Consider the following 57,671-nt stretch of genomic DNA (forward strand, 5'->3'; position numbering starts at 1 on the left):
TATCGCCCTCTTTCCATTCTCATCTATACGCATTTTTATCTTAACTTCACTAAATTTATCACTTTTTGAAATTCCAGCATCAATGGTAAATTCATTTTCAACTTTTCCATAAACCAAAGCGATATATTCTTTTTTAACTACCCTATTTTCAAACATTGTTTTAAATTTTTTAGATACACTTTGGCTAAGACTTACTATTATTAAACCACTTGTTTCTTTGTCTAAACGATGAGCAACACAAGCAGATTTTGGATATAAACTCCAAATTTCATCATACAAAGAATACTTTGTACTTCTACCATTTGGATGAGATAAAACTCCACTTGGTTTATCAAAAACTACAAATTCATCACTCTGAAAAATTGGTTTTAAGCCTTTTGAATTACACTCATAATCTATTAAAAAAATTTCACCATTTAAAATTTCGTTTTTGATTTGTATAAGTTTTTCATTACAAAATAACCTACCCTTATCTATTAGTTGTTGTGATTTTGATTTTGAAAATCCATTTTTAAAAAGTACATCATAAGCTTTTAAATTTTTTACTTCATCAATTTTTATTTTTTTATAAGGCATTTTTAATTTTTATATTGATTATTGATATGAATATTATTTCCATGTGTTAGAGCTATCGCAATAGCATCTGTAACATCAAGTGGTTTTATATCTTTATTTATACCTAAAATTTTTTTTACCATAAAAGCAACCTGCTCTTTTGTCGCTTTTGCTTTACCAGTTACTGCTTTTTTAACTTGAAGTGGTGTATATTCTGTAAAATTTCCATGAATTTGAATAATTTTAAGGCTTAGTGCACCACGAAACTGAGCAAGTTTTAAAACTGTTTTTGGATTATAAGCAAAAAATATGTCTTCAATCGCAATTTCATCTATCTTGTGATTTTTCATCACAATATCAAGTCCTTCACAAAGTTCGCTTATTTGATGTTGTAAAATATCTGGTTTTATTTTTATAAGTCCAGCCTCTATAAGTGAAGTTTTCACATTTGATTTTTCAAGTATAGCATAACCGCAATTACGCGTTCCAGGATCAATTCCTAAAATTTTTATCACTGTTTTTCCCAATTTATTCACATATTATTCACCATGTGAAAATTTAATTTTATTTTTAACTATTAATTTATCAAATTTTAGATAAAATATCATAAATTTAATATAAAGTGAGATAATTTTTGTTAGAAAACGATATTCTTGAATTATTAGGCAAAGAAATTTTACCAGCAGAATACGAATCATATATAAAACAACTTAAATTTAGTGAAAAACTCTCAACAGATGATAAAGTTGTATATTTAGCACCAAATGCATTAGTTTCTAAATATATTCAAACAAAATACACAGATAAAATTGCTTATCTTTTTGAGCTTAAAACTGGTAAAAAACCAAAAATTATAATTTCAACACCAAATAAGACTTTAGTAACAAAAACTCAAAGAATTGAGATAAAATCTATAAAGCAACAAAGTTCTCCACTAAATCCAAATTTTACATTTGATAATTTTATTATAGGTAATTCAAACCAATACGCATATTTTAGTGCAATTGCAGCATCAAAAAATCCTGGGGATTCTAATTGTAATCCACTTTTTATTTATGGTCCAACAGGACTTGGTAAAACTCACCTTTTACAATCAATCGGTAATTACTGTCTAAAAAATAATAAAGTAGTTATATATGTTACTAGTGAAAACTTTATAACAGATTTTGTTTATAATCTCCATAATAAAACTATGAATAAATTTAGAGAAAAATACAGAAATTGTGATGTTTTACTCATAGATGATGTACAATTTTTAGGAAGAACAGATCAAATTCAAGATGAGTTTTTTCACACATTTAATGAACTTCATTCTAAAAATGGTCAAATTGCAATGACATCTGATAAACCACCAAAAATGCTTAAAAATTTCACTGATAGATTAAAATCACGCTTTGAATCAAGATTAATAGCTGATATAACATCACCTGAACTTGACACAAAAATAGCAATCATAAAGAAAAAATGTGAATTTGATGGAATTTATCTAAATAAAGATGTCATCAACTATATAGCTACAAATATGGGTGATAATATTAGAGAGATAGAAAGTGCTATTATAAATTTAAATGCATATGCAAAAATGCTCCATCAAGATATAACTTTAGAGTTTGCAAAAAATCTTATGCGCGATCAGATAAAAGAAAGACAAGAAAATATAACACTTGAAAATATTATAAATTTAATTTCAAAAGAATTAAATATAAAACCAAGTGATATAAAAAGTAAAAGTAGACAAAAAAATATAGTTGAAGCAAGAAGAATAGGAATTTATCTAGCTAAAACACATACACAAAATTCAATGCCTCAGCTTGCAAGTTTCTTTGGTATGAAAGATCATAGTGCGGTTAGTCATAATATAAAAAAAATAAATGAGATTATAGAAAATGATGAATATTTTAAAATAAGACTAAATGAGTTAGAAAATAGACTACTAACTAAAGATAACTAAATGAAATTTGTGAAAATATGTGAATATAAAATGAATTTAATTCAACAAAAAAACATAGTAAATTTGGATAGTTTTTCAACTATTCACTTTTTCAACATACCTAATAATACTACAAATAAACATTTAAAAAAGGGGAAAAGATGAGAGTAAAAATAAATAAAAATTCTCTTGAATCAATCGTTACAAATACAAGATCATATCTTGAAAAAAAAGATACAAGCTCAATAACTTCACATATCTTTATATCAGCAAATAATGGTGTTTTAAATGTAAAAGCAACTGATTATGAGATAGGTCTAACATATAAACAAAAAAATGTAACTATAATAGATGAAGGTCAAGCAACTGCAAATGGTAAAAAACTCTTAAGTATTATTAGTAGTTTAAAAGATGGAAATGTTACACTTGAAACTGTTCAAAATTATTTATATATAAAACAAAATAGTTCAAAATATAAACTTCCTATGTATAAAGCAGATGATTTCCCTAATTTTCCTAATATAGAAAATAAAAATAAATTTGAAATAGATTCAGCAATACTAAGTAGAAGTCTTAAAAAAATAGTTCCTTGTGTTGATTCAAACAACAATAAATTTGCACTAAATGGAGCTTTAGTAGATATAAAAAATGATCATGTAAATTTAGTTGGAACTGATACAAGAAGACTTGGAATTTATAGAATAGATACAAATGCAGATAAAGAATTTTCTTTAATTATACCAAAGAAAGCTATACTAGAAATTCAAAAGCTATTTTATGATAAGATAGAAATTTATTATGACGAAAATACTCTAATAGCAGTTTCTGATAATTTTGAATTTTTTACAAAACTTATAAATGGAAAATTTCCAGACTATGAAAGAGTAGTTCCAAAAGAAATAAAAACTAGAATTAGATTAAATCGTGATATGATGATAGAAGGTATGAAAACTATATCTATTCTTAGTGAGCAGATGAAACTAACTTTTGCTCCAAATGAGATAATTTTTGAAAGTATAATTGAAGATAATAGTGAGGCTAGAACATCTATTGAGTTTCAAACTGGAGTTCAAGAAAATATAACTATATCTTTAAAAAATAAATATTTATTAGATTTTTTAGGAAGTATTGAAGAAAGTGAATTTGATATAGAACTTAATTCTCCAGAAACAGCATTTTTAGTTGTTTGTGGAAATTTAAAAACAGTAATTATGCCAATAGTGTTATAAAAAAACGGAGAAAATATGGAATATAGTGCAGAAAATATAAAAGTTTTAAAAGGTTTAGAAGCAGTTAGAAAACGTCCTGGAATGTATATAGGTGATACAAATATAAATGGGCTTCATCACCTTATTTATGAAGTTGTAGATAACTCTATTGACGAAGCAATGGCAGGATATTGTAATAAAATAGATATAGAAATTACAACAGATGGACATGCTATAATTTCTGATAATGGTAGAGGAATTCCAGTTGATATACATCCAACTGAAAAAATACCTGCTGCAACTGTTGTTTTAACAGTTCTTCATGCTGGTGGTAAATTTGATAAAAATACATATAAAGTTAGTGGTGGTTTACATGGTGTTGGTGTAAGTGTTGTAAATGCACTTTCAAGCAAATTTATAGTAACTATACATAAAAATGGAAAAATTCATAGACAAGAATTTTCAAAAGGTATTCCAACAACTGATTTAGAAATTATAGGTGAAACTAAAAAAACAGGTACTATAGTTGAGTTTATACCTGATAGTGAAATTTTTGAGATAACTGATTTTAACTTTGATACACTTTCTACAAGATTTAAAGAACTTGCTTATTTAAATTCAAAAATAACTATAAATTTTAAAGATAATAGAGTTGGAAAACATGAAAGTTATCATTTTGAAGGTGGTTTGGAGAGTTTTGTAACTGATTTAAATAAAGCAAATCCAGTTTGTAAAGTTTTGTCATTTAGTGATAGTTCAGAAGATGTTGCAGTTGATATAGCTTTAATGTATAATGAAACTTATTCAGAAAATGTTCTAAGTTTTGTTAATAATATTCATACTCCAGATGGTGGAACACATGAAGCTGGATTTAGAGCTGGTCTTACAAGAGCTATAACAAACTACATTGCAGCAAATGCAACAGCAAGAGAAAAAGAAACAAAAATAAGTGGTGAAGACACAAAAGAAGGTCTTATAGCGATAGTTAGTGTAAAAGTTCCTGAACCACAATTTGAAGGTCAAACTAAAGGAAAACTAGGATCTAGTTATGTAAAGCCAATAGTTCAAAAAGTAACTTTTGATACACTTTGTAAGTTTTTTGAAGAAAACCCAATAGAAGCAAAAGCTATTATGAATAAAGCTTTACTTGCAGCAAGAGGTAGAGAAGCAGCAAAAAGAGCAAGAGATTTAACAAGGAAAAAAGAGAATTTTTCTGTGGGAACTCTTCCTGGAAAACTTGCTGATTGTCAAAGTAAAGAATCTGAGATATGTGAGCTTTATTTGGTTGAGGGAGATAGTGCTGGAGGTTCAGCAAAACAAGGTAGAAATAGAGTTTTTCAAGCCATATTACCATTAAGAGGTAAAATTTTAAATGTTGAAAAAGCAGGACTTGATAAAATTTTAAAAAGTGAAGAAATAAAAAATATGATCACGGCCTTAGGTTGTGGTATAGGTGAAGAATTTGATGAAGAAAAACTAAGATATCATAAAGTTATTATTATGACTGATGCTGATGTCGATGGAAGTCACATACAAACTCTTCTTTTAACATTTTTCTTTAGATTTTTAAATCCCATTATAAAAAATGGATATATTTATCTTGCACAACCACCACTTTATCGCTATAAAAAAGGAAAAAAAGAAATTTATTTAAAAGATGAAAAAGCTTTAAATGAGTTTTTAATAGAAAATGGTATAGAAAATATAAGTTTTGAAGGTGTTGGAGATAAAGATTTAATTGAATTTTTAAAGATAGTTGCAGTTTATAGAAATTATCTAAAAGAATTAGAAAAAAGATTTAATATATTAAAAGTTTTAAGATTTTTAATAGAAAATGATGGAATGTTATCAAAAACTTATGATGAACTTTTTAATATTCTTAGTACAGAAATTTCAAAAAATGGTCAAAATATTTTAAATTCTAGTGTAAAAGATGATGAAATAAGAATTTATGCACAAACAACAGATGGTTTGCAAGAATTTGTTATAAGTGATAAACTTTTTTCAAATCCACTATTTTCAGATGCTGTAGAAATTTATAAGAAAATTAAAGATTATGATATAAATTTAGATAGGGATATATTAGAAATTTTAGATGATGTTGAAAAAAATTCTAAAAAAGGTGCATATATACAACGCTATAAAGGTTTAGGTGAGATGAATCCTGAACAACTTTGGGAAACAACAATGGATCCTGAAAATAGAAGACTTATACGAATAAATGTAGAAGATGCACAAAGAGCTGGAGAGACATTTAACCTTTTTATGGGTGATGAAGTTGAGCCAAGAAGAAATTATATAGAAGAACATGCTAAAGATGTTAAACAACTGGATGTTTAATGCTTTATAGCCAAAAAAAAGAGCGAGAGATTATTTTTATCTCTGCTCTTAAGATTGCAATTCCTTTTATAATTCTTAGTATCTTTTGGATTTGGTTTATTTCAAAAATTGAAAAAAATGACATAATTTTACTTACAATTTTAATATTTTTTTATGTTTATTATTCTGCTTATCTTTTAAAATTAAGCCTTAAAACTTCACTTATAGAGCCAGTAACTAAAGTTTTTAATAGAAAAAATATTTATAATTTTATTTATAAAAATTTAAAAAAAAACAAAAAAATTGTAATGTTTGGTATAAAAAATTATGGATACATAACACAAACTTATGGTATGGAAAATTATGAAAAGATAGTTAGTAAATTTATAAAAAAATTGAATGATTTTTTAGAAGAACAAAAATATAGTGATATAATCATAGGAAATTATAATTTTTCACATTTTTTAATGATTATTGATGAAAAAGATATTGTTTTAGCTCATAATCTTAGAATTTTTGAAAAAAAAATTGTAAATTATGGTATTGAAAACATAGAAATAAAATTTGAATTTTCTATGGGAAATTTAACTGATTTTGATAGTATTAAAAGCGTGATTTCATACCTTGAAAATGAGTTAAAAGATAAAAAAGAAGGTAATATAACTATAACTGATGAAAATCATAGTTTAATTATAAAATGTATTGATAATTTTAAATTTCAATTTAAAACACAAAAAACACAAAAAATATTGCCAAATTTAAAAGATATAATAACTATAATACCAAGATTAGTTGTGCAAAAACACGGAATTTATTCTAAAAATAAAATTTCAAATTTACTAAATACTTATAATTATGAAATAAATTATGATAAAAGTATGATAAAAGCTTTATGCGAGAAAATTGATTATGATTTAGATATAGATTATATTGTAGAAATTTCTGTTATGAGTATAAGAAACTTAGAGTTTAAAGAGTTTATTTTTGAGCTTGTAGAAAAAAAACTTTTAAATTCAAAAAATATTATTTTTGAATTTTTTGAAGATAATTTTTATAGTGAAATAGTTCGTTTTAACGAGATTATAAATGATTATAAAAACCTGGGCATAAGGTTTTGTTTAAACCATTTTGGTGGAGATAATGCAAGTTATTTTTATCTAAAACATTTAAATATTGATTTTTTAATATATGATATAGAATTTTATAAAAATTTGGGTGATAAAAAATATCTTATAATTTTAGAAAACTATATAAATATGGCTAAAAGTTTAAATGTAAAAACTATCTTTAAATTTATAGATAAAGAAGAAAATTTTGATATACTAAAGAATAAAAATATAGATTATTTACAAGGTTTTTGTATACAAAAACCACAAATTATAGAAAATCTAAAACAGAGGTAAAAATGAAATATGGTGAAAAAATTATAAAAGAATTTGATATACAAAAAGATATGGAAATTTGGCCAAACAAATGGGAAAATGACTATGTTATAAGGATAATTTTGCCTGAATTTACTTGCCTTTGTCCACGCTCTGGTTATCCTGATTTTGCTAAAATTTTTTTAACTTATGTGCCAAATGAAAAAGTTATTGAATTAAAAGCTATAAAACTTTATATAAATAGTTTTATGAATAAAAATATGAGTCACGAAGATAGTATAAATGAGATTTATTACACTCTTGATAAACTTTTAGAGCCAAAATACATAAGAGTTGTTGGAGATTTTAACCCAAGAGGAAATGTTCATACAGTAATTGAGCTTGATTCAAATTTGGTTAGAAAAGAGAAATTTGATATATCTGCCATCTCAAAAGAGAACTTAAGAGAGTTTTAGATGTTAAAAAGTGAGCTAATAGAACATATTTTTAAAGCTGCTTCTATATCAAGGTGGAATGATTACCCAAGGATGACAAATTTAGTCGAACTTGACAAACAAGCTCACAAGTTTATAATCGCATATTTCATAGCAAAAATGGAAAAAGATGTTGATATGAACTATATTATAGAAGCAGGCATTTTTGAGTTTTTTTCGCGCGTTGTAGTTACTGATATACGCCCTGATGTTTTTCATCAAATTCAAAAATCAAAAAAAGATGAAATTAATAGCTGGATACTAAAAAAACTTGAACCCCTCATAGGTGATATAGATGATGGTAAATTTTTACAAAGATTTAAAGAATATATAAAACATTCAACCACAAAGGAAACTTTAATTTTAAGAGCTGCTTCATACATAGCAACAAGGTGGGAGTTTGGTATAGTTTATCAAACAAGCCAGTTTTTAAGTGGCATTGATGAGGTTAAAAAGAAAATAGATGAAGAATTAGAAGATTATTATTATGAACTAATCGGCGTTCAAAAAATAGCTATGAATCAAAAAATAGCAAAAATAATAGATTTAAGTGGTCGTCTTAGATTCCAAAAGCGCTGGGCTCAAACGCCACGTATTCCAGAAACTGCAGTTCTTGGACATATGCTTGTAGTGGCTATTTTAAGTTATTTTTATTCACTTAAAGTTGGAGCTTGTAAAAAAAGATTAGAAAATAATTTTTATTGTGCTTTGTTTCATGATTTGCCAGAAAGTCTAACAAGGGATATTATAAGTCCTGTAAAATATGGAGTTGAAGGTTTAAATGATATAATTTCTGAGTATGAGATAAGACTCATTGATGAACAAATTTTACCATTTGTCCCACAAAATTTTAGAGATGATTTTGCTTATATTTTAGGACTTAGAAATCAAAATGGCAAACAGATAAAAGATGAGTTTGAAAACAGAATAAATGAAAAATATTCACTTCATTTTGATGGAACTATGGAAAATGTAAATGAAGATAAATTTAACGCAATTGATGGTAAGGCATTAAAATACTGTGATAAATTTTCAGCTTTTATCGAGGCTGGAATTTCTATAAGTTATGGTGTAAAAAGTAAAGAACTTGTGGATGGATTTTACAATATGTATGGATATTTTAAGGAAAAACCAAAAATAGAGGGTATAAATTTTTTGGAACTTTGTGATGATTTTTGTAGATATTTTAAATTAGACCCTTCCCCAGATGGCTGCGGCACATACTAAGTTTGGCTGCTCTGCTGTATTCCTACCCTGAAGCGGTGTCCGAAAATAACATTGCACAGGTCTAAGGAAAGGCGAATGGCTATTATATCAAATTTTTCTTTAAATAGGATTAATAATGTTTTTAAAACTTAAATTTCTTACATTTTTTCGTAATCTTTTTGTATATCATCCTTACTCTCTTGAGTTTAGAGCAAAAGTTTTTGTTGCTATGTTATACTTTAGAAAAGATATCACTAAAGATGATTTAGACATCATTACAGACATAGCTATAGAAATTTATGGTGAAAAAAATCCTAGGGTTGAAATTTTAAAAAATATTATAAAAGAATATCTAATAAAGATAAAAAATGATAAATCTTTTGACATAGATGATTTGCTTTTAGATATAGATAAAGAGTTAAAAATTCATAAAAGATACGCAAAAAAGATAGATTTTTCGCATCTTAGAATGCTAATAAGTATGGATGAAAATGAAGCATTACTTCAACAAAGAGTTTATGAATTTTTCCTAAGTGAAGTTAAAATTTATCTTTAATTAAATAAGATAAAATCAGGAGAAACCGGCTTTCCAAGATAGAAACCTTGTCCATAATCAACATCGTACTTTTTAACTTCTTTTAATATATTTTCATCACTTACAAACTCAGCTACTATTTGATAGTTCATTTTCTTAGCAAAATTCACTATAGTTTCCATAACTATTCTTGAATTTTTATCATAAGGTAGTCTTTTTATTATAGAACCATCTATCTTTAAAATATCTATATCAAACTCAAGAATTCTATAATAATTTGAATATCCACTACCAAAATCATCTATAAATAGCTTGCATCCAAGCTCTTTTATATGTTTTATAAAAGGATTTATTACATCATAATTACTTATACTTTCACTTTCAAGTATTTCTACATATAAATTTGAAGGATTTTTACAAGTTTGTAATTTTTCTATAAAAATCTTACGTATGCTCGAGTTAATCATATCAGAGCTAGATAGGTTGATTGAAAACTGTTTGTTTGGGTATTTATCTAAAATATTAAAAGTTAATTCGATAACTTTACTTGTTAGAGCATTGTAAAGTAAAATTTGTTTTGCAACATCTAAAAACTCGCTAGGATAGTGAACTTTGTCTTCATCATCTAATATTCTTATTAAAATTTCATATTTATTTGCTATTTTGCTGTTTGTTTTTATATTAAATATTGGTTGGCATTCAACTATGACTTTATCATTTCTTAATGCATTTTGTATAAGCTTTATAACATCTAAATTTTTGAAATATAGTTGTTCCATAGGATCATTGGACTGATAAAAATAAATTTTTTCATCTAACTTTTTAGCCTCTTCATATGCCCACATTGCTTGAGTGAGTCTAGTTATATTTGAATCAACATTTGAACTAACTCCAAGAATAAGCTCTATTTTTTGTATATTTGTTTTGGAATTTTCATCGTTTAATATATTTATTTTACTTGTTAAAAAGTAGCTTTTTATATGCATTATATCTTTAGCCAAGTCATTTCCTCGGTAAAATATACAAAACTCATCAAGCTGAAATCTAAATATCTCACAATCTATGCTATAAGTATTTATGCATAATTTTAAAGTATTTACAAAAGAGACTATAAAATCGTCAATAACTTTTGATTTATAAAAATAACTTAAATTTGAGAAGTTATTTATACGCATATAAATTATCACACCTTCTTCATTATTATCAAGTTTTTGCATTAAAGCTATATAGCTTCCAGTATTTGTAATGTGATCTTTGTAAATTTGTCTTTGTAGTGTTTGATTTTTTAAATTTAGCTCTTGTTTTGCATTTATCTCTTTTGTTTTATCAAGTTTTATACTTATAAATCCATCTAAGTTTTTATCGTTTAAACTAGGTATTATTACTATATTTTCTACTATTATTGTATTGTCTGATTTTTTACTTATGAAATTATCTTTATTCCAAATTTTTTTATTTTTTATAGCATTTTTTATTTCGCTATAATACTCTTCATTTTGCTCATAATATTTTAAAAAAGTAGGACTTTTTCCGATAATATCTTTTAATCTATAGCCACTTATTTGTTCAAATGCTTTATTTGTATATGTTATATTTAAATTATGATCTGTGAAAATAACAGAATTAAAAGAGTTATCAGTTGCAAGTTTGAAAAATCTTATATCTCTATTTTTTACTTTTATCTTATTTAATAGTCCAATATTCCAAATAATAAACATTAAAGATAAAATTATCATCGCAACAAATATTTTAATTAAACTATCAATCAATGTTTTGTATTGGATATTTGTATAATCAAGAAAATTTTGTAAATATTTTGATGATTGACTGTTTAAGATAAAAAATTTATAATCATTTGCCTCTATTAAATTATTTATCATTATATTTACTTTATTTACAAACTTTAATTCATTTTTATTTAGTTTTTTCTTATCTATGCTAACTAAATAATCCAAAAAAGCATCAATTTCTATAAAAGAGTCGAAGTTTAAATTTAAAAACTTAGAGTATAAAATACTCAAAATAGGTGTCATTTGATACTTTTGTGCATAGTTTTGCATATCAAGCATAGTAAAGTAAATAGAAGCCATTTTTCCATTATAATGTCTAATATTTTCTTTTTTATCTAAAAAGCTTTCTTGTAATTTATTATAAATTTCTATTTGTTGTTTTGATGCAATATCATGCTTTTTCATAATATTATTTATAATTGTTAGATTATTATTAAACTCAAATATAAGATTTTCTATATTCTCATACCCTTTGTAAAAAATCATATTTTTCAAATTTAAATCTATGTTCTTATCTGAATAAACTAAATTTTGAATATTTGATATAAATTCGTTGATATATTTTAGTTTTTTACCTTGTTTATTTATACTAGAACTTAAAATAGTAATAGCAATAATAAATAAAAATGCTACTAAATATTGGAGTTTTAAACTATTATCTTTCATAATCATTCTTTATATATTCTACATAACCATCCAAAGTTAGTAAAAAATTGTATAAATCCTCAATATCTTGATCATTAAGAGGGCTTATAAGATCACTATTTTTAATGCGCAACACATCTTTTAAGTCACTTGTTATTTTGTCATAAAAATATGGAGCAGTTTTGGATAAATTTCTAAGCGTTGGAACTTTAATAAATCTTCCTGAACTTTTAACTACTAAATTTCCACCTAAATTTATACCATTGTGACAAGAAGCGCAACCTACGGAATTAAAAATAAAATACCCTCTTTTTTCACTTTCACTGAAAATTTCTGTACTTCCACTGATGTAATTATCATACTTGCTATTTGGAGTTATAAGTGATTTTTCATAGTTTACAAGTGCGTCTATTACCGTCTCGTAATTTAACTGTTTATATACTTCATAAAAAGCTTTTTTATATTTTTGATTTTCAAGAATTTTATTTATGAAAATATCTTTTGGTGTATTAAGCTCTTTTGAGCTTGTAATTGAAATTTCGACTTGTTTATATATGTTGTCAACTTTTCCATCTTTAAAGAATAAGTAATTATATGCTGCATTTAAAATTGTTGGAGTATCTGTTTTTGTGAGTTTTTTGTTTGTTCCACTAAATTCCCAATATAAATTATGGCAAGTTTCGCAAGAGATATTACCTTCTTTGCTTAATGTTTTATCAAAAAAAATCATTTTACCAATTTCTGCTTTTTGTCTATCGTGGGGTAATGGCGTTATTATATTTAAAGGAGATTGTGCAAAAATAAAAGTTAAAAATGTAACTATAAATATAAAAATTTTTAGCACACCTTTATCCTCCACCTTTTACTAAAAAACCAAAAGCTTCATTTCTGAGATTACTGTTTCTATAATTATATCATTTTTATAAATTTTTTGAAGATTATCTTTTATTAGCGCGGGTTGTATATTAATTTTGTTTATTTCTAAATGCCATAAAATATTCTCATAAGCACTATTAAAATCTCTTTTAAGTTCTCTTTTTTCATGAAATATATGCATTTTATAGGCTATATCTTTAATTTCTAAATACTTTTGTAGCTCATTTGCAATAGTTACATAATTAGCTTTTCTTTCATTTTTTAAAAATGGCTCTATCAACGAAGAATACCTAGGAATATTCCAGTTTAGATAGACTTTTTGATTGCCTAAATTTATAAATTTATCAAAACTAGTTTTATCTTGTAAGGATGGACTCATAGTTAAAAATGCTATATCAAATTTATCGTTGCTTTTAAATTCATCAAATGTTTCATTTATGATATTTATATTTGTTATGTTAAATTTTTTTGCATCATTTTGCAAGTATTTTAGCATTTCTTGCGAACTATCAAGGCAAGTTATAAATTTTGCATTTTTAGCTAAATATAGCGAATATACACCAGTTCCACATCCTATATCTAAAATAGATTTATTTTTAAAGTCTATATTAAATTCATCAAGCTTACTAAATAACTCTTTGCCAAATTCACTTAGATTTCCATCAAATCTAGTATAAGTTTTTGCTTTTTTATCCCATAAATTCTGCATTTATAATCCTTGTAAAATTATATCATAAAGCCTATTTATATCACTATCATCTATTGAAGAACACTCTTTTTTCTCAAATAAATCTTTTATATGATTTATATTAAACTCATCTGCATGTGAGCACATCTTGTGTGATGGTAAAAAACCTCTAACCAACGATACATAAGAATCTATTTTTTCATCACAAATAAAGCATATCATATTTTTATTTAAACGTCCTTCGTGAAATAAAATTTCTATGTAAGCTTCTATAACTACACGCTTTGGGTTTGTTTTATTAAATTTATGAGCCATATTTTCAATTATATCAAAATATATGCTATCTAGGTTTTGGGCATCTTTAAGATGTTTATAGAGTAAATTTGTAAACTGTTGCCATATAATAAGTCTATTTCTATCATGCAACCATTTAAAACCAAGATGCATAACGCTTCTAAGTTGTGGTAAAAACTTCAAATTTGATATAAGTTCGAAATCTATTTTGTATCCAAGCATAATGTTTGAATGTCTTGCGCCGTAAAAACGATATGTTTTTACTAAAGAATCTTTGGTTAAAATTTCAACTATCAAATCTTCATCACGCAACTTTTGCGTATGAATGATATAACCTTGCATAGTTTAGAAAAATTCCACTATCAGTTTATGCATATCTTCTGAGTTTGTTGCAAAATTTATATTATTTCTAAAATTTGATGCACCATCCATTCCCTTTGAATACTCATGCAAATGTTTTCTAAAAAGCCCTACCCCATGTTCTTTAAAATGCTCTAGCATTTGCTCAAAATGATAAAGTATAATCTCTTTTTTAAGCTTATTATCAATGCTTTTTTTATTTTTTATCTCGTAAAATATCCAAGGTTTTCCAATGCTTGCTCTACCTATCATAAGAGCATCACAATGTGTGGTTTGTAATATTTCTTGAGCATTATTTTCATCTATATTACCATTTGCAATTAATGGTATTTTTATACTTTTTTTAGCTTCTTTTATAGCCTCATAATCAACCTTAGATGAAAATCCTCCAACTTTTGTTCTACCATGCATTGTTATAAAATCAGCTCCAGCTTCTTCGCAAGCTTTTGCTATAATTACTGGAATTTTCTCATCAAATCCTATTCTTACTTTTACACTTAAATAAGGTTTTTTTGAGTATTTTTTTATGGTTTGTATCAAACTTTGCATTAAAGATATATCTTTTAAAAGGGCAGAACCCGCGTTTTGTTTTACAACCTTTGGTGCAGGGCAACCGCAGTTTAAATCAATACCATCTATATCATCATATTTGTTTAAAACGCAGATAGCATTTTTTATACTCTCAACATTTGATGCTTCAATTTGGACGATAAAAGGCTTTTCTAGATGTGAGTGCTTTAACATTTTTAAAGTTTTGTCATTTTCATAAGCAAGCGCATTTGCGCTTATCATCTCGCTAACTGTAACATCACACCCAAAACGCTTTACAACGTTTCTTAAGGGTGGATCGGAATACCCGGCAAGTGGGGCTAAAAAAAGTGGTTTTTTACTAAAATCTATCATTTAAAAAACAGTTTTGTCGGTGCTTGCTGTCCATTGTCTCTTAAAAAGAGCATAGTTTTAAATTCTAAATAGTCATTGCTATCTGATCCAGCAACAATCTCCCTAATTTCATCTAGCATTTGTAAATCATAAAGTATATACATATAAGCTTTTTCAGCTTTTTGATTTTGCAAAGAGATATTTTTAAACGTTTGCATGATTGCTTCAGGTGGAAATTTACCATGAAGTGTTCTTGCAATTTCCATAAAATCATCCTCTGTTAAGTCACATTTTTTAAGGAAATTTAAAACATCATCTTGTCTTATTTCAAATTTATCATTTTGATCTATATGTCTGTTTATTAAAATTAGTGCGCTAGCATCTGAAAAACTTTCATTATATTTCATTACATTTTCGTAACTTCCAGTTACGATTAGTTTTTCTTTAGCTTTAATAATTAATTTAGGATTTATACTTTCGTCATTTGATTTTAAAATTTCCAAATAATAATCCGATAAAATATTTATTTTATTTAGTTCATTTTGGATAAAAAGTGGGTTATCTTTAGGTAATTTATATTTTTTTATATCAACTGGAATACCATTTTTTGCATCTTTTACTACATTAAAAATTTCTTTTAAATCTTCATTTTTAGAGTTTATATGATCTATATTTTTCCAAGGTGAAAGTGATTTTAAAACCTCGCTTGCATTGTCAAAAGCATTTGTTTTAAAATCTTTATTACTATCAAAACCAAGCATTATTTCACCTACCATCTCGTCGTAAATTTTTGTGTCTCTTTTTAATGCTCTATTTTTTAGATAAATTTCAAAGTTTTGATAAGCCATATGAAGGATAGATAATAGTATAAATATAGATAATGGCACCACAAACCAAGTAGCTATCAATAAATTAATATTAAAGCCCATTAAGTTAATTGTATATTCGTTGTTATTTAGTGTATAAACTAATATAAAAACAACAGCTGCATATAAAATAGAATATACTATATATGTTCTTGCTCTCATTTTTATCCTTTTCGTTTTGGCATTTTTTCTAGCATTTCACTACATACTATACAAAATCTAGCATGAGGTTTTATTTTTAATCTATCAATACTTATCTCATCATCACACATTTCACAAATGCCGTATTTGCCATTTTCTATTTTACTAAGTGCCCAGTTAATTTCTCCTAAATTTTTAGCTTGTTGCTCATTTATAGCTTGAGATATTATCTGATCTGTATTTATGGAAGCTACATCAAATTCATCACTAGCCCCACTATCTCTAAGTCCACTTAACTCTTCTGTTGAGTTATTTATGCTTTCAATGATTTTTTCTTTTTTATCTGTAAGCATTTGTTTGAAATTAGCTAGTTCTTTTTTGTTCATTTTTTACCTTTATTTATGATATGGGTGACCCGCATTTATACAAAGAGCTCTAAAAATTTGCTCATATAACATAAGTTTCGCTATTGAATGCGAAGTTGTTAATCTACTTAAGCTAATTAGCTTTTGCGCTTTTTGTTTAAATTCATCGCTCAAGCCATAAGCGCCGCCTATGAAAAAAGATACTTTAGCATAGTTTTTAATCATTTGTGCAAACTCTATACTGTTAAGCATTTTACCATTTTCATCTAAAACAATATTAAAATTTGATAAATGTGGCTCATAGGCTTCATCGTAAGCAATGCTAGCCGTTTTGTATCCGCCTAATTGAGCTTTTGAGATTTTATCATTAAAAAGATTATTTTCGGAAATTTTTGCATATTTTGATGACATTTTTATATATCTTTTTATATCATCTTCAAAATCGTTACTTTTAGAAATACAGTTAATTAAAATTTCCATTTCTAAAACTTTTGGTTGTTTATAAGCATTTTTATTATGTCGCTTACAAATTTTTTATGTTCATTTCTTTCAACTATTGCATCTATAAGCCCATGGTCTAGTAAAAATTCAGCAGTTTGAAAGCCTTCAGGTAAATCAGCACCTATGGTTTGTTTTATAACTCTTTGTCCTGCAAAACCGATAAGTGCACCTGGCTCAGCAATTATGATATCTCCAAGCCAAGCAAAAGAAGCACTTACACCCCCCATTGTCGGATCTGTAAGTATTGAAATATATGGGAGTTTTTCTTTATCAAGCAGTTTTAAAGCAGCGCTCGTTTTACTCATTTGCATAAGTGAAAAAGTGCTTTCTTGCATTCTAGCTCCACCGCTTGCTGAAATTATTATAAGTGGCTGTCTTTTTTCTATACAGCGTTTTATGGCTCTTGTTATCTTTTCTCCTTCAACTGAGCCTAAAGAACCACCCATAAAAGAAAAATCAAAAACTACTATTTGAGCACTTATATCATTTATCTTGCACTCACCACTTATGACTGAACTATTTTTTCCAGTTTTTTCGGTATTTTCTGCAATTCTTTTTTTGTAAGATTTTTTATCCACAAATTTAAGAGGATCAGTCGGACATAATTCGCTATCATACTCAATAAAACTATGTTCGTCGCACATAAGTTTTATTCGATCTTTTGCACCTAAACGCATGTGATGTCCGCATTTTGGACAGACATTAAATCTATTTTCGATTTCCTTATAATACATCAAAGAGTGACATTTATCACATTTTATCCAGTGAGTAGGAGCATCACTTGGAGCTGCTTGTTTTCTTCTAATCTTAGAAAAGATATCAATAAAATCCATAATTATCACCAATATTTTTTTAAATTTTTTCATTATATCAAAAAAATTCTTATATAAAGTTATAAATTTATATTATACTTTTTAATATAATTAAAGTGAAAATATGATAAAATTTTTATGTTTTCTAAACTTCTAAAAAGGCTTTTAATTTATCACAATGAATGATTTTTTATTTTATCAAAAAAGTGGTGAAAGCACTACAATATCGCTAAGTGGTAATTGGGATTACAATATAGATAAGAGAGTTTTTTCTATTTTTGAAAAAATTATAAAAAAAAGCAAAAATATAATTTTAGATTTGAAAAATTTAAAAAGCATAGATTATTCTATGGCTATTTTTTTTAAGTATCTTAAAGAAAAAAATGGTTTAAATCTAAAATTTATAAACTCAAATGAAAAATTTGATAAAATATTTGATCTTACAAATGATGAAAATATAGATTTTAACTATTTTCCTAAAATCGTTAGACAAAATCCATTTGAAAAACTTGGAAAAAAAATTGTAGATTTTTATCTTGATTTTATGATGGTTTGTTCATTTTTAGGAGAGTATTTTGTAAAATTTATAAAAGCTATTTTAAAGCCCAAACATTTTAAATTTGCTGAGATTTCAAATTATATCAAAACTGGCGGCATAAACTCTGTTTTCATAGTTTGTCTAACTAGTTTTTTAATAGGTATAGTTTTGGTATACCTTGGCTCGGCAATGCTCTCAACTTTTGGTGCAACTATGCTTATAGTTGAAATTATGGGAATGCTTACTTTAAGAGAAATTGGTCCTATGATAGCAGCTATTGTTATAGCTGGTAGAAGCGCATCTAGTTTTACTGCGCAAATTGGCGTAATGAAAATAACAGAAGAAATAGATGCGATGAAAACAATGGGCTTTGATCCATTTTATTATTTAACTTTGCCTAGAGTTATTGCTATGATTGCTGTTACTCCGCTTGTTATTTTTCTTGCAGATGCTGTTAGCATACTAGGCCAAATGATGGTTTGTAATATGTTACTAGATATTCCTACATCTAGTTACATAAATAGATTTAAAGATATGGTCGATATAAAACATTTTTTAGTTGGTATGATAAAAGCACCATTTTTTGGAGCTGCTATTTCTATAATAGGTTGTTTAAGAGGTTATGAGATAAGTGGAAGCACCGAAAGCGTTGGTAAATTTACTACAATAAGCGTTGTAAATGCTATATTTTGGGTTATAGCAATAGATGCGCTATTTGCTATTATATTTATGGAGCTTAAAATTTGAGCGATATTATAATAGAAGGAAAAAATCTTACTATTGCTTATGGTAAAAAAGTAATGCATGATAATGTGAGTTTTCATGTAAAAAAATCTGAAATTTATGGTTTTTTAGGTGGAAGTGGAAGTGGTAAAACAACACTCATGAAAACACTTTTTTATCTAAAAGAGCCAAATAGTGGCGTTGTAGAGATTTTTGGTAAAGATATTTGGGCATTAAATAGTGCAGATAAAATGAAACTAAAACTAAAATGCGGAGTAATGTTTCAGTTTGGTGCTCTTTATTCATCTATGAATATTTTGGATAATATCGGAGTTTTACTTAGGGAATATAGCGATATACCAGATAAAATTATAAATGAAATTTCTATGTTTTGGCTTCAAAAAGTAGGGCTTAATAAGGAAACAGCTACTTTATTTCCAAGCGAACTAAGTGGTGGTATGAAAAAAAGAGCCTCTTTAGCAAGAGCTCTAGTTCTTAGTCCAGAAATACTTTTTTTAGATGAACCAAATAGTGGACTTGATCCTATGAGTGCCAGGGCTTTTGATAAGCTAATATGTGATCTTAGGGATAGTTTGGGACTTACCGTTGTTATGGTAACTCATGATATTGATAGCATTTTTAGTGTACTAGATCGTTTTTTAATAATAGAAAATAAAAAAATAATTTTTGAGGGTAATGTAGAAGAGATTAAGGATTTAAAAAATAATCCTCTTGATGAATTATTTAACATGAGGGATAATTATGGAAAATAAAAGTTCTTATACGATAGTAGGTATATTTTTTGTTGCTTGTGTATTTTGTATATCCATGTTTTTATTGTGGATGAACACAAAAGGAAATAAAGAAGATATATATAGACCTTATTATATACAAACACAGGTTTTACCTAGTGGAATTAAAAATGGAACAGAGGTTAAATTTATAGGCGTTCCTGCTGGTTATGTAAAAAGAATATATTTTAGTAATTTAAAAAGAGCCACTATAGAGATTGAAATTTATGTAAATGAGGGTCTTCCTGTCAAAAAAGATAGTACAGCCGTTGTGGAGTCTCAAGGTATAACCGGGATACCTTATATAAATATAAGTAAAGGTAGTGATCAGGCTGAGTCTTTTAAATTAGATGAAAGAGCCATTATAACTTTAGCTCCAGGACTTATAGATAAGATTACTTCAAATGCTGAGATGTTAGCTGAGAATTTAAGCAACGCACTTCACAGCATATCTTTAGTTTTAAATGACGAAAATGCTGCAAAAATAAATTCTATTTTAACAACTTTAAACAACTCTATTACGAGTGTTGGGAGTTTTGAAAATATAGAAAAAATTAATAATATTATAAATTCTACACAAAAATTAACAAGTAATATTGAAAAAGAAACTGTGAATATGGGTAAATTTTTCGAAAGAGCGTCAAAAACTGCTGATGGTTTAGATGGATTAATATATAATATAAATACTACTCTAGCGCTATTTAATGCAAATCAGGATTTGATAAAACATCGTATAGAAAGTGATGATTACAACCTTAGGACTATAATGTTTCCAGCGCTAAATCAGACAACAAATACTATGGTAGAGTTTCATGATGTCCTAAAAGAGATAAAAAGTATGCTTTTTAGATTAGAAGATGATCCTTATAAATTTTTCTTTAAAAATACTCAGCCAACAGATTAAAAAGGGGATAAAATGAGGTATATTTTTTTAAGTATAATGCTTATATTTTTTAATGGGTGTAATTTAAAATTAATGGAAAATGCACCAAAAGAAGATTATTATATCTTGGATTATTCTGGTGACAAAAAATGTCTTGATAATAGCGAAAAAACATTGCTATTTATAGATAATATAAAAGCATCTAGTGAAGTTGATACTAGATTTGTTAATATAAAAAATGGATATAAATATGATAAAATAAATGGTATTAAATTTGCTGCCTTACCTTCTGAAATGGCAAGAAAAGCGATATTTAAGGCATTTTATTCTAGTTGTAAAATAGAGCCAAAATTAGTTATGAAAAATGGTGCGTATATTTTCAAATCAGAAATTTTGACCCTTCAAATAGACAAAAGTAGAAATGTTGCTATTTTTGAGATGATGTATTCTGTAGACAAAGAGACAAAGAGTCTGTTTTCTGATATAAAAAGAAGTGAGGTTGGTATTAGCGGGGATAATATAATGGATGCTATAAATAAGGCTATGAGCATTACTTTAGATGCTATTTTGGATGATATAGAAAATAAATTTTAGGAAAAAGCTTTGGCAAGTGATAAATTTTTAGAATCCATTACCATAGAGACAAATAATCTAAAAAAAGAGTTGGAAAGTCTTAGTGCTACTTACTCAATAGATTCTAAAAACATTGATTATGATCTGCTTTCTGTGGTTTGTGTTTATAAGATTGGTGCTTTAGAGCAAAAAACAATAACCTCAGACAAATTTAGCATTTTTAATGATGATAAATTTTTTAGAGATAAAGATTTATCACTTTATCAATCATATAGGCTAAGTTTTTACGATAAAAGAGATCATGTTTATCCAAAACTTCCAGATATAAAACTTGCTGTAAATAAAAATTTTACCAAAGTAATAGGAATAGTTAAAGCAATTCCAGAGCTTAGATATTATGATGAATTTTATGATGAAATGATAAAATTTATAAACAAAAAACTACTTGTTAGTAGAATTTTAGTAGGCATAAGGAATCAAGAGCTTATAGATAATATAAGAGAAATTAATGAAGTTGTAAGGCAAAAAAATAGTATTGATAAGGATTATAAATTTACTATAACACACGGTGTTCTTCCTATCCCAAGTATAGACGATGATCTTGTTTATCATTATAAAAATAAAATTGATAATACAAAAGATGATGGAAATATAGATTATGCTGAGCGTGGATTTTTATATGGTGTTTCAAAAGATGAAACGATTATAGAATATATTAAAGCAAAAATAGGAACTCCAGGAAGAGATGTTTTTGGAAAAAGTTTAGATATTTCTACTCCAGTTGCTACTCATGATCCAAATATTTCTTTTAGTGAGAATATACAAAAATTAGAAGATGATAGTAGTATCAAATTTGTTGCCTTAAAAGCAGGATATATTGTAGAAGAGGGCGGAAAATTTGATATCAGAGAAGACTTGGAAGTTTCAAATTTGAGTTTTAAAGATACTGGTTCAGTTAGTGTTGGAACTGAAAACAATATAAAACTAAATGTTACCCAAAAAGATAGCAATAAAGATGCAATAGGTGCAAATATAAGCATAGAAACAAGTGAAATTAGAATATCTGGAAGTATTGGACAAGAGGCAAAAATAACGGCAAATATAGTAGAAGTTGGTGGTGTTACACACTCTACTTCATTAATACAAGCAAAACAAGCCAAAATTTCTACTCATATAGGAACACTTAATTGCGATGAATGTGATATAAGTCGCTTAGAAAAAGGCAAAGTTTTTGGTAAAATTATTCGTATCGGTTCTGCTCTTGGTGGAGAGATAAGTGGGGAAGAAATTTATATAGACAATCTTGTATCAAATGTAACAATAACTGCTTCAAAATTAATTGAAATTGGGCAAAATATAGGAAGTTCAAATAAGCTTATCATAAATCCTAGTGCTATACATGCATATTCTGATCAAATTTCTAATTGTCAAACAGAGATTAAAACACTAGAACTAGAAATAGAAAAAATATTAAAAGATATCAAAAAAATAAAAACAACCATAGATGATTCTAAGGATTCTATTAATACAATAAAAGATCAGATTAGGAAATTTATAGAAAAAAATATAAAAGTTCCAACAGCTTTTACTATGAAATTAAAAGAATATAAGGCTCTTATAAAAAACTATAATGATTTAGTAACAGAATATAAAGATAAAAAATATACCCAAGATGCTGCGCATGCAAATTTAAAAAATATACAAAATAAAATTTTTGATGCACAAATTAAAATTAAAGGAACTTGGGAAGATATGAATGATATAATATTTGTTTTGATTGATCCGCCAAATAAGTTAAGTTATGTAACTATAAAAAATGATTTTATAAAGCTTTTTAAGATCGAAGAGAGAATGGATGAGGAGTATTATATTTATAAAGGTTATGAGAAATGATAAGGGCAATTGAAGGTCTTATAAGTAAAAAAGAGCCAACATTTGTAGTTTTAAAAACTAGTAGCGGCGTTAGTTATGGAATTTTTGTTTCACTTTTTACTTATAGTAAATTAGAAAAAAACCAAAAGATAGAACTAATGATAACTCAAATTATAAGAGAAGATGCAAATTTGCTTTACGGTTTTTTAGATATAAATGAACAAAAGATGTTTGAGATGCTTGTTAAATTAAATGGCATAGGTGCAGCAACTGCAATGGCTGTATGCTCAAGTCTTAGTGTACAAAATTTTTCTGGGGCTATAATGAGCGGTGATGCTGATGCATTTAAATCAGTTCCTGGTATTGGACCAAAAACTGCAAGAAGGATTATAGCTGAACTAAGCGATGCAAAGATTATACTTGATAATAATGATGGTAACAGTTTCAAAAGTGAGGCTATGCAAGCCCTTGAGACGCTAGGATTTAAGCGAGATAAAATCTCAAAAGTCCTTAACGAATGCAAAAGCGAAGAAACTGGAGAGATTATAAAAGAAGCATTAAAAATATTAGGAACAAAGGTATAAATATGAGATTATCGGTGATTTTTGGTGGAGTTAGTTTTGAACACGAGATAAGTATAGTTTCTGCTATTGCTTTGAAAAATCTCTTAAAAACAGAGTTGGATTTTATTTTTTGTGATAAATATAGAAATTTTTACCTAATAGATAAAAAAGATATGAAAGCAAATTTCTTTAGCTCAAAAAGATATGAAAAATCAAAACAACTTGAGCTTAGAAATGGCGGATTTTTTACAAAAGGCATTATGAGCAAAAAAATAAACAGCGATTGTGTTGTAAATTTAATCCACGGATGTGATGGTGAAGATGGTAAAATTGCAGCTTTATTTGATTTTTTTGAAATAGATTATATTGGTCCGCGTTTAGAAGGAAGTGTTTTAAGCTTTAGCAAAGAGTTAACCAAACTTTATGCAAAAAAAGTTGAGGTAGAGGTTTTGCCTTATGAGATTATAAGAAGAGGTGAGATACCAACACTTGGGTTTCCCATTATTTTAAAGCCACTTAGACTTGGTAGTTCTATTGGTGTAAGTATGGTTTATGATAATAGTGAGCTAGAGTATGCTTTGGATGTAGCTTTTGAATTTGATGATGAGGTGCTAGTTGAACCATTGATAGAGGGTGTAAGAGAATTTAATGTGGCTGGATGCAAGATAGATGGAAAAATAATACACTCTATCGTAGAAGAGCCAAAAAAGGCAAAAATGCTTGATTTTGAGCAAAAATACATGAGCTTTTCAAACGAAAATAGAAGCAAAAAAGCAGATATCACGCTAGAGCTAGAAAATGAATTTTATGCAACTTTTGATAAAGTTTATGGTAATACTTTTGAAGGTGCACTTATAAGATGTGATTTTTTCTATCATGAAAATAGAATTTTCTTAAACGAGATAAATCCGAATCCAGGAAGTTTAGCAAACTATCTTTTTAGTGATTTTGAAAGTGTACTTTTAGATTTAGTTAAAAACACACCAAAACCTAGAAAAATTGACATAGATTATAAATTTATAAACTCTATAACTTCGGCAAAAGGTAAGCTTTAACGATAAATTAATTAAATTATTGCTAAATTTTACATATTATTTTATGTAAAGGTTTAGCATGGCATCGTTTGATAAAGATGAAATTTACACGGCTACAGAAGTTGTAAGAAACTTTGCTACGGTAATGAAAAAAGTAGACAATGGCGAGCTTAAAAGAGTAATTATTGTAAAAAATAGCAAATTTGAATCCGTACTTCTTAGCATGAAAGAGTATGAAAGGCTTCAAAATGCAGTAGTTTTGTTAGAGCAAATTTACTCAAATAGAAAAAAGGACGAAATTGGCGATTAAAGAAATAAAGGCTGGTTTTAAAAAATATAATATTAGCTATGAAATTTTAAATAATGACAAACAAAAAGATATAATTTTTTTGCATGGTTGGGGTGCTAGTAAAGAGATTATGATAAAGGCTTTTGGCTCTAAATTTAAAGATTTTAGACATATTTATATAGATTTGCCAGGATTTGGAAAAAGTTCGATGAATGGGGCTATAAATACAAAAGATTATGCAAAAATAATTTTTAAATTTCTAAATGAGCTAAACTCAACTAAAGATATGGTTGTGGGACATTCTTTTGGTGGTAAAATAGGCGTTTTACTAAATCCAAAGATGTTAGTTTTGTTAAGCAGTGCTGGCATTGTAATAAAAAAGAGAATAAGCGTAAGGATAAAAATAGCTATATTTAAGCTATTTAAAATGCTTGGTTTTGGATTTTTATACAAACTTTTTGCTACAAAAGATGTTGCTGGTATGAGTAAAGAGATGTATGAAACGCTAAAAAAGGTTGTAGATGAGGACTATAGCCCATATTTTGGAGCTTATAAGGGTAGAGCATTAATATTTTGGGGCAAAGAGGATAGAACAACACCTTTAAAATGTGGAGAAAGACTAAACTCACTAATAAAAAATAGCGAACTTTTCGTGTTGGGTGGGGATCATTTTTTCTTTTTACTTCATGGTGAGTTCATAAACAATGTTATTTTAAGCGAGTTTAGTGAGACTCATTTTTAAGGTTTGGATTTGGATAAATTCATAGTTTTAACAGTTTTTATTTTAACTTTAGTGATTGGATTTTATCTTATAACCACACTTCAATGGTTTTCATATAAGATTGAAAGAGTGATTTTTCACTTTACAAAACCACTTTGGCATATTTTGTTTTTAATAGTACCAATTTTGGTTTATTATGTTTTGGGTTCTATAAATTTCATATATTTTACTGTGTATTTTTATATCTTATATCTGCCAATGCTCTTTTTTTGGCACAAAAAGCTTGATAAAAAGTTAGTTTTTACAGCGCGGGTAAAAAGATATTTTGGCTTTTTGGTTGCAAGTTCTGCGGTGTTTGGCTTTTTGTATTTGATGAATAAAACTGGAAATATTGTCTTTGTTATATCTCCTATACTAATAGCGTTATGTTTAAGTTATGGTTTTGAAAAAATAATATTTTTTGGTTATAAAAACAAAGCCATGAAAAAACTTTCAAATATGCAAGATCTTACAATCATCATGATAACAGCAAGTTATGGAAAAACCAGCATAAAAAACTTTTTATATGATGTATTATCTTCTAAATTTAGTTGCTACAAAACTCCAAGAAGTGTAAATACACTTGGCGGACTTATAAAAGATATAAATGAGTGTTTGGTCGAAAATACTAGCATTTATATAGCTGAAGCAGGAGCAAGATTAAAAGGTGATATAGATAAGATAGCTAAGTTTTTAAAACCTCAAATCGTCGTAGTTGGAGAAATAGGTCCTCAACATCTTGAATACTTTAAAAGCATAGAAAATATTCGTAAAACTAAACTAGAAGCTCTTAACTCTCCAAGATTAAAACAAGCTTTTTTGCATAGCTCAACAAAAGAAACTTTATCTAAAAATATTGTTATTTACAATGAAAACATAGTATCAAAAAATGCAAATTTAAGCGGTTTAGAATTTGAGATGAAATTTGGTAATGAAATTTATAATTTTAGCTCGCCACTTCTTGGGGAATTTAATGTAGAAAATATAGCAGTTTGTGTTCATATAGCTAAGTTTTTGGGTGTAAGTATAGATGAAATAACTAAAAATATCTTAAAGCTTAAAAATGTAGAACACAGGCTGCAAAAGATAGAAGCTGGCGGAAAAATAATCATAGATGATGGTTTTAATGGAAATTTTAAAGGAATGAGTGATAGCTACAGGCTTGTTTCAATGTATGAGGGTACTAAAGTTTTGGTAACTCCTGGTATTATCGAAAGTAATGAGGAAGAAAATGCAAAACTTACAAGAATCATGGATGAGGTTTTTGATATTGTCATCATAACTGGTCTTATAAACCAAAAAGTCTTACAAAATGGCTTGCAAAAAACTAAAGTTTTTCTATGTCCTGATAAAACAAAGTTAACCATGTTGCTAGCTAAAGAGACAAAAGCTGGAGATTTGATACTATTTTCAAATGATGCACCATCATACATTTAAAATAAATTTAACAAATTTTTAGCTACAATTAGCGTAAATTTTTATTTTTTAAAAGAGGGTTTTTAATGAAAGATATTTTCTTATTTGCTGGTAATATCTCATATGATCACAATTTTATCTATGCATTTCATTTATGTTTAGTTATTTTTATCATACTTTTACTTGCAAAAATGTCTACAAGATCTATGCAATTAGTTCCTAGGGGTTTTCAAAATTTAATGGAAGTTTATCTTGGTTTTGTTATAAAAATGGGAAAAGAAACATTTGGAAGTGAAGAGTTATCAAGAAAATATCTACCACTTGTAGCAACTATCGGTTTGGTTGTATTTTTTAGCAATATGATAGGTATAATACCTGGATTTGAATCCCCTACAGCAAGCCTTAATCTAACACTAACTTTGGCTTTATGTGTATTTTTCTATTATCACTATCAAGGCATAAAAGCAAATGGCTTTTTTAAATACTTCGGTCATTTTGCAGGTCCTTCAAAATATCTTGCACCTTTAATGTTCCCAATAGAGATAATATCACACATTTCACGCATTATATCTTTGTCTTTCCGTCTTTTTGGAAATATCAAAGGCGATGACTTATTTTTACTTGTTATGCTAACACTTGCTCCTTGGATAGTTCCTCTTATACCATATGGACTACTATTTATGATGGGTATATTGCAAGCATTTATTTTCATGACACTTACTCATGTTTATTTGGCAAGTGCTGTAATTATAGACGAACACTGATATATTTTGCATAAAACCTTTGTAGTTTATAAAATTTAAAAGAATTTTTAGATAAAATCATTTTTATTTTATAAATTTAGCAAAGGTTTATTATTATGTTTGAAACAGTTATCGGACTAGAGGTTCATTGTCAACTAAATACAAAAACAAAAATTTTCTGCTCATGTTCTACGAGTTTTGGAGATAAGGCAAATACACATGTTTGCCCGGTTTGTTTGGGTCTTCCTGGTGCTTTACCTGTTTTAAATAAAGAAGCTGTAAAAAAAGCCATAAGCTTTGGTGCTGCCATAAATGCAACCGTAAATAAACGTTCTATGTTTGATAGAAAAAACTATTTTTATCCAGATCTTCCAAAGGCTTATCAAATTTCACAATTTACCATACCAATCGTAGAAAAGGGTGAGCTTTTTATAAATATAAATAATGAAACCAAGAGAATAGGTATAACAAGAGCGCATCTTGAAGAAGATGCTGGTAAAAACAATCATGAAGATGATAGAAGCTTGGTTGATTTAAATAGAGCCGGAACCCCGCTTCTTGAGATAGTGAGCGAGCCTGATATGAGAAGTAGCGATGAGGCTGTTGAATATCTAAAAAAACTCCATGCAATTTTAAGATTTTTAAACATAAGTGATGCAAATATGCAAGAGGGAAGTTTTAGATGTGATGTAAATGTTAGCATAAGACCAATGGGAGATGAGAAGCTTTATACAAGAGTTGAGATAAAAAATCTAAATTCATTTAGGTTTATACAAAAAGCGATAGAATTTGAAGTTGAGCGTCAAATAGCAGCATGGGAAGATGGTGTTTATTGTAAAGAAGTTGTTCAAGAAACAAGACTTTTTAACACAACAACACTAAGCACAAGATCAATGCGTTCAAAAGAAGATAGTGCCGAGTATCGCTACTTTCCAGATCCTGATTTGTTGCCACTTATTATACCAGATGAAGTGCTAGAACAGGGTAAAAAAATTCCAGAACTTCCAGATGAGAAAAAGCAAAGATATGTTAGTGAGCTTGGTATAAAGGAAAGTGATGCCCAAGTTATAATAAGTGAGTATGAGATGGCGCTTTTCTTTGAGGATTTGATTAACTCAGGGCATGATCCAAAACTATGCGTTACTTGGCTTACAGTTGAACTTCTTGGAAGACTCAAAAACGGTGTTACGATAGCTACTAGCCCAGTTGATAGCAAAACAATGAATAAACTAATAGGTAGAATCGAAGATGATACAATATCGCAAAAAGCTGCAAAAGATATTTTAGATGTGTTGGTAGAAAAAGGTGGCGAAGTCGATGATATTATAGATTCTCTTGGCTTAAAACAAGTTAGTGATGATAGTTCTATTTTAGCTGTTATAGATGAGATTTTAGTGCAAAATGGCGATAAAGTAGCAGAGTATAAAAGTGGCAAAGATAAGCTTTTTGGCTTCTTTGTAGGTCAAGTTATGAAAGCGGGAAAAGGCGCATTTAATCCAGCTAAAGTAAATGATTTGCTAAAACAAAAACTATGAAAATAGCAGTTATTGGTGCAGGAAAGTGGGGAAGCGCACTTTTTAGCGCGTTAAGTAAAAACAATGATTGTGTAATAACATCTAGAACACATAGAGATATACCAGGTTTTGTTAGTATAGATAAAGCTATAGATAGGGAACTGCTTGTTTTTGCACTATCAAGCCAACATACAAGAGAGTTTTTAAGTAAGCATTTTATAAATAAAAATCAAAAAATATTAGTTGCCTCAAAAGGTATAGAAGCTAGCACTGGATTGTTTTTAAATCAAATTTTTGAGAAGTTTATAAACAAGAATAATTTAGCCTATCTTTCAGGCCCAAGTTTTGCTAGCGAGGTTTTAGTATCTCTTCCCTGTGCTTTGGTAATCAGTTCTGTAAATTTAAATTTGTGCGATGAAATGGCTAAGCTTTTTCCATCTAGTTATATGAAAATTTACTCATCAGATGACATTATAGGTGCTGAGGTTTGTGGGGCTTATAAAAATGTTTTAGCTATAGCAAGTGGTGTTTGCGATGGTTTGAAGCTTGGAAATAATGCAAGAGCAAGTCTTATCGCAAGAGGACTTATAGAGATGTCAAGATTTGGTAAGTTTTTTGGTGCAAATGATGAAACATTTATGGGACTAAGTGGAGCAGGAGACCTATTTTTAACTGCTTCGAGTGTACTTTCAAGAAACTATAGGGTAGGGCTTGGTTTATCGCAAAATGTAGATATAAAAAGCATTTTAAATGAGATAAATGAAGTTGCAGAAGGCGTAGAAACAGCTCAAGCTATACAAAAAATAGCTCAAAAATATAATATTTATACACCTATAGTAAATGAAGTTGTTTCGATGATAGAAGGCAAAAGCGCAACTAATAGTTTATGTGATCTATTGAGGAAAAAATGAGAATATTTTTTGTAATTTTCTTAATTTTTTCTATGGCGTTTTGTGAGCAAAATAACACAAAACCATCTCTAAAAAGAATGATAGGTCAGATGATAATTACTGGCTTTGATGGATATAGTGTTGATAGTAAAGAGTTTAAACAGCTTTTAAAAGATTTATCTTATGGTCGTATTGGTGGCGTTATTTTGCTTGAGAAAAACTTTGAAAACAAAGAGCAGTTTTTATTTATAATAAAAAAACTTAGGCATATTTCAACAACCCTTCCTCCATTTATCGGCATAGATGAAAAAGCTACATACAACCTAAATAGTGATTATATAGGTTATGATTTGCTAGAAAACTTAGCCTTAAATTCAAAGCCAGTAAAAACTTTATATACAAATATCGCAAAAGAGATGAACGACTGTACTATAAATTTAAGTTTGTCTCCAAATGTTAACAATGTAAAAAGCTCAAATTTAAAAAACAGTGATCTTAGCGCTTATGCAAACGACTTTATAGATATCTTTGGTGAGCAAAATATCGTATCAGCTATGAGGTTTTTTCCAAGTAAAGAAAGTAGAGCGAATTTTGACTATAAAGAGTTAAAAGTGTATTTCGATATGATATCAAGAGACAAAGCTGATATCATAATGAGTTCTAGTGCTAAATTTGCAAATTTGGATCCAAATAATGAGGCATATTTTTCAAAGACTATTTTAAATGGAATCTTAAGAAATGAGCTAAAATTTAAGGGTATTATACTTAGCGATGATTTATTAAAAAACTCAGATAATATTCTTCAAAGTGCTATAAAAGCTATAATGGCAGGAAATGACATGGTATTTGTAAGTTCAAATTTATCAGGAAATAAAAGCTTACCAAATGAGATAATAAATGCTATAGATAAAGCCGTAAGCGATGGAAAGATATCACGCGAACAGATAGAAAACTCTTACCTTAGAATACAAAAATTAAAAGAAAAAATAAAGTAGACAAGTTTTTAACTGCATACTTAAAAATTTTACCATAGTAAATATTTTTAAAATAAGATATAATGTAAAACTTAAAAATAAATTCTATTTATTTTGGAGAATATAGTTTGAAAAATATCTGCTTTATTGATGCTGAAATAAAAGGAAACATTGGTGAAAAACTGTGGCTTGATAAAATTGGATATTATAATCCTATAACTAAAAAAGAGATCAAAAATAACTCATTACAAAGTTTAATAGATAGTATTGACGATGATAATCCGGAGTTTATTTGTGGGCACAATATTATAGATTTTGATTCAAAAATGTTGCCAATAGTTAATGACGGTCATAAAAACTTAGTAAACTCTACATCTCAAAACATAAAAATAGCAGAAATTTTTACCAAAATCCCACTCATAGATACTTTGTATCTTTCGCTCTTATTATATCCAAGCCTTATTACTCATAGGCTTGAAAAGCCATATATAACGGATATATGTATAGAAAATGACCCTCTAGAGGATTCTCTTCTTGCTTTTGGACTTTTTGATAAACTTGATAGCGATTTTGATGTACTACCCATAGAAAAAAGGGAGATTTTTTATAAGATTTTATCAAAAAACAAATTTTTTAGTGGATATTTTTTATATAAAAATATGGTATTTAATGATATAGAAATTTATAAATTTATAAAAATTGAGTGTGAAAAAACCAATGTTTTATTTGTTATAGACAAAGATAAATTTGACGATATTTTATATAATTATCCATTAGAAACTGCTTTTTGTACATCACTTTTGTTAAGTGGTAAAAAATCTGTTTTTTCAAGCTTTTTGCTTTTTAATTATCCAAAAATTGTTGAAATTTATAAACTTATTTGCTATAAAAAACCAGATAAAGAAGAGATTAGAAACTTTTGTCGAACTAATTTTAAAATAGAAAATTTTGATTTTAAAGAATTTGATAAAAAAGATAAAAGTCTTTTTGATGATTTTAAGATATCACAATTTGACATAATAGATGCTGCTTTTGATGATAAAGATTTTATAGCTATTTTGCCAACAGGAGCCGGTAAAACTTTATGTTTTCAAGCCCCTGCACTTTATAAAGCAAAAACATATAAAGCTTTAACTATAGTAGTTTCTCCTCTTGTAGCACTTATGCAAAATCATATAGAGAGTTTAAAATCAAAAGTTGAAGATGAGTTTTTTGTAGCTACTTTAAGTGGACAAAGTGCAGCAAGTCGTGTAGAGATTTTAAATGAGATTAAAAATGGAACCATTGATTTGTTATATATATCACCAGAATCTTTACGCTCAAACACTTTATTTGGCGTAATTTGCGCTCGTTTAATAGATCGTTTTGTTATAGATGAAGCGCACTGTATGTCTAGTTGGGGGCATGATTTTAGGCAAGATTATTTCTTTTTAGCAGATACGATAAAAGAACTTAGAAAAAATGAATTTAACAAGCATATAAAAGTTTCTTGTTTTAGTGCAACAGCAAAAAAAGAGGTCCTAGATGAGATAAAATACTATTTCAACACTAAATTAGATAGTAAATTAGATGAGTTTGTTGCAACAAGCTTAAGATCAAATTTGGACTATTTTGCTTATTTTGTAGAAAATGAAGAAGAAAAATATAAAAAGCTAAAAGAGGTATTGAAAAAAGAACCAACTATTATATATCTACCACAAAATGCAAAAGGCGCAAGAGAGCTTTGCGAAAAACTAAAAAATGAGAATAAATTTATTAATTACCGTATAGAGCCATTTTATGCGAATATCGATGCTGAGATAAAAAACAATAAAAGAACTGGTAGAGATAAAGATGAAATTTTAAGAGATTTTATTTGTGATGATATAGATATAATCATTGCTACAACTGCTTTTGGTATGGGGATTGATAAGTCAAATATAAAAAATGTCATCCATTATGAACAATCTGCAAATTTAGAAAGTTATCTTCAAGAAAGCGGGCGTGGTGCAAGGGATGAAAAAATTAGAGCATCATGTATAGCGATATATTCACTTGATGACTTTGATAAACAGTTTAATATGTTAAATCGCACAAAAATCAAATTTGAACAGATTAAAGATGTATCAGATTTTATCAAAAATCAAAATAGTAATGAAATTTTTGTATCACCAAAAGAAATCGAAAAAATAATGGGTGTAGAAAATGAGGATAATGGTGATATTGCTGTAAAAACTGCTATTTTGGAGCTTGAAAAAGCAAATATGATTGAAAGAAAAAGAGATAATGTCCGTATTTTTGCAAATTCTTCAAATTTTAAAATAAACGAAGCTATAGAAGAGATTGATAAAAACAGCACAATAGAAAATAAAGTTTTTGCAAAAAGTGTTGTTCATTCACTTGCTGGAAGAAGCAAAAAAGAACCAATACTGCTATCTGATCTTGCTGGTTTGATAGGTGCAAAAGAAAGTGAGATGGAGTCTGTTTTAATAACTCTAAATAAACTAAATATAATAGATTTCAAAAATTCTATCGAAATAGAGGTTAAAAACGATATAAAATCTAAATTCGAAAAAATTTTGCAAGCTCAAGATGAGTTACTTAAAGAGATGGGCGATTTTATAGAACAAAATAGAATAGTGTTTAGCATTAAGAAAAATAACAAACTTAGAAAAAATATTTTAAAAAGCTTTAAGTCTCTAGCGCAATTAGATCAAAAAATAACTTTTGAAACTAGCTTTTATAGGGATAATTGCGACATAAAAATTGATAAATTTGAACATTTTAAAAATATAATAGAAATGAGGATTAGAATTTGGAAATTTATCATTAGCAATATAGATGAAAATGCAAAAGATATAGAACTAGATCTTGGAGATTTGCAAAATAAAATTTTTGCAAATAAACTAACTTCTAAAACAAAAAATATCTTTTATAACTCTATTACAAGCTTATCTGATTTATTAAAAGAGAGTTTAGTTTTAAAAAATGGAAGATTGATTTATCTAAAAAAATACAAAATAAAAAAACTTATCACAAAAGATAAAAATTGGCAATATACAAAAACTCAAGATTATGAAAAATTAAAGAGATTTTATGAGCTAAAGGTTGATGCCCTTCATATACAAAAAAGATTTTTAGATATCTTGAAAGATGGTAATAAACTAGTAATAAATGATTTTATAGGCGATTATTTTAGCTTAAAGTATGAAGAGTTTTTAAAAAAGTATAAATTTAATATAAAAGAGTTGAAGATACCCATGACTCCAGAAAAATATAAGGAAATTTTAAAAAGTTTAAATAATGAGCAAAAGCAAGTTTTTGATTCAACTAATAAAAAAATAATGGTATTGGCTGGTCCTGGAAGTGGTAAGACAAAGACGCTTGTGCATAAAATGGCAGCATCTATAATGCGTGATGGTGTAAAAAGTGAACATTTTCTGATGCTTACTTTTTCTAAATCTGCTGTTGTAGAGTTTAGAAATCGCATAAAAAAACTGATAGGGGCTAATGCAAATGGCATAAAAATCAAAACTTTTCACTCTTTTGCTTTAGATTTGCTAGATACAAATATTAATAGTGAAATTAATGGTGAAGAGCTAACAAATATTAACTCTATACAAAAAACAACTGCGGCTTTAAAAAACAGTAGCATAAATTTGGACTATGTAGAGACTTTAATGCTTGACGAGTTTCAAGATATTGGGGAATATAGCTACGAGTTCATTAAAGAAATTTATAAAAAAATGAGTGGTGAAAAAAAGATTATCGCTGTGTGCGATGATGATCAGTGTATTAAAAATTTTGGTAATGATATGTCAAAAGTTGCTTTTATAAAAGATTTTAGTGATAATTTTGGTAAATTTGATACCGATGAGGAGTATAAAGAACCGACTAAATTTTGTTTAAATACGAACTATAGAAGCTGTAAAAAAATAGTTCAATTTTGTAATGATTTTACTAATGAGTTTTTAAAAAATAGACTAAAAATAGATCCGCTTATTTCATACAAAAAAGACGAAGGAGAAGTGAAAGTATTTGATTTTAGAGATGATTTGCCAAATTTGGTTGATTTTATCAAAGAAGACATTGTTTTAAAAAAAGACAGTATCGCTGTTTTAGTAAGAAGCAACAAGGATGCCATGCTTATGCAAAGCAACTTAAAAGAAAATGGCATAATAGCAAAAGCACTTTTAGACGACGATGATAGCTTTAAATTTGGATATATTGATGAGTTTATATTTTTTAAAAATGAGCTTGAAAAAAATGATTTTGATATAGCATTTGATAATTTTAATAAAGAATTTTATCAAACTCCAAATTACGAAATGGTAAAAACTGCTTTACTGTTTTTTAAAAGTTATAATGAAGAGATAATTAATAATAAAGAGCTTATTTTTATTAAATTTGAACAATTTTTAGATGATGCTACAATGGGAGAGTATAAAACAGAGCAAAAAGGAGTGATTGTTAGTACTATACATAAAGCCAAAGGTCGAGAATTCGATAGTGTTTATCTAATAAAAAATTTTGATATTTTAAAAGATGAATATGAAAAAAGGCTGTTTTATGTGGGCATAAGTAGAGCAAAAAGTCGTCTTTATATCTTTTCAAATTTAAAAGTTAGCAGCGATTTACTTACCTCAAAAAGCTCTTGTGAGAGTATATCACAAAATAAAATACAGTTTTTTATGGGAATTGGAGATCTTTATATTTCACTAGAAGGAGCAAAAGAAAATATACAAAAGCTCGGACTAAGAGCAGGCGATACTCTAAATGTTAAAAAAGATTCGAACAAGATTAAATTTTTTGCAAACAATACTTTTTTGGTGGCACAGCTTTCAAAACCAGAAAATGGTAAAGATAGACTTAGCGAAACTATCATAAAATACGAAAATAGAAATTTTAAGCTAATTGAAAAAGCTAAGATTAAATATCTACTTTGGTATAAAGATAAAAATGATAAATGGCAAATATTACCACTTTGCGTTGTTGAAATGAAAAAATAGTTAATTAGAGTTATTATAATTCACCATAAGCCTATTTCGTAGCTCATCTGCATTTTTTTCACCATTTTTGGTATTTTCGCTTATAAATTTATCAATCTTATCTAGGAAGGTAAAAAGTGCATTTTCCCAAACACTGCTATCTTGGCGATTTGCATTCATTGTTTTTATAAACTCAAGCTCTTTTATAAAATCATCTATTTTCTCATCAAATTCACTTTTGCTTATCAAATTTAAACTATCTTCGTTTAAGAAATTACTTTTTAACGCAGTTAGTTCACGAGAAATTGCATCACAGAAGTTTATATAAACGCTAATATCATTTGGATTGCTGTCAATTTTTTTGGTTAGTTTTTTTATCTGAATATACATAATTATGCTAGCTATTGCCGCAATTGTTATCATAAGACCTAAATTCACTGTTTTTTCCTTTTCATGCTATCAAAACTTACTATAAAAAGTCCAAGCCAAATAAGACCAAAACTTATTAATTTACTAATTCCAAGTTCTTCATTATACAAAAAAACAGCTATAAGCATACTTATAGTTGGAGATATGTATTGCATGTAGCCTACTGTAGAAAGATTTAGCCTAAGTGCTGCTGAGTTAAATGTAAGAAGTGGTAAAATAGTAACTAGTCCAGATATTATAAGTAAAATTCCATCCAAGCTAAATCCAAATGAACCTTGATGGTTTATACCAAGATATGTTAGATAAAGCATTCCTATTGGAAAAATAAGCATAGTTTCTATAAAAAGTCCTTCAAGTGATGGAACGCTTACCTTTTTATGAAGTAAACCATAAATTGCAAATGAAAGCGGTAAAATAATAGAAATAAGTGGCAGTTCCCCCATAGAAATAACTTGTATACAAATAGCAATAAAAGCTAAAAATACAGAAAATTTAGCAGCAAGAGAAAGTTTTTCTTTTAGAAAAATTGCAGCAAGCAATATAGAAATTAGTGGATTTATAAAATACCCTAAACTTGTTTGTAAAATTCTATCTGTCATCACAGCATATATAAAAATTCCCCAGTTTGTCGCTATCAAAACACCGCATAAAAACAGCATAAAAACTAATTTTTTGTCTTTTAGTAGTATTTTTAAATTTGAAAGTTTATGTTTAATTCTAAGAAGAACTATAAGTATCACAAAAGACCAAATAATCCTATGGGCTAGAATTTCAACAGATCCAATATGTTGTAAAAATTTAAAATATATAGGAAAAGTTCCCCACATTATAAATGTAGCAAGTCCGTATATAAGGCCTTTTTTGGTTTCATTTTGTGTATTCATCAAATAACTCTTTCGTTTACATCTAATATGTTTTAAATCTGCTTTTTAAGTTTAAAAAATGTATAATAAACAACTATGTCTTAAAGGATACTTATGCAATGGACGATGGATAGTTGGAGAAATTTTAAGGTACTTCAACAACCACAATATCATAATTTAGATGAATTACAAAAAGCTCAAAAAAAATTAAGAGCACTTCCTCCACTTATCTTTGCAGGTGAAGTTAGAAATTTAAAAGATAGTTTAAAAGATGTAAATGACGGAAAAGCCTTCTTGCTTCAAGGTGGTGATTGCGCTGAGAGTTTTTCAAATTTTAGTGCTGTAAATATAAGAGATATGTTTAAAGTTTTATTGCAAATGGCTATAGTTCTTACTTATGGCGGTAGTAAGCCTATAGTTAAAATTGGTCGTGTTGCAGGACAGTTTGCAAAGCCAAGAAGCAGTGATTTTGAAGAACAAAATGGTATAAAACTCCCAAGTTATAGGGGTGATATCATAAATGGCTTTGAGTTTGATGAAAGTTCAAGAGTAGCAGATCCAAACAGAATGATAGAGGCGTATAATCAAAGCGCAGCAACTCTAAACTTGCTTAGAGCATTTTCACGTGGTGGTTTGGCCGACTTGCATGAGATACAAAAATGGAATGTTGGATTCATTGCTAAAACAGATCTCGATAAAAAATATCACGATTTATGTGAAAACATATCGCAAACGCTTAAATTTATGGAATCATGCGGTATAAATTCAAAAAACACACCAGCTATACATGAAACCATACTTTATACTTCGCATGAAGCTTTGTTGCTTCCTTATGAAGAAGCACTTACAAGAGTTGATAGCTTAACTGGAGATATTTATGACTGTTCAGCGCATATGCTTTGGATAGGTGAAAGAACACGCGGTGTAGATGATGCACATGTTCACTTTTTAAGTGGCGTGAAAAACCCAGTTGGCGTAAAAATAGGACCAAGCGGAAGCAGTGATGATATCTTAAGGCTAAGTGATGCCTTAAATCCCGACAATGAGAGTGGTAAATTTAATGTTATCATCAGAATGGGGGCTGATAAGATAAATGATAATTTGCCAAAAATATTAAAAAACATTGCTAAAGAAAAAAGAAATATAATTTTTAGCATTGATCCAATGCACGGAAATACTGTTAAAACTACAAATAACTATAAGACAAGAGAATTTGATAAAGTTTTAAGTGAAGTAAAATCATTTTTTGAAATATCCAAAAGCGAGGGTATAAATCCAGGCGGTATTCATCTAGAAATGACAGGGCAAGATGTCACAGAGTGTACTGGTGGAACATTTAAACTAACACAAGATGAGTTGGTTAGTAGATATGAAACCCAGTGTGATCCAAGGCTAAATGCAAACCAAGCCCTAGAGTTAGCATTTTTGATAGCTGATAAGCTTAAAGGATAATATCTAAAAGAAATTAATATGGTTGTGCTACACGCAAGTGATATTCATTGTAATAGTTTTTTGATGAAAAAGATACTTGATATAAAGTATGATGTTTTGTGCATAAGTGGAGATTTGCTTGAAGAACCATGTATTGTTCCTATAGATACACAAATAAAATCTTTTAAAAAGTTTTTCAAAGAATTAAAAAAACCCATTTTGGTTTGCGGTGGTAATCATGATTTGGATGCTAAATGGATAAAAGATATAAAAAGAGTCCATTGCAACGATATAAAAGATTTTAAAAAGCTTAAATTTGGGTGTGTTCCATTTGGTTGCGAGGATTTTTCTAAATTTAAAAAATGTGATGTTTTAGTTACTCATGTCCCGCCATTTGGCTCACTGTGCGCTTATGATGTTTTAACATCTAAAGATTTAGGCGATAAGTATTTAACAAATGCTTTGGGTGATGGCATAATAAAACCTAAGTTTATACTTTGTGGGCATATACATCATCCAAAAGAGAGATACGAAAAGTTTTTGGGTGTTGAGGTTTTAAATTCTTCTTTACAAGCTTATGACATTAACTTATAATAATTATATAAAAAAATAATAATTTAAAATTATGCTAGAATAGACTTTAATAAATTTTATTAAGGAGGATTAGTGAAAAGAGTTTTACTTACATTAGCCGTGCTAGCAACTAGCTTGTTTGCAAAAGATGTTGTATATTCAACTAAGGTTAAATCCGTTTATCTTTTGCCAAATGATACGAAAGTAGCAGGAAGGCTTTTGCCAACAAATGCTATTGAGATTTTAGACGATAGCGGTAAGCTTGCTAAATTTGAGATAAAAGGTTTTCAAAATCCAACCAGTCCAAACATTATTTATTATAAAGATGGTGTGCGAATTTTGGCTCTTGCTTTTGCAAAAACAGCTAAACCAGATATCAAAGTGGTTAAAGAGGGTCAAAATGGTGCTTGGAATGAAGTAAGTGCTGTGGCTTATACAACTAATGGTGATTTTGTTAAAGAGGTTGATCCTATGTTTGAAAAAGCTTCTAGTCTTTATAAGAATAACTGTTCTATGTGTCATGCTCTTCATGATGTAAATCAATACAATGCAAATCAATGGCCATCTTTATTTAGATCTATGGCAAGTAGAACACCAATAGAAAAGGATGATCATTGGTTAGTTATACAGTATCTTCAAAAGCATACCACTAAGAAATAAGGAGAGAATATGGAAAGAAGAAATTTTTTAAAATTTAGCGCGGCTCTTAGTGGAGCAAGCATGGCACCAAGTTTTATTTTTGGTAAAGATTTAAATAAAACTTTGGTAAAAACTGGCAAAGTTAAAACCGCAGCTCACTGGGGTATTTTGGAAGTTGAGATAAAAAATGGAAAAGTAGTAAGTTCAAAATCAGCTTTAAATGTAAGCCCATATCCAAATCCACTTCAAAATTACACAAAAGATTTGGTTGAGAATTCTCGCGTAAAACATGTTTATGTAAGAAAAAGTTATCTTGCAAATCCAGATAGCCCAAAACCAGAGCTTAGAGGAGCTGAAGAGTTCGTAAAAGTTAAGTATGAGGATGCTATAAAACTAGTTGCAAAAGAGCTTAAAAAAACTAGAAAAGTAAAAGGAAATCAATCTGTTTTTGCCGGAAGTTATGGCTGGAAAAGTAGCGGAAATGTACATAATTCAAGAATTTTGCTTCATAGATTTATGAATATGAGTGGTGGTTTTGTAGGAGGTTTGGGCGATTATTCAACAGGAGCAAGTCAAATTATAATGCCTCATGTTGTAGGAAGTATAGAAGTTTATGAACAACAAACTAGTTGGCCAGTTGTTTTAGAACATTCTAAAGTTGTAGTTTTGTGGGGTATGAATCCATACTCAACACTTAAAATTTCATGGACTGCAAATGAAGAAAATGCTCAAAAGTATTTACAAGAATTAAGAGATAGTGATAAAGAAATTATTATCATCGATCCTATAGTAAGTGAAACTGGAGAGTTTTTTAAAGGAAAAGCTAAATTTATAGCACCTATTCCAAATACAGATACAGCTATGATGCTAGGTATGATGCATCATCTTTATGCTACCAATAACTATGATAAAGATTTTATAGAAAATTATACAGTTGGTTTTGATAAATTCCTTCCTTATTTACTTGGTAAGAGTGATGGTATTGTAAAAGATGCAAAATGGGCTAGTAAAATTTGTGGAATTGAGGCAAATACTATAACAAATCTTGCAGAGCTTTTTAAATCAAAAACAACAATGTTAATGAGTGGTTGGGGTATGCAAAGATCACATCATGGCGAGCAACCGCACTGGGCTCTTGTTACATTAGCTAGTATGATAGGCCAAATAGGAACTCCAGGCGGTGGATTTGGATTAAGCTATCACTATAGTGGGGGCGGTACGCCTACGGCAAAAGGTGGTATAGTAAGTGGCATGAACTCAGGTAGTATAGGAAATTTTGATTAAAATGGTAAATTTTTAGGACTACAAGATGCTCAGACTAAAGCAAATGGTACCGGTCAAAGTTGGTTGCAAAAAGCTACAAACTATGCTTTTCCTGTTGCAAGAATAGCTGATGCGCTTTTAAACCCAGGAAAAGTTATTGATCATAATGGCAATAAAATAACATACCCAGATATCGATTTTGTTTATTGGGTTGGGGGGAATCCATTTTCACACCATCAAGATACAAATACTTTAGTAAAAGCGTTTAGAAAACCAAGAACTATTGTTGTAAATGAGCCATACTGGACTCCAACTGCAAAAATGGCAGATATCGTATTCCCTGCAACAACTTCTTATGAAAGAAATGATATTACTATGGTAGGGGATTATTCAAATATGTATATAGCTCCAATGAAACAAATCGTTGAAAAAGTTGAAGAATCAAAAGATGATTATCAAATTTTTAGCGACTTATGTAAAGCTTATGCAGATGGTTTAGTTGAGATTTATACAGATGGTGGCAAAGATGAATTTGATTTCATAAAACAGTATTATGAAGGTGCAAAAAAACAAGTTGATGCTATACATGATCTTGGTGTTGAGATGAAAGATTTTCAAACATGGTGGGAAAGCAACGAGCCGATTAAATTTAACTCTACAATGGAAAGTGATTCTTGGGTTAGATTTGCCGAATTTAGAGAAGATCCTATATTAAATGCTCTTGGAACACCAAGTGGACTTATAGAAATTTATTCTGAGAAAATAGAAAAAATGGACTATGATGATTGTAAAGCTCATCCAACTTGGTTTGAGCCAATAGAATGGCTTGGAATGGCAAAAAAACCAGCTAAATTTCATATGTTGAGCGTTCATCCAGATGGAAGACTTCACTCGCAGTTATCTCAAACAAAATTAAGAGATACATATGCGGTTGCAAATAGAGAACCAATCCGCATAAATCCAGATAATGCTAAAGAGCTTGGTATAAAAAATGGTGATTTAGTTAGAGTATTTAACAAAAGAGGCGAAGTTTTAGCTGGCGTGGTTGTGGATGCTGGAATTAAAAAAGATGTTGTTGTCTTAAGAGAGGGCGCTTGGTATGATCCGGAAGATTCTAAAAAAGATAAAAGCATTTGTAAGAATGGTTGCGCTAATGTTTTAACTATAGATATTCCTACTTCAAAACTTGCAAATGGAAATATTTCACATACTGCCCTTGTAAATATAAAAAAATATGAAGGGAAAGCTCCTAGGCTTACAGCATTTGAAGCTCCAAAAGGAGCTTAAATATATAAATCTACCAAATTTAATTTGGTAGATTTACTGTTTTATTTAGATTTTAGAATTTCTTTAAATTCTTTTATTTCTTTTTCTTGATGATCAATTATGTTTTGTGCTATTTTTCTTACATGATCATCTTTTGAATATTTAAGTAAGCTTTTTGATGAATCAATTGCACCTTGATGATGAGGTATCATAGCTTCTAGGTAGTCTTTATCTACATTTCCACTATTTTTTACAGACATCATGTTTTTCATCATGATTTCCATTGTTTGTTTTTGTTCTTTAACAAAATTAGAATATTCTTGCTCTGATAATTTTGTTGTTTTAAAGTTTTTATCATCAAGTATTTCTTTAAATTCTTTTATTTCTTTTTCTTGATGATCAATTATGTTTTGTGCTATTTTTCTTACATGATCATCTTTTGAATATTTAAGTAAGCTTTTTGATGAATCAATTGCACCTTGATGATGAGGTATCATGTTTGTTAGATAATCATTTTCAACTTTTTTGTCAAATTGCATACCTTTATCTTTCATTTCTTTGTGCATTTCTGATTTAATTTCATCAGATGAGCTAGCAAACATTCCTTTGGCATGTTCTTTCATATCGTTAAATTTTGTTTTAACACTATTATTTATATTGTCTAGTGTTTGACTTATATTGGTGTCTGAATCCGCAGCATTTAATGCAAGTGCAGTCGATAAACTTAAAATTAATAGCTTTGTTTTCATATTTCTTCCTTAATTATTAAGATATGGCAAAATTTTAAATTAAAATGATAAATATTTTCATAATTCTTTATTTACTAAAATTTACCAAAATATAAATAGCGAATAAAACATAACCTAAAATCTAGCTTATTTTAAATTTAATTTAAGTAAATTTAAATGTTAAATTTTGTAAAATAGCAGTTTGCAATGAAAATTTTAGAAAGGAGAATAATGGCTAAAGATGATGTCATAGAAATAGATGGTAACATTGTAGAAGCGTTACCAAATGCAACTTTCAAAGTTGAGCTAGATAATAAGCATGTGATTTTATGCCATATAGCTGGCAAAATGAGAATGCATTATATCAAGATAATGCCTGGTGATAGAGTGAAAGTTGAACTTACCCCTTATAGCCTTGATAAAGGCCGTATAACTTATAGATATAAGTAAAAATAAAGGAATTTTAGATATAATTACAGTTTCTGCAACAAAGCTGTAGGAAGAAGTGTTTTCAAAATCACCACTATTTTGAAAACAGTTGGTTTGATACTTTCTTTTGATAATTTTCAGAAATTTCATTAAACCTAAGTGCAGTTTGCATAAGTAAAAGTGGAATATTTTTTAGGAGACTAATATGAAAGTTCGTCCTTCTGTAAAGAAGATGTGTGACAAATGCAAGATCATCAAACGCAAAGGCGTTGTTCGTGTAATTTGTGAAAATCCAAAACATAAGCAAAGACAAGGATAAAAGATGGCTCGTATAGCAGGTGTAGATTTACCAAAGAAAAAAAGGGTTGAATATGGGCTAACCTATATATATGGTATAGGTCTTTTTTCATCAAGAAAAATTCTTGATGCAGTTGGAATTTCTTATGATAAAAGAGTTGCTGATTTGAGCGAAGATGAAGCTGCTGCTATAAGAAAAGAGATCCAAGAAAACTATATGGTTGAGGGTGATCTTAGAAAAAGCGTAGCAATGGATATCAAAGCTTTGATGGATTTAGGTAATTATAGAGGTTTAAGACATAGAAAAGGACTTCCTGTTCGTGGTCAAAAAACTAAGACAAACGCTAGAACCAGAAAAGGTAAGCGTAAAACCGTCGGTGCAGCAGCTAAATAAGGATAAAATATGGCAAAACAAAAAGTAATTAAGAAAAAAGTTGCAAAGAAAAATATTGCTAAAGGTATAGTTTATATTTCTGCAACTTTTAATAATACAATGGTAACAGTAACTGATGAGATGGGAAATGCTATAGCATGGAGTAGTGCTGGTGGTTTAGGTTTTAAAGGTAGTAAAAAATCAACTCCTTATGCTGCGCAACAAGCAGTTGAAGATGCTATGGGAAAAGCAAAAGAACATGGTATCAAAGAAGTTGGGATAAAAGTTCAAGGACCTGGCAGTGGGCGAGAAACAGCTGTAAAAAGCGTTGGTGCGATAGAGGGGATCAAAGTAGCATTTTTAAAAGATATTACTCCGCTTCCTCATAATGGTTGTAGACCACCAAAACGCCGCCGTGTGTAATTAAATAACTAGGAGAATTATTATGTCAAGATATACAGGACCTGTTGAAAAATTAGAAAGAAGATTAGGTGCAAGCCTATCTATGAAGGGTGAGAGAAGGCTTGCTGGAAAAAGCGCTTTGGAAAAAAGACCTTACGCTCCAGGACAACACGGACAAAGAAGAGCAAAAGTTAGTGAATATGGTCTTCAACTTAAAGAAAAACAAAAAGCTAAATTCATGTATGGCATTAGTGAGAAACAATTTAGAGGTTTGTTTAAAGAAGCGGCTAGAAGAGAAGGAAATACCGGTGAGTTATTACTTCAACTTTTAGAGCAAAGACTAGATAATGTAGTTTATAGAATGGGCTTTGCAACAACTAGAAGTTTTGCAAGACAACTTGTAACTCATGGTCATATTTTAGTAGATGGTAAAAGATTAGATATACCATCTTATAGAGTATTGCCTGGTCAGAAAATCGAAATTGCAGAAAAAACTAAAAATAATACACAAGTTACTAGAGCGGTTGAGCTTACAAATCAAACTGGTATAGTTGCTTGGGTTGATGTTGAAAAAGATAAAAAATATGGTATTTTTACTAGAATTCCAGAAAGAGAAGAGATAGTTATTCCTGTTGAGGAAAGATTTATAGTAGAGCTTTACTCTAAATAATAGTGAGGTAAATTTATGAGAAAAATTACCACTTCAGCTTATATGCCAACAGAGATCGAGGTTGCAAATGTAAGTGAGAATGTTGCAAAGATTATTGCCTATCCTTTTGAGAAAGGTTACGCAGTAACTTTAGCACATCCATTAAGAAGATTACTATTTACAAGCACAGTTGGTTATGCGCCAACTGGAATCAAGATAGAGGGTGTAACGCACGAGTTTGATAGTATGCGTGGTATGCTTGAAGATGTTGCTCATTTTATTATCAATCTTAAAAATTTGCGTTTCAAAATCAAAAGTGATGCCCAAAGAGTTGTAGTTGAGTATTCCTTTAACGGTCCAAAAGAAATTTTAGGATCTGATTTAAGTAACAATGAGGTTGAGATTGTAAATCAAGATGAGTATCTAGCTACAATTAATGAAGATGCTGAACTTAAATTTAGCGTTATTGTAGAAAAAGGCATAGGTTATGTTCCAAGTGAACTTATAAGAGCGGATATGGTAGCTGACTATATAGCAGTAGATGCTTTCTTTACACCTGTAAAAAAAGCAGTTTATGATATAGAAAATGTTCTTGTTGAAGATAATCATGATTTTGAAAAGATTATTTTGACGGTTACAACAGATGGTCAAGTAACCCCAATAGAAGCCTTTAAAAATTCACTAGAAGCTATGTATAAACAAATGTCTATATTTAATAAAGTTTTAGATTTAGATATCTCAGAAGTAGGCGGTGGAATATCTTATGCTTCAGAACATTCAAAACTTTTTGAGGGTATTGAGAGCTTAAATTTAAGTGCTAGAAGTTCAAATTGCTTAGAAAGAGCAGAGATAAAATTCATTGGTGAACTTGCTTTAATGGATGAAGATGAACTTAAAAATCTTAAAAATTTAGGCAAAAAGTCACTTGAAGAGATTAAAGCTATTATGGCTGAAATAGGCTATGAAATAGGCAGCAATGTTCTTGATGACAGTAAAGAGCAACTTAAGAAAAAAATTCAAGATTTAAAGAAAAAAGAAGGATAATACATGAGACATAAACATGGTTATAGAAAGCTTGGAAGAACATCGTCTCACAGAAAAGCAACTTTAAAAAACCTAGCAATTGCTATCGTTAATTGCGAAAAAATAGAGACTACTCTTCCAAAAGCTATGGAATTAAAAAGCTATATAGAAAAATTAATAACAAGAGCAAGAAAAGGTGATTTCAATTCAGATCGTGCCGTTTTTGCTGCATTGCAAGATAAAATAGCTACAAAAAAACTTGTTAGTGAAATAGCTCCAAAATATAAAAATAGAGCAGGTGGTTACACAAGAGTTGTTAAAACTCGTTTAAGAAGAGGTGACGCTGCACAACTTGCTTATATTGAGCTAATTAACGAATAAAATAAAAGTGCCTTATGGCACTTTTTTCTCCAAATTATTTTTTTTAATTTATATCTAACTTTACGCATTTTATAATAAAAATCTTTATAGTAAATTTATATTTTTAAGTAAAATTTAATTTTATTGATATTTTTTTGTTAGATTAATCAATATAATAACAGCATATATACAAAATTACAAAAGGAGTGTTAATGAAAAAAATACTTAATTCTGCACTTGTAGTCAGTATACTACTAACAGTAAGCACAACTTCTTTGTTAGCAATTGGTGGCTCTAGTGGATCAAAATCGACTATGCAGTTCAAGGAAAAATAGGAGAATTAGTTATAAATCCTTATGATATCGCTCCATTAACAGCTGTTATTAAAAATGGTGGTTATAATCTAAAAGATGCAAAAGTTACGATTGTTCCTAAAACAAATGGTCAAGAAATACAATATAAAGTCGCTGATGGTGAATTAAAAACTCATGGCGGTATTCCAGTATTTGGTTTATATCCAGATTATGTAAATAAGGTAGAAGTAGAATACACTAAAACTTACAAAGGCCAAGATGAAAAAGTAAAAGAAACTTATGAAATTTACGCAGCTCCACTTTCGCTAGATCCTTCGGGACATAAAGGTCAAAAAGGTGTTTTATTTGACAAAATAGAAATTAAAAAAGCTGCAACTGATAAATTTAAAGATAGACTTTATTTTGTAAATAACTTCCAAAACAAAACAGGCAAAGGTACTAAAGTTGTATGGAATAACCTAATGGGTGGTGCACTTGAATGGAATTATAGTCCACAAATTTTCATCCTTGATACAAAAGGTGATGTTAGATGGTATTTAGAGCCAAGCAAAATTTATAATCTTAAATTACATTTCTATGCTGGCGTTATGATGGGATTTAAACAAAATGATGATGGTGATATAACTTGGGGTTATGGATAAAGATATGTAAAATATGACATTATGGGTAGAGAAATTTGGAATAGAGAAATTCCGGCTGGATATATTGATTTCTCTCACTCAATGGATGATAGCCCAAATGGTCACTACTTTTAAGAGTCGAAAATGCTAACTTGAAATGCCATGATGGCAAAAATATAAGAACAGTTAGAGATGTTATTGTTGAAGTTGATCAAAATGGTCAAGTTGTTGATGATTGGAAATTATATGAAATTCTTGATCCTTACAGAGATAATGTTTTAAAAGTTCTTGACCAAGGTGCGGTTTGTCTAAACATAGATGCAAGCAAAGCAGGACATACAGCTAGCGTAGATGAGCTTGCATCGTTTGATACAAACGATAAATTTGGTGATATTGTTGGCTCTGGACCTTGTAGAAACTGGGCACACGTAAACAGCGTTGATCATGATACTGAAGATGACTCAATTATTATTTAATGATGGATAGTTTACAAACAGCAGTAGTTATGGCGCTTTTTAAAACAGAAGAAAAAATCGTAAATTTAAATAATGATATAGTTATAAATATAAGTAAAGAAAAAATATATAAAAATGAAAAAGAAATTTATCTCTCAAAGCTCGAAAATGCCATATTTTGGTTACTTTGCTTTAATATGGAAAATATAGTTACTTATGAGATGATAGAAGATTATGCTTATGATGGTAATAGTGTAAATATAGGTGCTATACATACAGTTATAATGAGGATTAAAAAGCAATTAAACGATATAAATTTAACAAATGTTTCTGGTAGTGGCTATGTTTTATCTAAAAATAGATAAATAAATATATTCTTTTGTTTTTATATTCTTATAATATATCTTAAAGTATTTTATAAATTTCATGAAATATCACAATAGCCTTATTAAGAAAAACTAACTATAAAATTAATTTACAACTAAGCTTTTAAAATATTTTTCAATAAAATAATGTTAATATTCTTAAAAATAATAATAATTTATAAATATAAGCATATTTTCAGAAATTTCATCAAATGGCTTTAAATTTATAAATTATGACCGGCTTTATGTAGGTTTCTACATTAAATTATGTTTTCTTATATAAATTTTTAGGAGAATTTAGATGAAAGAAAATTTCACAAGAAGGGAATTTTTGCAAACAGCCTGTATAGGCGTAAGTGCGCTTAGTCTTGTAAGTGTTCCTACAAATGTTTTAGGAGCTAATGCGGAGCAAAAAAATAGCTCACTTCCATCTTGCGATGTTATTGTTGTGGGTTCCGGCGCTTCAGGATTAAGGGCGGCAGTTGCTGCTAAGGCGCAAAATCCAAATTTAAGTGTTATTGTTGTTACAAAATCGATGCCATCAAGAAATGCAACTTCTATGGCAGAAGGTGGAATAAATGGTGTTACTGATACAAGTGATGGTGATTCTTATGAACTTCATACTTTTGATACTATAAAAGGTGGTGCGTATCTAGTAGATCAAGATAGTGCAATGAAATTTTGCGAATTAGCTGGAAAAGCTATACATGAGCTTGATTATCTTGGAATGCCGTTTTCAAGAGGAAAAGATGGTAAAGTTACTAGAAGAATGATGGGTGGCGCATCTAAAAAAAGATGTAACTATTCAGCCGATAAAACCGGCCATATAGTTATGCATACATGTTTAGATGATGCGATAACAAATGGTGTTAAGTTTTTGATGGATCAAGAGCTTTTAGATATTGCTACAAAAGATGGAAAAGCTGAGGGTGTAGTTCTTAGAGATATAAGAACTGGAGATATTACGCCTATACTTGCAAAATCAATAGTTATAGCAACTGGTGGTTATGCTCGTATATTTTGGAATAGAACTTCAAACCCATACTCAACAACAGGCGATGGTGTTGCAGCAGCTCTAAGAGCTGGAATTGCATTTAAAGATGCAGAAATGGTACAGTTTCACCCAACTGGTGTTGTGCATGGCGGAACACTCATAACAGAAGCGGCTCGTGGCGAGGGTGGATACCTTATCAACAACAAAGGTGAGCGCTTCATGGCAAATTATGCAAAAGAAAAGATGGAGCTAGCTGCTCGTGATATAGTTGCTCGTGCTATAGAAACAGAGATTAGAGAAGGAAGAGGTTATGGAGAGGGTATAGAAGCCCATGTTTTACTAGACGTGAGACATCTTGGAAAAGATAAAATCATTAAAAAACTTCCTCAGATAAGACATACTGGACTTTTATTTGAAGATCTAGATCTTACAGATAGTCCTATAGGCATAAGACCAACTGCTCATTACTCTATGGGCGGTGTTGATGTTAAAAGTTTAGATGATATGGCTACAACTATCTCTGGAGTATTTTCAGCAGGTGAAGCATCTTGCGTATCAATTCATGGTGCAAACAGACTTGGTGGAAACTCTTTAGCTGACGCTGTTGTAACTGGCAAACTTTCAGGAGTTGGTGCAGCGAAATACGCAAGTGAAGCTAAATTTGCAGATAGTGGATTGCTTGCAGAAATAGCTAAAAAATGGCGTGAAAAAATAAAAAGCGTTGCAAATGGCGAGGGTTCTCCAAATGAGCTATATGACATAAGAGAAGAACTTGGCAAACAAAACTGGAATAATATGGGAATTTATAGAACAGGCGATAAACTTGAGAGCTTATATAATAAAATTGATGAGCTTCAAAAAAGATATGATGCCATTCACATCCAAAACACAAATCCAGTTTATAATACAGCTATAACCGATTATATCGAGATTGGAAACTTACTTTTGCTCTCTCGCGCTGTATGTTTTGCAGCGATAAATCGTAAAGAATCTCGTGGAGCTCATACAAGGGAGGATTATCCAAAAAGAGATGATGTAAATTTTTTAAAACATAGCCTTGTGACACTTGAAAATGGCGAGATGAAACTAGCATGGAGAGATGTTAGTATAACTAAATTTCCAATCAAAGAAGGAAAATAACTATGAAGATAATAATAGATCGTTTTGATGGGAAAAAATCTTATACCCAAACTTATGAATTAACTAGTGATGAGATAGCTGGTAAAACGCTACTTTCTGTTTTTATACACATAAAAGAGACAAAAGATATCACTTTAAATTTCACTGCTGCTTGTAGAGCTGCGATATGTGGTGCCTGTGGTGTTAGGGTAAACGGACATGCTGTGCTAGCCTGTGATACAAAGATGAAAGATTTGCTAGAGACATATGATAATCCCGATACTTTACATATCTCACCTCTTGCAAATTTCAAAGTTATAAGTGATTTGGTTGTTGATTGGGAGCCATCAATAGAAAATTTAAGAAAGATAAAACCAACTATCACACCAAAAGATGAGTTTTCTAAGGAAAAAGGCTGTATCCAAAGTGAAGAAGATAGCGAAAAAGTGCTAAAACAATGGGATTGTATTTTGTGCGGATGTTGTGCATCTGAGTGTAATAAACTAAGCGCAGATAGAAGTGATTATATGGAGCCATTTGTATTTACACACGCTTGGCGTGCGGCAAATGACTCAAGAAGCAAAGATCCTATGATACATGTAAAACCTTCTGTAAGTGGTGGCTTGTGGAACTGTGTGCATTGTCAAGAGTGTGCAGATCGCTGTCCAAAAGGTATAAGCTCAGCTGATGATATTTCACATCTTAGTGTAATGGCGCTAAACAAAGGTCTAAATTCAGGCGAAGGACCAGCTCACGCAAAAGCATTTTACACTGACCTTGTAGAAGGAAGTGGTAGATTAAACGAGATATATCTTGGACTTAGAACAGAAGGAGTTGGCTCTGTTGCAAGAATTGGCATGGCGGTAAATCTAATACGTGCAGGTAAAATGAATCCAATGGCTATATTTGGTGAAGATAAGATAAAAGGTCATGAGGATTTGCAAAAAATGATAAAAGCAGCAAAAGCTGCAAGCAAGGAGTAAAATATGGAATTTGCATTTTTCCCTGGATGTGTGCTTTCTCAAGCCGCAAAAGAATCAAAAATGTCAATAGAAGCAATAGCACCAGTTTTGGGTATAAAACTTAATGAGATAGAAGGTTGGAGCTGTTGTGGTGCTTCTCAAGCACAAAATGTTGATCCAAAAGCTACTCTTGTTGCAAATGCTAGGAATTTAGCTCTTGCTGAAAAGATGAATATGCCACTTTTAACAACTTGTAGTACCTGTTTTTTAGTACTAAATAGAGCAAAACAAATGCTTGATGGTGGTAAAAAAGAAGAAATAAACAAATACTTAGGGACTGGAAATATGAGCTATCAAGGTACAAGCGAAGTTACAAGCTTGCTTTGGGTACTTGCTGAAAATTTGGATTTGTTAAAATCAAAAGTAGTTAAACCTCTTTCAAATTTAAAAGTAGCACTATTTTATGGATGTCATAGTCTAAGACCAGAAAAAATTCTTGGTAAAGAAAGCTCAGTAAATCCAAAAAGCTTTGAAGCTGTTGCGGCTGCACTTGGTGCAACTGTAGTGCCATTTGAAAAAAGGCTTGATTGCTGTGGTTTCCATGCTTGTTATCCAGCTGAAAATTCAGTTAAGAAAATGACAAGCGGAATTGTAAACAATGCTGATTCAAATAAGGCTGACTGTATTGTTACGCCTTGTCCGCTTTGTCAAATGCAACTTGATATTTTTCAAGATGGTGCGCAAGAATTTACAAACTCTAAAGCTAGAGTTCCGGTAATACATCTTTCACAGCTTGTTGGACTAGCTCTTGGACTTTCAAAAGAAAAATTAGGCCTACAACATAACATCATAGATGCTATGAAATTAGCTTAAGCTAAAATTTCGCAATGGTAGTTTTGCCATTGCGAAACTACTTCTAAATTTCTTTTAAAATTTTCTCCACAATTTCTCTTGGATTTTTTGCTTCATAAATCGGTCTGCCAACAACGATAAAATCACTTTTCATCTCTTTTGCGGTTTGGAGGTTTGCTACTCTTTGTTGATCCCCACTATATTCGCCAAAAGGGCGAATTCCTGGTGTTAAAGTTATGAATTTATTATCTGTATTTTCTTTTATGATTTTGCTTTCAAAAACTGAACTTACCATTCCATCAAGTCCAGCTTTTTGTGCAGTTTTTGAAAATTTGATAACGGAGTTTTGTATGTTGTCGTTATAAATTTCGCTAAATTCACTCTCGCTAAAGCTAGTTAGTGCAGAAACAGCTAAAACAAGTGGGCGAGCTTTAAGATGTGATAGCCTTTCCATAACTGTTTCCATAGCTCTCAAACCAGCACTTGCATGAAGATTTATCATATCCGCACCGCTTTTTGCTATCACTTCAGCGGCATCAGCCATGGTGTTTGGTATGTCATAAAGTTTTAGGTCTAAAAAAATCTTAAAATCACTAATGTTTTTTATCTCATCTATGATTTTAATACCGTCTCTTAGATAACTCCTAAGTCCAACTTTTAGCCAAATATCAAGTTCTTTTAACTCCTTTGTTAAAAATATATTATCCTCAAGTCGCTCCATATCAAGAGCAATGCAAAGTTTCATTTTTTTCCTTTGTTAAATTTAATTTTGTAACGCAAAATATAATTATAATAGTAGCTATAATGTAGTAAAATCTTAAATTTTCATCTAAAAATAAAACTCCAACAAATAAAGCAACTATAGTTGAAAGATTAGCAAAAATGCCTATTTTGAAAGCTTGTATGTATCTAAGTGAATAGGCGAACAAAATTATTGTCATAAAATTTGTAAAAATTGATAGAAAAAGGTTACTAAATACAAACTCTAAATTTAAAATAAGATGGAAAAATGAAGATATGTTCTTTGTAAAAAGTATACCAAGTGGTAAAAATACTACAACACCTACAATACTTATCAAAAAAACTATCTTAGTTGGTTCAAATTTAGACCCATAGCTTTTTAGAAGTACTACATAAGCGCTATTTGAGAGTGCAGATATTAGTATCAAAGTTATACCCAAGGGACTAAATTTGAAATTTCCATCACTTTTTAAAAAGTCTAGAATTAAAACACAAACTATGGTTATTACACTTATCAATATTAGTAATTTTTGCGATATTGTAGTTTTTTCATTTAAGAATATTTCAGAAAAAACAAGAGTAAAAATAGGCGTTAAAGACATTATCACACTAGCTTCTACTGATGATATATTTTCAAGTCCAAATGCTTGAAAAGCAAAAAACATACATGGATATAAAATAGCAATAGGTAAAATTTGTACAATATCTTTTAATGCGATGCTAAAATTTATAATTTTTAATATTCTTAGAATTATTACAAAACAAAAAGCAAAAAAAAATCTATATGCCAAACCTTCAAAAGGTGTGGCATGTCTTAAGGAGATTATGGTAAAAAAATAGCTTAATCCTATGGTTAAGTTTGCAAAAATTATACTTAAATACGGTAAAAAAAGCTTTTTAGGCATTTTTTATGGCATCTAAAACAGCGTTTACAAATTTTGGAGCCGAATCGCTTCCCATCTCTTTTGCAAGTTCTATTCCTTCATTTATGATAACAGCACTATCTGTATCGGTAAATAAAATTTCATAAGCTCCAAGTCTTAAAATAGCCCTTTCAATAATACCTATTTGAGAAATATCTCTTTCTTTTAAAAGCTCATCTAATTTCTCATCAATTTCATTTAAATGTTCGTTTATGCCTAAAAATAAGCTTTGAGTGAACTTTTTTTGATCATTTCTTATCTTTTTTTCTTTCAAAAACTCATCTGTAAATTCTTTCATCTCACTGCCCATTTCTTTAGCGTATAGCAGCGATATAACAGCTTGTCTAACTTGATGTCTTGTAGCCATTTTAAGCCTTAAAATTTTTATAAAGATTAATTAGTTCTATCACGCCAGTCATTGCTTCAAAGCCCTTATTTCCAGCTTTGCTTCCAGCTCTTTCTATGGCTTGTTCTATGGTGTCAGTTGTTAAAACGCCAAATGTTACTGGTTTGCCGTATTTTAAAGTGATGTTTGCTATACCTTTTGTTGTCTCAGCACTTACATAGTCAAAATGGGGAGTGGAGCCACGGATTACTGCACCAACGCAACAAACCCCATCAAATTTATCGTTTTGAAGAATTTTATCAAGAATCATTGGTATTTCAAATGCACCTGGAACTAAGATAAGACTTAAGTTTTCTTCTTTTCCGCCATGTCTTAAAAATGCATCTTTTGCACCTTCAACTAGTCTATCTGTTACTATGTGATTAAATCTTGAGTTTATGATAGCAACTTTTTCATTATCTCTTAGATGCAAATCCCCTTCTATAATTTTCATTTTTTCTCCTTAAATAATTTTAAGCATTATAGCACTAAATATTATTATAGCTATAAAAAATAGTTTTTTGGCATCCATTGTTTCACCTCTAAACATCACTCCAACTAAAACCGCCCCAAGCACTCCAACGGCAGTCCAAATAGAGTATGCAACGCTCATTGGTATGCTTTTCATAGCATAACGCAAAAGAAGCATAGAACTTCCAAAGGATAGCATTATCATTATCGCATTAAAAAGTTTATTTGAAATTCCATTTACTTCTACAAATTTAACATTAAAATATACGCTTGGCATTTCTAAAATTCCTGCTAAAATAAGTATCAAATAACTCAATCTAGCACCTTTTTAGTCCTAAAATTCCAAAAACTAATGTAAATATAAAAAACACTCTTAAAATTTCTACATTTCTACCATTTGCAATCTCAGTTGCTATTTCTGCACACATTACAAAAACTGTACCAAGCCCTATATAAAGCGTATAAGCAACGCTTGGTGAGAGAAATTTAAAAGAGAATGCAAAAGTAAAAAAGCTAATAGTTAAAATTAGAGCAGTTATGAGATATTCTAAATTTGAGTTAGCGTATTTTAGCCCATAAACCCAACCACACTCTAAAACAGCTCCAAATATAACTAACGCAAAACCCTTGTTTGCGATCATTTTAAAATTTCTTGTATTTTTAGGGTATCATTTACAACTTTTTCAAGCTCTTTTAAATTTAGCATATTTGGACCGTCGCAAAGTGCTTCACACGGATTTATATGCGTTTCATAAAAAAACCCATCTACACCAACGCTTGCAGCTGCTCTTGCGAGATAAGGTACAAATTTAGCATCTCCTCCGCTTTTTCCATCAAGACCTCCTGGCATTTGAACACTGTGAGTTGCATCAAATATCACAGGAGCGAACTTTCTCATTATAACCAAGCTTCTCATATCAACTACTAAATTTCCGTATCCAAAAGTGCTTCCTCTTTCTGTTAAATAAACACCATTTTTCTTTGCCACTTCAAAACCTTCGCCACTTTCGCCTCTTGTTTCAAGAACTTTTTTAACGCTATGTTTCATCTGATCTGGTGCTAAAAACTGCCCTTTTTTGATATTTACTATACTTTTTGTTTTGGCAGCAGCAACTAACAGATCAGTTTGGCGACATAAAAATGCAGGGATTTGAAGGATATCAGCAACTTTACTGACAGGCTCAGCTTGGTAGCTTTCATGTATGTCTGTTAGAATTTTGTATCCAAATTTCTCTTTTACTTCAGCTAAAATCTCGCATCCTTTTTGAAGTCCTGGTCCGCGAAATGAGCCTATGCTTGTGCGATTTGCTTTATCAAAGCTTGATTTGAAATAAAACTCTATTCTATCATCATTTGCAAAACCCTCTAATCTTTTTGCTACTTCAAAAACTAACTCTTTGCTTTCTATTACACAAGGTCCAGCTATTAAAATCATATATTCTCCTATTTTTGTGTAGCTACTATCACACCGCTAATGATAACAACTATTATACCAAAAAATGCCATTAAATTTGGCAAGCTATCACCCATGATAAACCCTATTAACATGGAAAAAATAACATCGCAGTATCCAATTGCAGCCACAGTTCCTGCATGCCTTGAAGCTGCATATGCTTTTGTCATATATGTTTGAAAAAGTAAGCCCCCAATTCCCATTAAAATGATAAAAAACCACATACTTGGCGTTGGCATTATAAATTTGGCAAACATAAAGTTAAAAAATGGTGGAGTTTGTATAAATTCAGCTATTGTCATAAAAACTATTGGTATGATTGTTCCAGATAGCATAAATGATAAAACTATAGTTCTTGTATCATAATATTTTCTTAGCTCATGCACGCTAAGATATGCCATGGCAGCTAAAAGTCCATTTATAAGACCCATAGCATGTCCTATTTTAAAGCCTAAATTTGGTTGCATTATCAGTAAAATTCCTATGAAACCAAAAATTATTCCAAACCAAGATAAAAAACTTATTTTTTCTTTGAAAAATATTACACCAAAAAGTGCTAAAAACATAGGAGCCATTTTGGTAAATGTAAATGCTTCGGCAAGTCCTATGTGAGCGATATTGTGAAAAAATGCAAGCATAGAAATGGTGCCTAAAAAGCCTCTTAAAAATAGTAAAAAAAGTTTACCATTTTTGTTGTGAGTGCCATATTTGTAGATAGTTGCAAGTACTATAGCAAGCCCTACAATATTTCTAAAAAAAGAAACTTCAACAGAACTCATGGATGAACTTAAAAGTTTGGCAAAAGCTCCTGTTATGGCAAAAAAAGCTGATGCTAAAACCATGTAATATGCACCAAGGTTTCGCATCAAAAAGCGGTGTAGCATATCTTTCCTTTATAAAGCTGTTATTGTATTATAATCTTACTTAAGATTTA

At 29.3% G+C, this 57,671-nt stretch carries 57 protein-coding genes, 1 other RNA gene and 3 pseudogenes (1 of these 61 running past the window's edge); 38 read left to right on the plus strand and 23 right to left on the minus strand.

Features of this window, described 5'->3' with window-relative positions:
- Both ACZ5VL_RS03545 and ruvC read right to left on the minus strand, forming a co-directional pair.
- Nucleotides 1–576, minus strand: partial view of an RluA family pseudouridine synthase gene (locus ACZ5VL_RS03545; protein ID WP_464199957.1) — the 5' portion only. 324 nt of this gene lie to the left of the window's left edge; 576 of the gene's 900 nt are visible here — the first part of the coding sequence; the start codon lies at nt 574–576; its stop codon lies off the left edge, out of view.
- A gap of 2 nt (nt 577–578) precedes the next feature.
- A complete protein-coding gene (gene ruvC / locus ACZ5VL_RS03550; RefSeq protein ID WP_464200250.1) occupies nt 579–1,067 on the minus strand; it encodes a crossover junction endodeoxyribonuclease RuvC in 489 nt (162 codons plus the stop codon).
- 122 nt (nt 1,068–1,189) lie between these two features.
- On the opposite strand from ruvC, the gene dnaA reads away from it, so the two are divergent.
- The 6 genes and pseudogenes from dnaA to ACZ5VL_RS03580 all read left to right on the plus strand — a co-directional run.
- Nucleotides 1,190–2,506 carry a chromosomal replication initiator protein DnaA gene (gene dnaA, locus ACZ5VL_RS03555; RefSeq protein ID WP_464199959.1) on the plus strand — a complete coding sequence of 439 codons (1,317 nt, stop codon included), beginning with the start codon at nt 1,190–1,192 and terminating at the stop codon, nt 2,504–2,506.
- Between the two features lie 140 nt (nt 2,507–2,646).
- Nucleotides 2,647–3,714: a DNA polymerase III subunit beta gene (gene dnaN / locus ACZ5VL_RS03560; RefSeq protein ID WP_464199961.1), complete on the plus strand. Its 1,068-nt coding sequence runs from the start codon at nt 2,647–2,649 to the stop codon at nt 3,712–3,714.
- 15 nt (nt 3,715–3,729) lie between these two features.
- Nucleotides 3,730–6,033: a DNA topoisomerase (ATP-hydrolyzing) subunit B gene (gene gyrB / locus ACZ5VL_RS03565; RefSeq protein WP_464199963.1), complete on the plus strand. Its 2,304-nt coding sequence runs from the start codon at nt 3,730–3,732 to the stop codon at nt 6,031–6,033.
- Nucleotides 6,034–6,320: 287 nt separating this feature from the next.
- Nucleotides 6,321–7,415, plus strand: coding sequence for an EAL domain-containing protein (locus ACZ5VL_RS03570; RefSeq protein ID WP_464199965.1), 1,095 nt, complete (start codon nt 6,321–6,323; stop codon nt 7,413–7,415).
- A 2-nt stretch (nt 7,416–7,417) separates the two neighbouring features.
- Nucleotides 7,418–7,849, plus strand: coding sequence for a preQ(1) synthase (queF, locus tag ACZ5VL_RS03575; protein ID WP_464199967.1), 432 nt, complete (start codon nt 7,418–7,420; stop codon nt 7,847–7,849).
- Nucleotides 7,850–9,061: pseudogene (locus tag ACZ5VL_RS03580) on the plus strand (HD domain-containing protein); the annotation flags it as partial. It abuts the gene before it with no gap.
- A gap of 3 nt (nt 9,062–9,064) precedes the next feature.
- On the opposite strand, the gene ffs reads toward ACZ5VL_RS03580, so the two are convergent.
- An RNA gene (ffs, locus tag ACZ5VL_RS03585) (signal recognition particle sRNA small type) lies at nt 9,065–9,162 on the minus strand.
- A gap of 47 nt (nt 9,163–9,209) precedes the next feature.
- On the opposite strand from ffs, the gene ACZ5VL_RS03590 reads away from it, so the two are divergent.
- The gene (locus ACZ5VL_RS03590; RefSeq protein WP_464199968.1) at nt 9,210–9,629 is read left to right on the plus strand and encodes a hypothetical protein; all 420 of its coding nucleotides are present in this window, start codon (nt 9,210–9,212) and stop codon (nt 9,627–9,629) included.
- Here the strand turns inward: ACZ5VL_RS03590 and ACZ5VL_RS03595 are convergent.
- Genes ACZ5VL_RS03595 through accD form a run of 9 tightly spaced genes read right to left on the minus strand, consistent with a single transcriptional unit; the run spans nt 9,626 to nt 17,849 of the window.
- A complete protein-coding gene (locus tag ACZ5VL_RS03595) occupies nt 9,626–12,064 on the minus strand; it encodes a bifunctional diguanylate cyclase/phosphodiesterase (RefSeq protein WP_464199970.1) in 2,439 nt (812 codons plus the stop codon). The genes ACZ5VL_RS03590 and ACZ5VL_RS03595 overlap by 4 nt on opposite strands.
- Entirely contained in the window at nt 12,054–12,887 is an 834-nt protein-coding gene (locus ACZ5VL_RS03600) for a cytochrome-c peroxidase (protein WP_464199972.1), read from the minus strand. The genes ACZ5VL_RS03595 and ACZ5VL_RS03600 overlap by 11 nt, the downstream gene beginning before the upstream one ends.
- A gap of 21 nt (nt 12,888–12,908) precedes the next feature.
- Nucleotides 12,909–13,628, minus strand: coding sequence for a class I SAM-dependent methyltransferase (locus tag ACZ5VL_RS03605; RefSeq protein ID WP_464199974.1), 720 nt, complete (start codon nt 13,626–13,628; stop codon nt 12,909–12,911).
- Nucleotides 13,629–14,243, minus strand: coding sequence for a recombination protein RecO (recO, locus tag ACZ5VL_RS03610; protein WP_464199976.1), 615 nt, complete (start codon nt 14,241–14,243; stop codon nt 13,629–13,631). It lies immediately after the preceding gene.
- A 3-nt stretch (nt 14,244–14,246) separates the two neighbouring features.
- Complete coding sequence (locus tag ACZ5VL_RS03615; protein WP_464199978.1) at nt 14,247–15,164, minus strand: tRNA dihydrouridine synthase; 918 nt, start codon at nt 15,162–15,164, stop codon at nt 14,247–14,249.
- Entirely contained in the window at nt 15,161–16,171 is a 1,011-nt protein-coding gene (locus ACZ5VL_RS03620) for a hypothetical protein (protein ID WP_464199979.1), read from the minus strand. Before ACZ5VL_RS03620 ends, ACZ5VL_RS03615 begins: the two co-directional genes overlap by 4 nt.
- A 2-nt stretch (nt 16,172–16,173) precedes the next feature.
- The gene (gene dksA, locus ACZ5VL_RS03625; protein ID WP_464199981.1) at nt 16,174–16,536 is read right to left on the minus strand and encodes an RNA polymerase-binding protein DksA; all 363 of its coding nucleotides are present in this window, start codon (nt 16,534–16,536) and stop codon (nt 16,174–16,176) included.
- A 9-nt stretch (nt 16,537–16,545) separates the two neighbouring features.
- A complete protein-coding gene (locus ACZ5VL_RS03630; protein ID WP_464199983.1) occupies nt 16,546–16,995 on the minus strand; it encodes a 23S rRNA (pseudouridine(1915)-N(3))-methyltransferase RlmH in 450 nt (149 codons plus the stop codon).
- Nucleotides 16,996–16,997: 2 nt separating this feature from the next.
- The gene (gene accD / locus ACZ5VL_RS03635) at nt 16,998–17,849 is read right to left on the minus strand and encodes an acetyl-CoA carboxylase, carboxyltransferase subunit beta (protein WP_464199985.1); all 852 of its coding nucleotides are present in this window, start codon (nt 17,847–17,849) and stop codon (nt 16,998–17,000) included.
- Between the two features lie 157 nt (nt 17,850–18,006).
- Between accD and ACZ5VL_RS03640 the strand changes: the two genes are divergently transcribed.
- The 15 genes from ACZ5VL_RS03640 (at nt 18,007) to ACZ5VL_RS03710 (ending at nt 36,379) form a co-directional block, all read left to right on the plus strand.
- Nucleotides 18,007–19,113: an MlaE family ABC transporter permease gene (locus ACZ5VL_RS03640; protein ID WP_464199987.1), complete on the plus strand. Its 1,107-nt coding sequence runs from the start codon at nt 18,007–18,009 to the stop codon at nt 19,111–19,113.
- Between the two features lie 5 nt (nt 19,114–19,118).
- The gene (locus ACZ5VL_RS03645) at nt 19,119–19,862 is read left to right on the plus strand and encodes an ABC transporter ATP-binding protein (protein WP_464200252.1); all 744 of its coding nucleotides are present in this window, start codon (nt 19,119–19,121) and stop codon (nt 19,860–19,862) included.
- A complete protein-coding gene (locus tag ACZ5VL_RS03650) occupies nt 19,852–20,784 on the plus strand; it encodes an MlaD family protein (RefSeq protein ID WP_464199989.1) in 933 nt (310 codons plus the stop codon). Before ACZ5VL_RS03645 ends, ACZ5VL_RS03650 begins: the two co-directional genes overlap by 11 nt.
- 12 nt (nt 20,785–20,796) lie before the next feature.
- Nucleotides 20,797–21,357, plus strand: a complete 561-nt coding sequence (locus tag ACZ5VL_RS03655) for a hypothetical protein (RefSeq protein ID WP_464199991.1) — start codon at nt 20,797–20,799, stop codon at nt 21,355–21,357.
- Between the two features lie 9 nt (nt 21,358–21,366).
- Entirely contained in the window at nt 21,367–23,229 is a 1,863-nt protein-coding gene (locus ACZ5VL_RS03660; protein WP_464199993.1) for a flagellar assembly protein A, read from the plus strand.
- On the plus strand, nt 23,226–23,792 hold the full coding sequence (ruvA, locus tag ACZ5VL_RS03665) for a Holliday junction branch migration protein RuvA (protein ID WP_464199995.1): 567 nt from the start codon (nt 23,226–23,228) through the stop codon (nt 23,790–23,792). Before ACZ5VL_RS03660 ends, ruvA begins: the two co-directional genes overlap by 4 nt.
- Nucleotides 23,793–23,794: 2 nt before the next feature.
- The gene (locus ACZ5VL_RS03670; RefSeq protein WP_464199996.1) at nt 23,795–24,826 is read left to right on the plus strand and encodes a D-alanine--D-alanine ligase; all 1,032 of its coding nucleotides are present in this window, start codon (nt 23,795–23,797) and stop codon (nt 24,824–24,826) included.
- 58 nt (nt 24,827–24,884) lie between these two features.
- On the plus strand, nt 24,885–25,115 hold the full coding sequence (locus ACZ5VL_RS03675) for a type II toxin-antitoxin system Phd/YefM family antitoxin (protein WP_464199997.1): 231 nt from the start codon (nt 24,885–24,887) through the stop codon (nt 25,113–25,115).
- Nucleotides 25,105–25,836, plus strand: a complete 732-nt coding sequence (locus ACZ5VL_RS03680; RefSeq protein ID WP_464199999.1) for an alpha/beta fold hydrolase — start codon at nt 25,105–25,107, stop codon at nt 25,834–25,836. Before ACZ5VL_RS03675 ends, ACZ5VL_RS03680 begins: the two co-directional genes overlap by 11 nt.
- A 9-nt stretch (nt 25,837–25,845) precedes the next feature.
- Complete coding sequence (locus ACZ5VL_RS03685; RefSeq protein WP_464200000.1) at nt 25,846–27,291, plus strand: Mur ligase family protein; 1,446 nt, start codon at nt 25,846–25,848, stop codon at nt 27,289–27,291.
- Nucleotides 27,292–27,356: 65 nt separating this feature from the next.
- Nucleotides 27,357–28,034 carry a F0F1 ATP synthase subunit A gene (locus ACZ5VL_RS03690; RefSeq protein WP_464200002.1) on the plus strand — a complete coding sequence of 226 codons (678 nt, stop codon included), beginning with the start codon at nt 27,357–27,359 and terminating at the stop codon, nt 28,032–28,034.
- 95 nt (nt 28,035–28,129) lie between these two features.
- Entirely contained in the window at nt 28,130–29,548 is a 1,419-nt protein-coding gene (gene gatB, locus ACZ5VL_RS03695; RefSeq protein ID WP_464200004.1) for an Asp-tRNA(Asn)/Glu-tRNA(Gln) amidotransferase subunit GatB, read from the plus strand.
- Nucleotides 29,545–30,438, plus strand: a complete 894-nt coding sequence (locus ACZ5VL_RS03700; RefSeq protein WP_464200006.1) for an NAD(P)H-dependent glycerol-3-phosphate dehydrogenase — start codon at nt 29,545–29,547, stop codon at nt 30,436–30,438. Before gatB ends, ACZ5VL_RS03700 begins: the two co-directional genes overlap by 4 nt.
- Nucleotides 30,435–31,412, plus strand: a complete 978-nt coding sequence (locus ACZ5VL_RS03705) for a glycoside hydrolase family 3 N-terminal domain-containing protein (protein ID WP_464200008.1) — start codon at nt 30,435–30,437, stop codon at nt 31,410–31,412. Before ACZ5VL_RS03700 ends, ACZ5VL_RS03705 begins: the two co-directional genes overlap by 4 nt.
- A gap of 107 nt (nt 31,413–31,519) precedes the next feature.
- Nucleotides 31,520–36,379: a RecQ family ATP-dependent DNA helicase gene (locus ACZ5VL_RS03710; protein ID WP_464200010.1), complete on the plus strand. Its 4,860-nt coding sequence runs from the start codon at nt 31,520–31,522 to the stop codon at nt 36,377–36,379.
- Here ACZ5VL_RS03710 and ACZ5VL_RS03715 read toward each other — a convergent pair whose 3' ends face one another.
- Together ACZ5VL_RS03715 and rarD are read right to left on the minus strand one after the other, a co-directional pair.
- Nucleotides 36,380–36,796, minus strand: coding sequence for a hypothetical protein (locus ACZ5VL_RS03715; protein ID WP_464200011.1), 417 nt, complete (start codon nt 36,794–36,796; stop codon nt 36,380–36,382).
- A complete protein-coding gene (rarD, locus tag ACZ5VL_RS03720; protein WP_464200012.1) occupies nt 36,793–37,671 on the minus strand; it encodes an EamA family transporter RarD in 879 nt (292 codons plus the stop codon). The genes ACZ5VL_RS03715 and rarD overlap by 4 nt, the downstream gene beginning before the upstream one ends.
- Before the next feature lie 93 nt (nt 37,672–37,764).
- Between rarD and ACZ5VL_RS03725 the strand changes: the two genes are divergently transcribed.
- From ACZ5VL_RS03725 to ACZ5VL_RS03740, 4 genes and pseudogenes are all read left to right on the plus strand, one after another.
- Nucleotides 37,765–39,102, plus strand: coding sequence for a class II 3-deoxy-7-phosphoheptulonate synthase (locus tag ACZ5VL_RS03725; RefSeq protein WP_464200014.1), 1,338 nt, complete (start codon nt 37,765–37,767; stop codon nt 39,100–39,102).
- 63 nt (nt 39,103–39,165) lie between these two features.
- A complete protein-coding gene (locus ACZ5VL_RS03730; RefSeq protein WP_464200016.1) occupies nt 39,166–39,675 on the plus strand; it encodes a metallophosphoesterase family protein in 510 nt (169 codons plus the stop codon).
- Nucleotides 39,676–39,747: 72 nt separating this feature from the next.
- Nucleotides 39,748–40,314, plus strand: a complete 567-nt coding sequence (locus ACZ5VL_RS03735) for a cytochrome C (protein WP_464200018.1) — start codon at nt 39,748–39,750, stop codon at nt 40,312–40,314.
- A gap of 9 nt (nt 40,315–40,323) precedes the next feature.
- A pseudogene (locus tag ACZ5VL_RS03740) lies at nt 40,324–42,843 on the plus strand (molybdopterin guanine dinucleotide-containing S/N-oxide reductase).
- A gap of 41 nt (nt 42,844–42,884) precedes the next feature.
- On the opposite strand, the gene ACZ5VL_RS03745 reads toward ACZ5VL_RS03740, so the two are convergent.
- Nucleotides 42,885–43,571, minus strand: coding sequence for a DUF305 domain-containing protein (locus ACZ5VL_RS03745; RefSeq protein WP_464200020.1), 687 nt, complete (start codon nt 43,569–43,571; stop codon nt 42,885–42,887).
- 210 nt (nt 43,572–43,781) lie between these two features.
- On the opposite strand from ACZ5VL_RS03745, the gene infA reads away from it, so the two are divergent.
- From infA to sdhE, 12 genes and pseudogenes are all read left to right on the plus strand, one after another.
- Nucleotides 43,782–44,000, plus strand: a complete 219-nt coding sequence (infA, locus tag ACZ5VL_RS03750; protein ID WP_033917121.1) for a translation initiation factor IF-1 — start codon at nt 43,782–43,784, stop codon at nt 43,998–44,000.
- A gap of 184 nt (nt 44,001–44,184) precedes the next feature.
- A complete protein-coding gene (rpmJ, locus tag ACZ5VL_RS03755; protein ID WP_464200024.1) occupies nt 44,185–44,298 on the plus strand; it encodes a 50S ribosomal protein L36 in 114 nt (37 codons plus the stop codon).
- A 3-nt stretch (nt 44,299–44,301) separates the two neighbouring features.
- Nucleotides 44,302–44,670, plus strand: a complete 369-nt coding sequence (gene rpsM / locus ACZ5VL_RS03760; protein ID WP_464200026.1) for a 30S ribosomal protein S13 — start codon at nt 44,302–44,304, stop codon at nt 44,668–44,670.
- 9 nt (nt 44,671–44,679) lie between these two features.
- On the plus strand, nt 44,680–45,072 hold the full coding sequence (rpsK, locus tag ACZ5VL_RS03765; protein WP_464200028.1) for a 30S ribosomal protein S11: 393 nt from the start codon (nt 44,680–44,682) through the stop codon (nt 45,070–45,072).
- Nucleotides 45,073–45,094: 22 nt separating this feature from the next.
- Nucleotides 45,095–45,721 (plus strand): 30S ribosomal protein S4, encoded by a 627-nt coding sequence (gene rpsD, locus ACZ5VL_RS03770; protein WP_464200030.1) that lies wholly within the window; start codon nt 45,095–45,097, stop codon nt 45,719–45,721.
- A gap of 15 nt (nt 45,722–45,736) precedes the next feature.
- Nucleotides 45,737–46,744, plus strand: a complete 1,008-nt coding sequence (locus ACZ5VL_RS03775; RefSeq protein ID WP_464200032.1) for a DNA-directed RNA polymerase subunit alpha — start codon at nt 45,737–45,739, stop codon at nt 46,742–46,744.
- Nucleotides 46,745–46,747: 3 nt separating this feature from the next.
- Nucleotides 46,748–47,104: a 50S ribosomal protein L17 gene (rplQ, locus tag ACZ5VL_RS03780; protein ID WP_464200034.1), complete on the plus strand. Its 357-nt coding sequence runs from the start codon at nt 46,748–46,750 to the stop codon at nt 47,102–47,104.
- Nucleotides 47,105–47,295: 191 nt separating this feature from the next.
- A pseudogene (locus ACZ5VL_RS03785) lies at nt 47,296–48,490 on the plus strand (aryl-sulfate sulfotransferase); the annotation flags it as partial.
- Between the two features lie 5 nt (nt 48,491–48,495).
- Nucleotides 48,496–48,837, plus strand: coding sequence for a hypothetical protein (locus ACZ5VL_RS03790; RefSeq protein WP_464200036.1), 342 nt, complete (start codon nt 48,496–48,498; stop codon nt 48,835–48,837).
- Between the two features lie 301 nt (nt 48,838–49,138).
- Entirely contained in the window at nt 49,139–50,971 is a 1,833-nt protein-coding gene (gene sdhA, locus ACZ5VL_RS03795; RefSeq protein ID WP_464200038.1) for an 8-methylmenaquinol:fumarate reductase flavoprotein subunit, read from the plus strand.
- Between the two features lie 2 nt (nt 50,972–50,973).
- A complete protein-coding gene (gene sdhB / locus ACZ5VL_RS03800) occupies nt 50,974–51,933 on the plus strand; it encodes an 8-methylmenaquinol:fumarate reductase iron-sulfur subunit (RefSeq protein WP_464200040.1) in 960 nt (319 codons plus the stop codon).
- Nucleotides 51,934–51,936: 3 nt separating this feature from the next.
- A complete protein-coding gene (gene sdhE, locus ACZ5VL_RS03805) occupies nt 51,937–52,785 on the plus strand; it encodes an 8-methylmenaquinol:fumarate reductase membrane anchor subunit (protein WP_464200041.1) in 849 nt (282 codons plus the stop codon).
- A gap of 43 nt (nt 52,786–52,828) precedes the next feature.
- On the opposite strand, the gene pyrF is transcribed toward sdhE, so the two are convergent.
- The 8 genes from pyrF to ACZ5VL_RS03845 are packed head-to-tail and all read right to left on the minus strand — an operon-like array spanning nt 52,829 to nt 57,621.
- A complete protein-coding gene (gene pyrF / locus ACZ5VL_RS03810; protein WP_464200043.1) occupies nt 52,829–53,509 on the minus strand; it encodes an orotidine-5'-phosphate decarboxylase in 681 nt (226 codons plus the stop codon).
- Nucleotides 53,487–54,410 carry a DMT family transporter gene (locus tag ACZ5VL_RS03815; RefSeq protein ID WP_464200045.1) on the minus strand — a complete coding sequence of 308 codons (924 nt, stop codon included), beginning with the start codon at nt 54,408–54,410 and terminating at the stop codon, nt 53,487–53,489. The genes pyrF and ACZ5VL_RS03815 overlap by 23 nt, the downstream gene beginning before the upstream one ends.
- Complete coding sequence (nusB, locus tag ACZ5VL_RS03820) at nt 54,403–54,795, minus strand: transcription antitermination factor NusB (protein WP_464200046.1); 393 nt, start codon at nt 54,793–54,795, stop codon at nt 54,403–54,405. Before nusB ends, ACZ5VL_RS03815 begins: the two co-directional genes overlap by 8 nt.
- 1 nt (nt 54,796) lies before the next feature.
- Complete coding sequence (gene ribH / locus ACZ5VL_RS03825) at nt 54,797–55,267, minus strand: 6,7-dimethyl-8-ribityllumazine synthase (protein ID WP_464200047.1); 471 nt, start codon at nt 55,265–55,267, stop codon at nt 54,797–54,799.
- A 9-nt stretch (nt 55,268–55,276) separates the two neighbouring features.
- Entirely contained in the window at nt 55,277–55,600 is a 324-nt protein-coding gene (locus ACZ5VL_RS03830; RefSeq protein ID WP_464200048.1) for a DMT family transporter, read from the minus strand.
- A 1-nt stretch (nt 55,601) separates the two neighbouring features.
- Nucleotides 55,602–55,925, minus strand: a complete 324-nt coding sequence (locus ACZ5VL_RS03835) for an SMR family transporter (protein WP_464200049.1) — start codon at nt 55,923–55,925, stop codon at nt 55,602–55,604.
- Nucleotides 55,922–56,719 (minus strand): 3-deoxy-8-phosphooctulonate synthase, encoded by a 798-nt coding sequence (gene kdsA / locus ACZ5VL_RS03840; RefSeq protein WP_464200050.1) that lies wholly within the window; start codon nt 56,717–56,719, stop codon nt 55,922–55,924. The genes ACZ5VL_RS03835 and kdsA overlap by 4 nt, the downstream gene beginning before the upstream one ends.
- 8 nt (nt 56,720–56,727) lie before the next feature.
- Nucleotides 56,728–57,621: a DMT family transporter gene (locus ACZ5VL_RS03845; protein ID WP_464200051.1), complete on the minus strand. Its 894-nt coding sequence runs from the start codon at nt 57,619–57,621 to the stop codon at nt 56,728–56,730.
- Nucleotides 57,622–57,671: the final 50 nt, after the last annotated feature.

It is taken from the genome of Campylobacter sp. GTC17093 (genome assembly GCF_055397635.1).

Coding starts and splice junctions, on each gene's coding strand:
- dnaN (WP_464199961.1), top strand. CDS start 2,647: ATGAGAGTAAAAATAAATAAAAATTCTCTTGAATCAATCGTTACAAAT.
- gyrB (WP_464199963.1), top strand. CDS start 3,730: ATGGAATATAGTGCAGAAAATATAAAAGTTTTAAAAGGTTTAGAAGCA.
- ACZ5VL_RS03570 (WP_464199965.1), top strand. CDS start 6,321: ATGTTTGGTATAAAAAATTATGGATACATAACACAAACTTATGGTATG.
- queF (WP_464199967.1), top strand. CDS start 7,418: ATGAAATATGGTGAAAAAATTATAAAAGAATTTGATATACAAAAAGAT.
- ACZ5VL_RS03590 (WP_464199968.1), top strand. CDS start 9,210: ATGTTTTTAAAACTTAAATTTCTTACATTTTTTCGTAATCTTTTTGTA.
- ACZ5VL_RS03595 (WP_464199970.1), bottom strand. CDS start 12,064: ATGAAAGATAATAGTTTAAAACTCCAATATTTAGTAGCATTTTTATTT.
- ACZ5VL_RS03605 (WP_464199974.1), bottom strand. CDS start 13,628: ATGCAGAATTTATGGGATAAAAAAGCAAAAACTTATACTAGATTTGAT.
- recO (WP_464199976.1), bottom strand. CDS start 14,243: ATGCAAGGTTATATCATTCATACGCAAAAGTTGCGTGATGAAGATTTG.
- ACZ5VL_RS03615 (WP_464199978.1), bottom strand. CDS start 15,164: ATGATAGATTTTAGTAAAAAACCACTTTTTTTAGCCCCACTTGCCGGG.
- ACZ5VL_RS03620 (WP_464199979.1), bottom strand. CDS start 16,171: ATGAGAGCAAGAACATATATAGTATATTCTATTTTATATGCAGCTGTT.
- dksA (WP_464199981.1), bottom strand. CDS start 16,536: ATGAACAAAAAAGAACTAGCTAATTTCAAACAAATGCTTACAGATAAA.
- ACZ5VL_RS03630 (WP_464199983.1), bottom strand. CDS start 16,995: ATGGAAATTTTAATTAACTGTATTTCTAAAAGTAACGATTTTGAAGAT.
- accD (WP_464199985.1), bottom strand. CDS start 17,849: ATGGATTTTATTGATATCTTTTCTAAGATTAGAAGAAAACAAGCAGCT.
- ACZ5VL_RS03640 (WP_464199987.1), top strand. CDS start 18,007: ATGAATGATTTTTTATTTTATCAAAAAAGTGGTGAAAGCACTACAATA.
- ACZ5VL_RS03650 (WP_464199989.1), top strand. CDS start 19,852: ATGGAAAATAAAAGTTCTTATACGATAGTAGGTATATTTTTTGTTGCT.
- ACZ5VL_RS03655 (WP_464199991.1), top strand. CDS start 20,797: ATGAGGTATATTTTTTTAAGTATAATGCTTATATTTTTTAATGGGTGT.
- ruvA (WP_464199995.1), top strand. CDS start 23,226: ATGATAAGGGCAATTGAAGGTCTTATAAGTAAAAAAGAGCCAACATTT.
- ACZ5VL_RS03670 (WP_464199996.1), top strand. CDS start 23,795: ATGAGATTATCGGTGATTTTTGGTGGAGTTAGTTTTGAACACGAGATA.
- ACZ5VL_RS03675 (WP_464199997.1), top strand. CDS start 24,885: ATGGCATCGTTTGATAAAGATGAAATTTACACGGCTACAGAAGTTGTA.
- ACZ5VL_RS03690 (WP_464200002.1), top strand. CDS start 27,357: ATGAAAGATATTTTCTTATTTGCTGGTAATATCTCATATGATCACAAT.
- gatB (WP_464200004.1), top strand. CDS start 28,130: ATGTTTGAAACAGTTATCGGACTAGAGGTTCATTGTCAACTAAATACA.
- ACZ5VL_RS03700 (WP_464200006.1), top strand. CDS start 29,545: ATGAAAATAGCAGTTATTGGTGCAGGAAAGTGGGGAAGCGCACTTTTT.
- ACZ5VL_RS03705 (WP_464200008.1), top strand. CDS start 30,435: ATGAGAATATTTTTTGTAATTTTCTTAATTTTTTCTATGGCGTTTTGT.
- rarD (WP_464200012.1), bottom strand. CDS start 37,671: ATGAATACACAAAATGAAACCAAAAAAGGCCTTATATACGGACTTGCT.
- ACZ5VL_RS03725 (WP_464200014.1), top strand. CDS start 37,765: ATGCAATGGACGATGGATAGTTGGAGAAATTTTAAGGTACTTCAACAA.
- ACZ5VL_RS03730 (WP_464200016.1), top strand. CDS start 39,166: ATGAAAAAGATACTTGATATAAAGTATGATGTTTTGTGCATAAGTGGA.
- ACZ5VL_RS03745 (WP_464200020.1), bottom strand. CDS start 43,571: ATGAAAACAAAGCTATTAATTTTAAGTTTATCGACTGCACTTGCATTA.
- infA (WP_033917121.1), top strand. CDS start 43,782: ATGGCTAAAGATGATGTCATAGAAATAGATGGTAACATTGTAGAAGCG.
- rpmJ (WP_464200024.1), top strand. CDS start 44,185: ATGAAAGTTCGTCCTTCTGTAAAGAAGATGTGTGACAAATGCAAGATC.
- rpsM (WP_464200026.1), top strand. CDS start 44,302: ATGGCTCGTATAGCAGGTGTAGATTTACCAAAGAAAAAAAGGGTTGAA.
- rpsK (WP_464200028.1), top strand. CDS start 44,680: ATGGCAAAACAAAAAGTAATTAAGAAAAAAGTTGCAAAGAAAAATATT.
- rpsD (WP_464200030.1), top strand. CDS start 45,095: ATGTCAAGATATACAGGACCTGTTGAAAAATTAGAAAGAAGATTAGGT.
- ACZ5VL_RS03775 (WP_464200032.1), top strand. CDS start 45,737: ATGAGAAAAATTACCACTTCAGCTTATATGCCAACAGAGATCGAGGTT.
- rplQ (WP_464200034.1), top strand. CDS start 46,748: ATGAGACATAAACATGGTTATAGAAAGCTTGGAAGAACATCGTCTCAC.
- ACZ5VL_RS03790 (WP_464200036.1), top strand. CDS start 48,496: ATGGATAGTTTACAAACAGCAGTAGTTATGGCGCTTTTTAAAACAGAA.
- sdhA (WP_464200038.1), top strand. CDS start 49,139: ATGAAAGAAAATTTCACAAGAAGGGAATTTTTGCAAACAGCCTGTATA.
- sdhB (WP_464200040.1), top strand. CDS start 50,974: ATGAAGATAATAATAGATCGTTTTGATGGGAAAAAATCTTATACCCAA.
- sdhE (WP_464200041.1), top strand. CDS start 51,937: ATGGAATTTGCATTTTTCCCTGGATGTGTGCTTTCTCAAGCCGCAAAA.
- pyrF (WP_464200043.1), bottom strand. CDS start 53,509: ATGAAACTTTGCATTGCTCTTGATATGGAGCGACTTGAGGATAATATA.
- ACZ5VL_RS03815 (WP_464200045.1), bottom strand. CDS start 54,410: ATGCCTAAAAAGCTTTTTTTACCGTATTTAAGTATAATTTTTGCAAAC.
- nusB (WP_464200046.1), bottom strand. CDS start 54,795: ATGGCTACAAGACATCAAGTTAGACAAGCTGTTATATCGCTGCTATAC.
- ribH (WP_464200047.1), bottom strand. CDS start 55,267: ATGAAAATTATAGAAGGGGATTTGCATCTAAGAGATAATGAAAAAGTT.
- ACZ5VL_RS03835 (WP_464200049.1), bottom strand. CDS start 55,925: ATGATCGCAAACAAGGGTTTTGCGTTAGTTATATTTGGAGCTGTTTTA.
- kdsA (WP_464200050.1), bottom strand. CDS start 56,719: ATGATTTTAATAGCTGGACCTTGTGTAATAGAAAGCAAAGAGTTAGTT.
- ACZ5VL_RS03845 (WP_464200051.1), bottom strand. CDS start 57,621: ATGCTACACCGCTTTTTGATGCGAAACCTTGGTGCATATTACATGGTT.